Genomic DNA, 56999 nt, shown 5'->3' on the forward strand with positions numbered 1-56999 from the left:
GACCGGCGTCCGGGGCCCCGCGCGGTCCGGGGCCGAGCCGTGGAGCGACCCGCGTCCGGGACCTCGAGTGATCAGCGGTTGAGAAAGGCCCCTCACGGGAGCAGCCTGGACGCAGTGCTGCGGATGGGCCCGTCGACGACTCCGGCGGTGCCCGGACGACAGATCGAGGGCGACACGATGGCGAAGGGCTCCGCGACACCGGACAGGCACCGTCCCCCCTGGCGGGAGCCCGCGTCGGACGCTGGGGTCGTGGTGGACCCCCGGGGCGTGGTGACCGCGCTGAGCCCCGGCATCTGCCGCCTGCTCGGCTACGAGCCGCAGGAACTGGTCGGCCGGGCCGCCGCCGAACTGCTCGCCGGGCCCCTGCCCGCAGCGGTCCGGCGCAGCCATGCCCGGCGGGAGGCCTGGCACGGCCGCGTCACCCTCCGGCACCGGGACGGCCACCCCCTGGCCTGGACGCTGCGGGGCCGGCCGCTGCGCGACGCGACGGGCGAGACGTACTGGTTCCTCACGGCCGAGGGCGTCGAGCCCTCCGGACTCCCGCACGACAACGACGGCGAACCGGACACCCCCCTGCTGAAGCAGTGGGCCCTGGACCAGCTGCCCCTGCCCATGGCCCTCTACGACCGCCGGGGAGTACGGCTGGAGGTCAACACCGCCATGCGGCGCGCGTCCGGCCGACAGGACCACGAACTCCTCGGCTGGCCCATCGGCGAGTCCGGGCGCGGCAGCATCCTGCTGGGCCCCCAGGGCATCGGCGAGGCCATGACGGAGGTCCTGCGCACCGGGAACACGGTGACCTGCGAGGCGTACTCGCCCGGCACCGACACCACCGGCCCCCGGGTCTGGCTGCTGTCCCTGTATCCCGTACGCGGCCCGGGCGGCCAGGTCTGCGGCCTGTCCGCGGCGGCCGTGGACACCACCGAGCAGTACCGCGCCCGCAGACGGCTGGCCGTCCTCAACGAGGCCGCGCTGCGCATCGGCACCACCCTGGACCTCAGCCGCACCGCCGACGAACTGGCCGAGGTCGGCACGGACCACTTCGCCGACTTCGTGCTGGTGGACCTGCTCGACAGCGTCCTGCGCGGCGAGGACACCGCGGCCGCCCAGCACAGCCTGCTGGTCTTCCGCAGAACCGCCCAGCGCTCGGTCCTCCCGGGATGCCCCGAATCGGTGGTGCCGCTCGCCGGCACCTACACCTATCCGGAGGACTCCCCGCCCGGCCACGCCCTGGCCGCCGGGCGGGGCGCCCTGCACCGCGCCGAGGACATCACCCAGTGGTGGGCGGAGAGCTCACCCGAGCGCGCCCGCAAGATCCACGAGTTCGGGATCCACTCCTTCATGGCCGTACCGCTGCGGGCCCGCGGGGTCACCCTCGGCCTCGCCCTGTTCTTCCGCCACCGCACCGCCGCCCCCTTCGAGGAGGACGATCTGCGGCTCGCCGAGGAACTGAGCGCCCGGGCGGCGGTCCATGTCGACAACGCCCGCCGCTACGGCCGGGAGCGGGCCACCGCGCTCGCCCTCCAGCAGACCATCCTTCCGCACCCCGCCCAGCACCATCCCGCGGTCGAGACCGCCTCCCGGTATCTGCCCGCCCACGTCGGAGCGGGCATCGGCGGCGACTGGTTCGACGTCATCCCCCTGTCCGGCGCCCGCGTCGCCCTGGTGGTCGGGGACGTCGTCGGCCACGGCATCACGGCCGCGGCCACCATGGGCCGCCTGTGCACCGCCGTACGCACCCTGGCCGACGTGGACCTCGCTCCCGACGAACTCCTCACCCACCTCGACGACCTCGTCCTGCTCATGGACCGCAACGACCCCGCAGGCTTCGCCGTCCGCCCCGACCACGGCTCGGGCGAGGTCGGCGCCTCCTGCCTGTACGCGGTCTACGACCCCGTCTCCCGCCGCTGCACCATGGCCCGGGCGGGCCACCCGCTGCCGGTCCTGGCCACCCCGGACGGCACCGTACGCTTCCTCGACCTGCCCGCCGGGCCGCTCCTGGGCCTCGGCGGCCTGCCCTTCGAGGCCGCCGAGTTCGCCGTCCCCGAGGGCAGCGTCCTCGCCTTCTACACCGACGGACTGATCGAGTCCCCGGCGCGGGACGTGGACGCCTCCTGCGACCTGCTGCGCGCGGCCCTCGCCGACCCCGGCCGCCCACTGGAGGAGACCTGCGACCGCGCGCTGGGCAGCCTGCTGTCCGAGGCCCGCACCGACGACGTCGTCCTCCTGCTGACCCGGACCAGGGCCCTGAGCGGCGACCGGGTGGCCACCTGGGAACTGCCGTCCGAGCCCTCCGTGGTCGCCCTGGCCCGCGAACTCGCCTGCGAGCGGCTGGCCGCCTGGCACCTGGAGCACACGGCCTTCATCGCCGAACTCGTGGTGAGCGAACTGGTCACCAACGCCATCCGTTACGGTTCCCCGCCGGTCCATCTCCGGCTCATCCGCGACACGGCCCTGATCTGCGAGGTCGGCGACGCCAGCAGCACCGCCCCGCATCTGCGGCGCGCCCGCCTCTCCGACGAGGGCGGCCGCGGGCTGCTCATCGTCGCCCAGCTCTCCCGGCGCTGGGGCAGCCGTCACCACCGTTCCGGCAAGACCATCTGGGCCGAACTCCCGCTCACACCCCCGCTCGGCATCGCCTGAACCTCAACCCCGGCACCCCGGCGGCGGGGAGACCACATGGGCGTACGCGACGGGCCGGTGGCCCCGCCGGTGCCGCCGCGAGAGCTTCGGGCCGCGGGCGGGCGCTCAGCCGGTCCGGACGGCCAGCAGGGCCACGTCGTCGTGGTCGTCGGGATGGCGCAGCCCGTGCAGCAGGACGTCGCAGATCTCCTCCAGTGGCCGGTCCGGCTCGTCCAGGAGGTCGAGGAGCGCCTGGAGACGTTCGTCGATGGCGTGGTGGCGGGTCTCGACGAGACCGTCGGTGTAGAGGATCAGCAGATCGCCCGGGAGCAGCTCCACGGTCGTGGTGCCGAACGGCACCCCGCCCACCCCGAGCGGCGCGCCGGGCGGCAGGTCGAGGAGCGCGGGGGCCCGGCCCGGGCGGACCAGCGCGGGCGGCATATGGCCCGCGTTGGCCAGATGGCACAGCCTGCTCCGGGGGTCGTACACCGCGTAGACACAGGTCACGATGTAGTGCTCCAGATCGCAGGTGATCTTGTCGAGATGCTGGAGCAGGGTGCCGGGGTCCATGTCGAGGTCCGCGTAGGCGCAGGTGGCGGTGCGCAGCCGGCCCATGGTGGCGGCGGCGTCGATGCCGTTGCCCATCACATCGCCCACGACCAGCGCCGTCTTGTCGTCCTCCAGCGGGATCACGTCGTACCAGTCGCCGCCGACCTCGCTGGTGGCCTGGGCGGGCTGGTAGCGGTAGGCGAGTTCCAGCCCCGGGTGGTGCGGCGGATGCTCCGGGAGCAGGCTGCGCTGGAGGGTGAGGGCGGTGTTGCGCACGCTCTGGAACCAGCGGGCGTTGTCCATCGCCACCGCGGCCCGGCCCGCCAGCTCGGTGGCGAGCACGACATCGTCCTGGTCGAAGGGGAGGGGGTTCTGGGTGCGCTTGAGGTCGAGGGCACCGAGCACCTCCCCGCGGGCGATCAGCGGCACCGCCAGATAGGAGTGGACGCCCGCCCGGGCCAGCAGGGACGTGGCCTCGGAGTCACGGGCGATGCGTTCCAGGTCCCGGTCGGCGACATGGCGCACCAGGACGGGCCGTCCGGTGTGCACGCACAGGGTGACCAGCCGGTCCCCGTCATACGCGGCCACCTCACCGGGCGGGTCGGCCGCCCGCAGCGCCACGGTGGGGTGGGACGACTTGAGGGCCAGTGCGCGGAAGAGTTCGGGACCGCTCTCCGGCGAGCCCGTGCGGCGGCAGGCCAGCGCGGAGTCCAGGACGTCCACCGCCACCACGTCGGCGAGATCGGGGGTCGCGACCTCGGCCAGCTCACGGGCGGTCTGCTCCACCTCCAGGGTGGTGCCCACCCGGGCGGAGGCGTCCGCGATGAGGGCGAGGCGCCGCCGGGCCCGGTCGGCCTCGATGGCCGCCCGGTGCCGCTCGGTGACATCGACCACCGAGGCGGCAGCCCCCAGGACCCGGCCGCCGGAGTCCTCCAGCCGGTAGAAGGACAGCGACCAGGCGTGGTCGTGGTCCGGGTCGGCCGGGGTCCGGCCCACGGAGTACTGGTCCAGCAGCGGGGCACCGGTGGCGAGCACCTGGTGCAGCGCGGACTCGATGGTGTCGATGTCGGGGAAGGGCAGCGCGGTCTCCCGCAGATGGCGGCCGATGTGATCCGCGGCGGGTATGCCGTCGATACGCTCCAGGGCCCGGTTGACCAGCAGATAGCGCAGATCGGGGTCCATCAGGGCCAGCCCGATCGGCGACTGGTCGATCAGCCGCTCGCACAGGGCGAGATCCGTCTCGACGCGTTGCAGCGTGCCGTGGTCGGCGGCGATGCCCAGCGCGTAGACGTCACCGGCGTCGTTGAGGAGCCGCATGTTGCGGAACTCCATCAGGCGGGTGCCGCCGTCCTTGTGCCGGACGGGGAAGGCGCCGGACCAGCTGCGCCCCGTCTCCATCACCTCGGTGAACAGACCCAGCACGGCCTGGAGATGCTCCGGGCGGACCAGCAGCCGCCCCGCGAACTGCCCGAGGGCCTCCCGCGCCGAATAGCCGAACAGCTCCTCGGCCTGGGGACTCCAGAAGACGATGCGGCCGCCCGAGTCCAGCACGACGGCCGCCACGCTCAGGACGTCCAGCAGACCGACGGGGTGCGGCAGCCCGCCACCGGACGGCTCCCCGTCGGCCTGGAAGGGTTCGACTCTCATCCCGCAACTCCCTCCGCCCGCCGGTGGCTGCCCGCCGGCCGCTCGCGGGGGTCGCTCCGCGGCAGGGTCCGGCTTCCCGTACCTCCATGCTGCCCCCGGCCGTGTGCCCTGCCCAGCGGAGAACACCGTGGGTGGGCGGACACGCACGGAGCGGGTGGGGCGCAGACGGGGGTAAGGGACTCAGCAGACGACGGCCACGGTGCGGCCGAGACCCATGTCCCGGGCCAGTCCGCAGACCGGGAAGGGAGCCGGGTCGCGGGGCCCCGGGACAGTGAAATCGTCTGCGGCGGCGGGCCGGGCCGACGCCGGGTGAGCCGGTGCGCTGCGGGGTGCGGGGTGCGGCGCCCGCGCTGCGACGGCCCGCCGTACGGCCCGTGTCCCGGACACTCCCCGGTCCGGGGTGCGGACCGGGGACTCGGCGCGGTCCTGCACCGTGATGAGCCGACGCGCCTGGGAGGAGGAGTGCAGCCCGGCGGGCGAGGGGCGGTCCGGCTGCGCGGGGGACAGGGGACCGGTGCGTACGAGCGCCGCCGCTCCCCGGGGAGGCCGCGCCGCCCAGGCACGTGAAGCGGTCCCGGCGGGGGCGGGCGCGGAGGCGGGGGCGTCGGCGACCACGGCCCGGCCCGGCCGCCCGTCGGAATCGGGCCGTACGGTCACGCACCCGGTGGCGAGCAGCGCGACAGTGACGGAGAGGAACGTACGGCGCATCCGCCCACCGTCACCCAGCGACGCCGCGCGGCAGCGGCGGCGCGCGGGCCGTACACCGGGACGGGTGAGAGGGGCTGCGCGGGCGCTGAGCAGGGGCGTCCGGGCCCAGGCCCGGGCCCGGGGCGGGTGCGGGGGCGGTGTGCCGGGCGTGGGGCGGGTGGCGCGGGCTCAGGAGCTCGCGCGGCCGGTGGTGGCGGCGGGTGCGCCCGGGGCCGGGCCCGGACGGGCGGGCAGTCGTACGGTGAAGCAGGCGCCGCCCTCGGGGCCGTGGCCCAGCACCTCGATGGTGCCGTCGAGGCGGGTGGCCAGGCGGTGTGCGAGGGCCAGCCCCAGTCCGCTGCCCACCGCGCGGACGCCCCGGTAGCGCGCCGTCAGGGCGCCGCGTTCGAAGGCGACCGCCACGTCCTCGTCGGTGAGGCCGGGGCCGCCGTCCCGTACCTCCCAGCGCGCCCCGGCGCCGTCCGGGTGCAGGGCCAGCACCAGGGGCCCACCGGCCGGGGTGACGCGCAGCGCGTTCTCCAGCAGCCCGTCGACCAGCTGGCGTACCCGGAAGCCATCGGTGGTGACCGGCAGCGGCTGCCCGGGGCGTTCGGCGCGGAAGGCGACGCCGTGCCGTGCGCAGCGCGCCGACCAGGCGGCCGCCGCCCGGGCCGCGAGGGCGTCGAGGTCGACCTCGTCGGTGTCCAGCCGGAAGTCGTCCGCCTCCAGTCGGGCCAGGGCGAGCAGATCGCCGGTGAACCGCTCCAGCCGCTCGATCTCGTCCCCCAGGATCCGGCCCGCCTCGGGCACCTCCTCCCCGGTGATCACCTCGTCGGCCAATGCCTCGGCATAGCCCCGTACCGTGGTCAGCGGGGTGCGGATCTCGTGCGAGACCGACATCAGGAAGTCCCGCTGCCGCCGCTCGCTGAGGGCCAGCGCCGCGTCCAGGGAGTTGAGCGCGGCGGCCAGTTCCGCCACCTCGGCGGGACCCTCCGCGGGCACCCGCAGACCCCGCTCGCCCTCGGAGAGCCGGTGCGCGGTCCGGGCGGCGGAGGCCAGCGGGCGGGCCAGGCGCCGGGCCAGCAGCGCCCCGGCCAGCGCGGCGCCGGACAGCCCGAGACCCAGCGGCAGCACCAGGGCGCCGCGCATCCGGTCGGCGGCCTCGTCCACGGAACTCGTCGGCCGGGTCAGCACCAGTCCGCCGCCCGTGCGCGCCGGTACCCCCTCCACCAGCACTTCCTGCCCGTCCAGTACCCCGGTGCCGGACACCTTCCGGCCCGCGAGCAGCGCCGCCCGCCGGTCCGTGCCGACCGCGGGCGCCGCCGGGCCCTGCACTCCACCGGTGGCGGCGACCAGGGCGAGCTGGGTGCCGTTCGGTCCCGCGATGCGCTGCTGCCGGTCCAGCATCAGGGAGGCCAGCGCGGGGGTACGGGCCATGACCTCCGCCTGACGGGAGAGCTGGTCGCGTTCCTGGGACTCGGCGGTGGTGCGGACCGTCCGCCAGGCGAAGAGCGCGGTCACCAGCACGGCGAGGGCTGCCACCGCGGTGGTGAGCAGTACGACGCTCCCGGCGAGGGCGGGGCGGCGCCCGGGCGGGGTCACCGGGCGGGCTCCGTGACGCCGTAGCCCACTCCGCGGACGGTGCGGATGGGGCTCGCGCCGCCGAGTTTCGCGCGCAGCTGGGAGACGTAGACGTCCATCACCCGGGTGTCCCGGTAGCCCGCGTACCCCCAGACCTGGGCGAGCAACTGCTCGCGGGAGAAGACCTGCCCGGGGTGGCGCAGCAGAAAGGCGAGGAGATTGAACTCGGTGGTCGTCAGCTCCACCGGGCGGTCGTCCACGCGCAGGGTGCGGCGGCCGGTGTCCAGCGAGAGCCGCCCCAGCGTGTGCACCGCCTCGCGCTGCGGGCCGGCGGCGCGCCGCAGCAGGCTCTTGATGCGGGCCACGAGTTCGTGCGGGGAGAACGGCTTGGTCAGGTAGTCGTCGGCGCCCAGCTCCAGTCCGAGGATACGGTCGGTGACCTCGTCCCGGGCGGTCACAAAGACCACCGGGGTCCAGTCGCCCTCCTCCCGCAGCCGTCGGCAGACCTCCATGCCGTCCATGCCGGGCAGTGCGATGTCCAGCACGATCGCCACCGGGCGGATCCGGCGGACGGCGCTGAGCGCCCCCTCGCCGTCGGTCTCGACATGGACGCCGAAACCCTCCCGGGTCAGGTAACGCCGTTGCAGATCGGCGATGTGCGGCTCGTCCTCGACGACCAGGACGAGGCCCTTGTTCTCCGGCATGTGCTCTCTCTCCTCGCATCCCGGGACACGGGGGCGGACTCCCCGGGCGCGGACGCGGACCCCGGACCACGGGACGTCGATGCTAACCAGCGCCGCCGCCCCGGACCGCGGCCGGAGCCGATCCTTACACCGCTCGAACAATCACCGAACCTTCCGCTCGTACGCCTCTCCCATGCTGGGACCGCCCTCCCCTGCTGGGAGGACGGCAGTCGAACGACCGGAGGACCACGTGAACAGCAGCGGCCCCGCCGCACCCCTGTCCCGCACGCCGCGCACCGTGCGGCTGCCCTTCGCACCCGTGTCCGCGCCCCGCAGCCGACCCGGAAGGGAAGTCTGACCATGGGGACCCCGTACCTTCTGGCCGCCTCGGCCGCCCCTGCCCATTACGCCGCCTCGGCCACCGGCTCCGGGACGCGCGCCCTGGCCGTGCTGGGGATCGTCACGGCCGTGGGACTGCTCGTGGCCGTCACGCTCTTCCTCTTCCGTACGCGCCGCACCGGGCCGCCCGCCGAAACCCCGCCGCCCCGGCCGCCCGTCGGCCGACTGCACCGGCTGGGCCACTGGTGTGCGCGGCGGCCCTGGCGGGTCCTGGGCATCTGGCTGCTCGTCGCCCTGGCCGCGTTCGGCGCGAACCGCGCCTGGGGCGGCACCTACGACGACGACTTCTCCCTGCCCGGCACCTCCGTGCAGAGCGGCGCCGACCTGCTGGACGCCCATGGCTCGGGCGCGATGCGGGGCACCGCCTCGCCGATCGTGCTGCACCCGGGGACGGGATCGCTCGCCGCCCACCGCAGCGCCGTCGAACACACAGTCGACAACCTGCGGAAGCTCCCCGACGTCACCGGCGTGGTCGATCCGCTGGCCACGCCCGGCGCGGTCTCCGCCGACGGCGCCACCGGCATCGTCACCGTCCATTTCGACCAGAACCCGGTCCGCTTCGACCCGTCGTACCTCGACGGGGTCGACGACGCCGTGCACACGCTGCGGGCGGACGGCGTCGACGTCGAGTACGGCGGCCCGCTGGGCCGACTGGCCCGCCCCAAGGCGGCGGACCGGGTGTCGGAGGCGATCGGACTCGCCACCGCCGTGGTCGTCCTGCTGGCCGGATTCGGCAGTCTGGCCGCGGCCGCCTTCCCGCTGCTGGCCGCCGTGACCGGGCTGCTGGCCGGGGTCTCCCTCCTCGGACTGCTCGCCACCGCCTGCACCTTCGGCACCGCCGCGCCGACACTCGCCACGATGATGGGCCTCGGCGTGGGCATCGACTACGCCCTGTTCCTCGTCACCCGCCACCGGCGGCTGCTGCGTGACCTCGGCGACTCCGGTGACCCCGACAAGCCGGTCGACCCCGCGGAGGCCGCCGGGCGGGCCGTGGCCACCAGCGGCCGCGCGGTGATCGTCGCCGCGACGACGGTGGCCCTCGCACTGGTCGGCCTGTACGCGTCGGGAGTGGGCTTCATCGGCACCCTCGGAGTCGCCGCCGGGCTCACCGTCGTGGTGGCCGCCGTCGCCGCACTCACCCTCACCCCGGCCCTGCTGGGCATCGCGGGGCGCCGTATCGACCGCTGGCGGGTCCGCCCGCCGGTCGACGAACCAGACGAGCCCGACGAACTCGATAAGCCCGACGAGCTCGATGAACCGGACGGACCCGCCCGACCCGCGGACATCTGGCACCGCTGGGCCGGAACCGTGGGCCGCCGCCCCTGGCCGTTCCTACTCGCCGGGATCCTGGTCCTGGTGGTGCTCGCCGTCCCCGCCGCGTCCATGCGCCTCGGCCACATCGACGACGGTGCCGATCCGACCGGCTACACCGACCGCCGGGCCTACGACCTGATCTCGGACGGCTTCGGGCCCGGCACCAACGGCCAGTTCACCGTCGTGGCCGACCTCGACAGCCACCGCACCGGAACCCCCTCCGAGATCCGGTCGCTGTCCGGCACCCTCCACGACGCCCTGGCCCGCACCCCCGGCGTCGCCCAGGTGTCCACCCCCGTCGCCACCGACGACCGGGCCCTGCTGGTCGCCACCGTCACCCCCGACACCGGCCCGCAGGACCAGGCCACCTCCGACCTGATGCACCGGCTCGAGGACGACGTCCTGCCCGGCGCGCTCGACGGCTCCGGTGCCCAGGGCCATGTCACCGGCACCACCGCGGCCCAACTCACCTTCCGGGACGTGGTCCTCGACCGACTGCCGCTCATCATCGCCGTCGTGGTCGCGGCCGCCTTCCTGCTGCTGCTCACCGTCTTCCGCAGCCCGGTCGTCGCGCTCAAGGCGGCCGTCCTCAATCTGCTGTCCATCGGCGCCGCCTACGGCGTGGTCGTGGCGGTCTTCCAATGGGGCTGGGGCGGCCCACTCCTCGGCGTCCCGGAAAAGGTGCCGGTCGAGTCGTACGTCCCGATGATGATGTTCGCGATCGTCTTCGGACTGTCCATGGACTACGAGGTCTTCCTGCTGTCCCGTATCCGGGAGGCCTGGCTGCGCACCGGCGACAACCACCGCAGCGTCGCCGCCGGACTGGCCGGAACCGCGCGTGTCATCACCTGCGCCGCCCTCATCATGACCAGCGTCTTCTTCGCCTTCCTGCTCTCCACCAATGTGGTGATCAAGATGCTGTCACTGGGCCTGGGCATCAGCGTGGTCATCGACGCCACCCTCGTCCGGCTCGTCCTGGTGCCGTCCACCATGTATCTGCTCGGCCGGGCCAACTGGTGGCTCCCACGGTGGCTCGACCGCATCCTGCCCCACTTCGACCCCGAGGGCCCACCCCCGGCACCCGCCCCGGACACGGCCCCCGTCACCGTCTCGGGGAAGCGGTGACGATGCGCCGCACCCCGAGCCCTGCGACCCTGCGCCGCACCCCGGCCGCCCCGGCCCCGGCGAGGACGGGGCGCCCGCTCCTGCGACGGCCCCGAGCGGTCGCCGCCCTCGCCCTCACCGCGCTCGTGCTCACGGCCGCCGGTGCCGAACTCACCGCCCGCATCGTGCTCCACGACCGCCTGGCCGCCGCGGCCGGACGAGCCCTCGGCAGCGGCACGGACATCCACACCGGCGGCGGACCGGCCCTGCTCGCCCTGGGGGAGGGGCACCTGGACACCGTGACCCTGCACAACGGCCACGCCCGGCTCGGCAACCTCCCCGATGTGTCGGTACGGGCCCGCCTCGACGACGTCCATCTGACCGGCCGTCACTCCGCGACCGTCGCCCGCACCGAAGCCGAGGTCGTGGTGCCCGGGGCCTCGCTGGAGGAACTGGCCGCCGCCTCCGGCCGCCGGATCCCGGTCACGGGGGTCCGCCTCGACCCCCGGGCGGGCACCGTCGTCCTCGCACTCGGCCAGGGCGGCCTGGCGCGGGCGACCCTGCGGCCCCGGCTGGAGGACGGCCGGGTGACCTTCGCCGTCGAGAGCGCGGAACTCCTGGGCAGCCCGGCCCCCGCCGCCCTCCTTGACCGTATCCGCACGACACTGTCCGACCGGCCGCGCACGGCCTACCCCCTGGGCCTCAAGGCCACGGCGCTCCACATCACCGACAGCGGCCTCCGGGTGACCCTGACCGGAGGGCACGCAGGACTCCCGGCGAAGACCCCCTGACAGCCAGGACTCCTCCGACTCCTACTCCCTCTGTTCCTCCTAGTCCTTCTGTCCCGCTAGTTTTTCTGACCTGACGACTCCGACTGCTCCGTCCCGGCGCTCTTCTGCGCCGGGACGGCGGCCGTCGTCCCCGACTTCTCGGCGGTCCCTGCCTCGGCCGCATCCTGGGCGGTGTAGAAGACGGACGTTCCCTGCTTGGAACGCTGCGCCTGGTTCCTGGCCACCAGCCCCTCAAGGGTGGTGCGGATGACGGTGGTCTTGATGCCGCGTTCGGGATGGACCTGGCCGAGGGCGGTGGCGACCTCCGCGGCGGAGCGGGGTTCCTTCTGCCCGGTGAGGTGACGGCGGACGAGTTCGACGAGCGTGGTCCCGGCAGTCGCTGCCTTCTTCGCCGCCCCCGCCCTCACTGCCGTCTTTGCCGACTGCGTCGTCTCCGCCGTCTCTCCCGCCTCCGCTGCCTTCACCTTCTCCGTCGCCTTCGCGGTCTTCGTTGCCTTCGTGGCCCCGACGGCCCGGTCCGCGGTCTTCTTCGCCGGTTTCCGCGCGGGCTTCTGACCGACGGCCTTCCCCGCCGCCGAACGGGCCCGCCCGGCAGCGCTCTTCGCGGGCCCGGTCTGCTTCTTCGCGGCGGACTCGACGGCGGGCTTCCGGCGGGGCGCGGGTACGGTGGGGTCGCCGGACGGGGCCGCGGCTGTGGTCGTGGGTGAGGGCGCGGGCGCGGCGGGAGACGGCGTCATACCGAGCGCCTGCTGCATGTTCACCAGCACGACATGGTTGTGCTGAAGGGCTGCCAGCTGCTGCTGGAGCGCGGCGATCTCCGCGCTCACCCGGTCCTGCTCCTTCACATTGCGCTCGAGGTCATCGGTCAGCTGGGCGGCGTACTGCGCCGTCAAATCGGTGGCGGCAGTGTTCTCGGACATGGGGTCGACCTTTCTCCGTATGTCGTGGTGCAGGCGCAGAAAGCCACAGGCACATGTACTCGGGCCGACGTCTGTGTGACGGCGACGCCGACTGCGCGCATACCCCGGTGCAGTGATGGTACGGACGAGTGGACCCTGTTGGTCCTCTCGAGTCATGTCTTTCCCTCGACCTGAGAGTGCGAGAAGGGCCCGTGCGCCCTGGTGGGCCCCGGTGACCGGGCCGAACCGCAGGGCCGGGACGGCGCGCCGGACTTCAGTCCTTCGAGGGGATCTTCGAGGGGATCAGCGAGGCCAGCAGCACGGTCCGGTCGTCCGGTCCGTCGGTGACCGACGCATCGTGCAGCAGCCGTTCGCACCAGGTGTGCAGGGCGTCCGGGGCGGTGACATCGGCATGCGCGTCGACGGTGCCCGCGAGCAGACGGGCGAGGCGGGCGATGCCCTCGTCAATGTCGGAGTGGCGCGACTCGACCATGCCGTCGCTGTAGAGCAGGAGCAGCGCCGGTTCGGGCACGGGGAGCACGGTCGGTTCATAGGCACCGGTGCCGAGGCCCAGCGGCAAGCCCGGGCTGGCGAGCGTGACGGGTGCGGCCCGTCCGTCCGGGCTCCGCATCAGCGGGGGAGGGTGCCCGGCCCCGACCAGGGTGCAGATGCGCTCCTGCGCGTCCCACTCGGCGTATACGCAGGTCGCGAAGGAGGCCCCGGGGGTGTCGCAGGCGAGGGCGTCCAGTCGGCGCATCAGATCGGCCGGGGTGATGTCGATACCCGCCAGGGTGCGCGCGGCCGTACGCAGTTGAATCATGGCTACGGCCGACTCCGGTCCGTGGCCCATGGCGTCCCCGACCACCAAGCCGATCCGGCCGCCCGGCCGCGGCAGCACATCGAACCAGTCGCCGCCGATGATGGTGTCATGGCCCGCGGGCACATATCCGTGGGCGATATGGCAGCCGTCGGGCTTGTGAGCGGTGCCGGGCAGCAGGCTCTGCCGGATGGCCAGCGCGGTCCGGCGCTCGCGTTCGTACCGCCGGGCGTTGTCCAGGGCCACACAGGCTCGCGCGGCCAGCGCCTCCACGTCCGTCGCGTCGTCCGGCAGGAAGCGGGCGCGGTCCGGGCCGCGCCCGCAGACAATGAACCCGACCGCGGCGCCTCGCAGATGCAGCGGCACGACCAGGAAGGATGCCGTCCGGAGCAGCCGGACTATGCGCGCGTCGTCGCCCAGGGCGCGCAGCCGTTCCGAGGTGTGCGCGTCGACCTCGTCCAGGAGCTGCGGAGCGCGGGTGGCCAGGGCCCGCGCGTACGGCGTCTCCCGCGGGAAGACGATCACCTCGCCCAGGGGCAGGATCCCCTCCCACGGGGCGGGAGCCTCCGTGCCCACACGCAGCGCCAGTCGGCGCGCCTCGATCTGGGGAGGGTCCCCGGCCGCGTAGGCGTTCTCCTCGACGAGCCAGCGCTCCAGCAGATAGACCGACGCGGCGTCGCAGAAGCCGGGTGTCAGCGCCTGCGCGATATGACGGCTGGTCAGATGAAGGTCGAGTTCCGAACCGATGACCTCGGCGGCGGGGGAGAAGGCCGACCGGCGGCCCGAGGGCGCGGCGGCCGGTGATACGTCGGTGCGGCTGCGCGCTTGCTTACGCAGGGTCGTGCCTTTCCGGGTGGGGCCGGTTGTGGCCGCGGGGCAGCGGACACGCCTCGCCGCGGGCCAGATGCCAACTATATGATGGAACATCAAGATCATTGATTTGGAGGGGAGTTGCTGTGCCGGGTGACGAGTTCCTCCCCAAGAGCGTCGACCCCGACAAGGCCAGCGTCGCCCGGATGTACGACGCGATGCTGGGTGGCGAGCACAACTACGCCATAGACCGGGAGGCACTCGCGGCGTTCACCGCCATCGACCCCCAGGTGCGGACACTGGCCCGGGCCAATCGCGCCTTCCTCCAGAGAGCGGTGCGCTTTCTGGCCGACGCCGGGGTGCGCCAGTTCATAGACCTCGGATCGGGCATCCCCACCCAGGGCAACGTCCACGAGGTGGCCCAGGCCGCCGCGCCCGGATCGCGTGTGGTCTACGTGGACAACGACCCGGTCGCTGTGGCGCACAGCGCCTCCCTGCTCGGCGGCAACCCGGACGCGGACATCGTCGACGCCGACATCCGGCAGCCGGCCGACATCCTGTCGTCGCCCCAGGTCCGCAGACTCATCGACTTCGACCGGCCCGTCGCCGTGCTGATGGTCACCATCCTGCACTTCATCACGTCCGAGGAGAGCCCGGCGGGCATCGTGGCCGCCTTCCGCGACGCCCTGCCCGACAACGGCTGGCTGGCGCTGACCCACGCCACCAACGAGGACCGCCCGGACACCGCCGCGGCCGTGGGGCAGCTGTACCGCTCCCGCGCCACCTCCCCGGTCACCGCCCGCTCCCACGCGGAGATCCTCACCCTGTTCGACGGCTTCGACCTGATGCCCCCCGGCCTGGTCCACGTCCCCCTGTGGCGCCCCACCCCCGACGACCCGGTCCCGGCCAACCCCTCGGAGTACTGGGTCTACGCAGGCGTCGGCCGCAAGCGCTCCTGACCCGGTGGATGTGTATGAAGCCGTGGACAGTCGCCGGGCTGTGCGGGCGTTCAGCGATGAGCCGGTACCCAAAGAGATCCTCGAACGCGTGCTGGCCGCTGCAACGCGGGCTCCGTCGAGTGGAAACCTCCAGCCGTGGCATGTGTACGTCGTGACCGGCGAGCCCCTGGCCGAGCTGAAGAGACGCGCAACAGCCAGGGCACTGGCGGGAGGCCCGGGGGACGAGCGACAGTATCCGATGTACCCGGCTGAACTGACCTCGCCGTACGCGGACCGCTTTTCCGCCGCGGCCGGTCAGAGGTACGAGGCACTGGGGATCGAGCGCGACGACCCCGACAGGCCCATGAAGATCGCCGCCTTGAACTCGCAGGCGTTCGGGGCCCCAGTCGTGCTGTTCTGCTACCTCGATCAGACGATGGGGCCGGGGCAGTGGGGGGACGCGGGGATGTACTTGCAGACGGTCATGCTGTTGCTGAGGGCGGAAGGGCTGCACAGTTGCCCTCAGGTGATGTGGACGATGTATCGCAAGACGGTCAGCCGGATCACCGGAGCCGGTGACGGGCTCGTACTGTTCTGCGGTGTCGCGGTGGGTTTCGAGAAGGAAGGCGTGCCACGGCTGCGCACCGGACGGGCGGACATGACAGAAACCGTGAGCTTCATCGGAGTGTGACCGGCCATATCGGCTTGGCAACGACATCGACCCTCCATCCCGGGGGCGGCTGGCATGCATCCCCCGGCGGGCGGGCGCATCCTTGACTTCGAGTGCACTTCACGTCATAGCGTCCTCGACATGGCCCCCACCGGGACCGTGGCCGTCGGGGTGCCGGGCAGCGGTGTCGGTGCGCGGGATGCGCGGGCTCCGGGGTGACCGGGGTGGGGCCGTGACGACCACGATCGCAAGAAAGTCTGGAGACGATCATGAAGCAGCGCAGGCTCCGGGATCTCGAAGTGTCCGCCCTCGGTCTCGGCTGCATGGGTATGTCCGCCTTCTACGGCTCCGCCGACGAGGACGAGGGCATCAGGACCATCCACCGCGCTCTTGAGCTGGGCATCAACTCTCTCGACACCGCTCAGATGTACGGCCCGCTCACGAACGAGTCGCTGGTCGGGCGGGCGGTCAAGGGGCGCCGTGACGCCTATGTGATCGCCACCAAGTTCAACTACCGCATGGACAACGCCGTCCCCGGCGACATGAGCACGGTCGGTCCGCAGGACGGTTCGGCGGAGCATGTGCGCAGCTCGGTGCACGGTTCGCTGAAGCGGCTCGGTACCGACTACATCGACCTCTACTACCAGCACCGGGTCGACCCCAACGTGCCGATCGAGGAGACCGTGGGCGCCCTGGCCGAGCTGGTCGCGGAGGGCAAGGTGCGCCACATCGGCCTGAGCGAGGCGGCCGCGGACACCATCCGCCGGGCGAACGCCGTCCACCCGATCGCGGCCGTGCAGACCGAGTACTCGCTGTGGACGCGCGACCCCGAGGCCGAGGTGCTGCCCGCCTGCCGTGAGCTGGGCGTCGGCTTCGTGCCCTACTCGCCGCTGGGGCGCGGCTTCCTCGCCGGACGCTTCTCGTCCCCCGAGGAGCTCGACGAGGGCGACTTCCGCCGCAGCGGCCCCCGCTTCACCGGGGACAACCTCACGGCCAACCTGAGGCTCGCCGAGAAGGTGAAGGAGATCGCGGCGGAGAAGGACGTCACCCCGGCGCAGCTGGCCCTCGCCTGGGTGCTGGCCCAGGGCGAGGACCTGGTCCCGATCCCGGGCACCAAGCGCCGCAGCTACCTGGAGCAGAACGCGGCCGCGGTGGACGTGGAGCTGACCAAGGAGGACCTCGCCCGCATCGACGCCGAACTGCCCCGGGCGGCGGGCGAGCGCTACGACGAGCGGGGCATGTCGACGGTCAACCGCTGACACCCCGGGCGGCATCCGCGTTCGCGTCCGCGTCCGCTTCCACGGATGCCGACGAGGCCGACCGGCCGACGGGTACGGGGGCGGGAACCCTCTCGGGTTCCGACGCCGCTCCGGACCCCGGCCGGTCGGCCTCCGGCGTCGCTCAGCCCACCGGACCCGAGCCGCCGGTGCGCTGCCCGCCCGTGCCCGGTCCGGCGCAGGCGCCCGCGGCGCAGGCCGTGAGCCAGGCGTCGAAGTCGGCATCGTAGCGGGTGCCGATGTCATTGCCGTAGACCGCGTAGCCGCCGGGGTAGTCGCCCGCCCGGAAGCGGTCGAGCATGCGCTGAATGTCCGCCGGGTGCTTCTCGACCATGTAGCGGACCGCGAGATAGCCCCAGGGATACGTGCGTGTCTCGTCGCTGTTGGCGTAGGTGCTCTGGAACAGCGTGCTCAGGGTGTAGGTGTGCTTGCCCGCCTCGGTGACCGCCTCGTCGTCGGTGATGCCCCGGTAGCTGTAGGAGACGTACTCGGCGAGGCCCTCGATCCACCAGATGTCCGGCACGGCGGTCTGCTGGGTGAAGTCGCCCTTCATGTCGTAGCGTGCGTCCAGGTAGTGCGTGTACTCGTGGTTGAGGTTCCAGATCCGGGCCGTGAAGCCGTCGTCGTACGCCTTCTGGTACATGATCGAGGTCGGCTGGTTGCCGGGATCGGCCGGGTCACCGACCAGGGTGATGCCGCCGTTGTCGGTGCTCACGCCGTAGATCTGCCCGGCGTACGTCTGGTAGTCCGTCCGGCTGGCGAACACCACGAGCTGGATGGTCGACTCGTACTGCCCGGGTATCTGTCCCGGGTCCTTGACGAGCCGGTGTACATACGGGTCCTGGCCCAGCAGGCTGGCACACGCCGCGTCGAGGTCCTCGGCGGTCAGCGACTGGGCCCGTATCGTGTGCGCGCTGTCGCAGGCATGTGTGACGGGCAGAGCCGCCTCGGTCAGACGGGCCGTCAGATCGCAAGTGCCGTAGTACGCGCAGTCGGTCTTGGCGTAGGAGTCCAGCTGGGTCGCGACCGCCACCCACAGCTGCGCCGTCGGACCGGTGATCGACGAGGTGTCCAGCAGGTCCTTCGCGGCCGGGCGGACCAGGGACGTGAGCGCGGAGTGCTCGACATGACGGGCGAGGCTCATACCGGCGTTGGAGTCGAGATAGGCGCTGTCGGTCCCCAGCAGATCCAGATGGCGCAGGGCGAAGGTGTGCAGGGTGCCGAGGATGCGCGGGTCGGCGGTGACGGCGTCGACATAGGAGGGGTTCCAATTGCCTCGCCACAGCGGGGTGTAGACGTCGTTGACGGCCGCCACCATGCTGGGGAAGGCGTCGTAGGAGCTGTCGTACGCGCCGAGCAGCCGCCGGTAGGCGGCGAGATAGCGGCCCTGGAGATTGGCGCTGTCGGTGAGGATGACGGCCTCGCCCAGGACGTCGCCGTTGGCCGCGGTGACGTCCTTCGTGTGCCGGGCGGCGAGGAAGGTGTCCAGTGCGCGGGCGGTGGCCGAGGTGAGCCGTGCGTCGTAAGGGCCGGTGTCGGAGGGGTCGTTGAACTGTACGTAGTAGCCGGCCCGCAGGAAGAGCACCAACTGCCAGATGCCGTCCGAGTTGTCGCCGTCGTAGCTCTGCGCCGTGGTCCCGAAGGCCTTGGCCACGGTGATCATCCGGGACTCGCCGAAGACCCGGCCCGCGTCGGCGCCGGTGACGGTGAAGAGGCTGTTGACGCAGTCCATGGTCGAGGCTCTGACGAAGGCGACGAGCGCGGAGCCGCTTCTGCTGCCGAAGTCGGCCGGCGAGCAGACGGCCTTCGCCGCGGCGCCCGGGCCGGATGTGGTGTCCGGCTTGCGCGGGGACACGGCGGCCCGCAGCGGTGGCAGCCGGTCGGGGGCCGTCCGCCGGTTCTGTACGGCGTGGCCGGGCGTGACGAGGGTGGAGCCGGTCGGGGCGGGCGGCGCGGAGGCGCCGGTGCCGGTCGTGGCCGACGGTGTCGCGCCGTGGACCGCGGCGGCGGGGGATTCGGTACGGGAGTAGGACCCGGGGGAGGCGAGTGCGGGCGGCGCCAGCAGGCCGAAGAACGTGATTCCGGCGGCGAGAGCGCCAGCCACGCGTCCGGGCAGAGGGGAGTAGCGCATCCAGGACTCCTTCACGGAAAGATGCGCCTCGGAGGCGGTGCTGAGGCGTGTGAGGCACCCTCTCAGCGCCACCGTCGGCCAACAATAGGGTGTGACATAGCACATTGCACTGGGCTCCCATAACACGGGCACTGCGGACCCCCCGCGACACGGGCAGTGCATACGCACCCCGGGCAGCGCACGCGGCAGCGGCCGCCGCGGCGCCCCGGCCCCGCGCCTGGACCTCCCGTTGCTGTCCCCGCCCCCCGACGAGGCCGCCCCTACCTCCCCGCCACGCTCCAGGTCCTCGCGGCCCAAGCCCTCAAGTGCGGTGACTGGCCCGCGAGATCGCGGTAGGCGGCGGTGGCGGAGGAGAACAGAGCCTCCGCCGTTCCGCCGGGCACTGTGTCGCGCCGCCAGGCCAGCACATAGCGGCACCACAACGGGGTGCCGCTCAGCGGCCGCACCAGTACCTCCGGGATCGGCCGGAGCGTCGCCTGCACCAGTGACACCCCGAGTCCGTCACCGACCATGCTCAGCAACTGCTGCCGGTCACCCAAAAATTGATGGACCGTCACCGGAGTGAATCCGGCCGCTTCACAGGCCGCGTAGAACACTCCGGGCCAGCCCGCCCCGTCGTCGGGTGTCACGAACCAGGCGTCCTCGGCCAGGTCCTCCAGCGCGATCTGCGCACGGTGCCGCAGCCGGTGCCGGGACGACAGGGCCACGAACGTCGGCTCGGTGACGATTCCGCGGTGCGCCAGTGCGGGGGAGTGGCGCAGCTCCCGGCCGGGATAGTCCGCGGCGAGCGCGGCGTCCACCTCGCCCCGCTCCAGCAGCTCGACGATCTCCGAGGACGCGTACACGCTGCTCACGGTGAGCGACACCTCCGGGAGCCGTCCGCGGACCCGGGTGACCATCCCGGACAGGACCGGCGAGTTGGTCGCCGCCAGCCGCAGGACCGGGCGCGCCGCCGCGGTCCCCGCCGACCGCCGGTGACCGATCGCCTCCGCGCGGGACAGCACGTCCCGCGCCTCGGCCACGACCTCCATGCCGTACGGGGTCAGGGTCGCGCCCGAGATCCCGCGCTCGAACAGCGGCGTGCCGAAGAAGCGCTCGATGCGGCGGAGCTGGGTGCTGAGGGCCGGTTGGGAGTACCCCAGGTCCGACGCGGCCCGGCCCACACTGCCCGCATCGGCGATCGCGCACAGCACGCGCAGATGCCGCAGTTCCAGCTCCATCCGCCCGCCCCCTCCACCTCGCCCGGTCGGTCCCGGCCCGGTGGGCCCGCAGCGCACCGGCGGAGGGGAAGCGTTCCATCGTGCCGCCGTCCCCACAAGACGCCGGTCCGCCTACCTCCTACGGGGTACCCGGCCGCTGCGCCGGGACGGAGGGCTGCTCCGCCTCCGGTTCCTGCCGGGCCAGCCAGTGCGCGACCGCGCGGGCCAGCGGCTGGCCCGTGTCCAGTTCCACGAACCCGAACTGGCCCGACTGGTTGCACTCGAGGAACCACCAGATACCGTCCGCGTCCTCCGCGAAGTCGAAGGCGCCGTAGGCGAGTTCGGCCTCGCGGAGATAGGCGTGCACGGCCGGGGCGATACGCGGCGGGACGTCGACCGGCTGCCAGGGCCCGGTGGAGGGGGCGAACCGGACGTCCACGTCGTCGGCGTCCGGGACGGCCGGTTTGCGCGCCGCCAGCAACCGGTCGCCGACCGCGGTCAGCCGGATGTCGGCACGCTTGGCGATACGCCGCTGGAGCAGCGTGGGCCCGTACGCCACGGCGGTGAAGTCGGTGTCCGGAGCGACGCGGCTGGTGGGCACCGCCCGGGGCGGGTCCTGCGGGTGGGTCCCGGAGACGGGCTTGACCACCAGGTCGGGGAAGCGCCGGGCGAAGTCGCGGGCGGCCTGCGGAAAGGTCGTGATCAGGGTGGCGGGCACGGGCAGTCCGCTGCGCTGGGCGAGACGGAGCTGCCAGGGCTTGCGGCGGGCCCGGCGGGCGGCGTCGGGGCGGTTCATCCAGCGCGCGCCGGTACCGTCCAGCATCCCGTACAGGGCCTGTGACGCCTCCTCGGTGAGCCAGGGGGAGGGCTCGTCGACCCGGGTGGCCGCGATCCCGGGCCGCCGCACCCAGACGGAGCGCAGCCCGCCGGTGCTCACCAGGCGTCCTCCGGTGGAGAGATGGCCCTGAAAGGCGCCGTGCACATACTCGCCCGAGAGGGCGACGGTGCCCGGGAGGTCCGCGGGGTCGAGCCGGACCACGGGCACGCCGCTCCCGTGCAACTCGGCCACCACCATGTCGGCCGTCACATCCTGTTCACAGGTGAGGATCAGCACGGTCATTGTCGGGGCCCCGTGTTCAGTCGTCGAAGTGAGTCTTCGAGCCCGCCGTGGAGGTCGTGGCTCCCCATTCCCGCAACACCGCGTAGTCGCGGGCGGCGATCCGTCCATCGGGAAGGACGTTCAACTGGAGGTCGGAGTCGTAGCTGTACGGGGTGCTGACCTCGAACTCCTGGGCCGGGCGTGCATAGTCCAGCGCGAACGGGCGCATCGTCTCTCCTCGGTCGGTGCTTCCTCGGCAACAGACGGTGACGCTTCGGCGCGACCGCCGTCTGCCGGGCCGCTATGGCTCCACCCACTTATACGAATCGAACGGGTGAATGGTTGCGTCACGTTGAGTGACGAGAGGAGCGGTCGGGTACGGAGCGTACGTTTCCCTGGTCGGCGGGGGTGCGATGGGTCTGGGGGAGTGGCTGCCCCGAGAGAAGTGTCGGCCGTGCGAAGAGAAGTGTCAGCCGTCCGGAGGCAGAAGTGTCAGCTGTCCGGGGGCAGAAGTGTCAGCGGCTCAGATAGAAGCGGATGGTGGTGCCCGGATCGCCGGTGTGCACACGGACCAACTCGGCCACATGATTGACCAGCAGCAGCCCTCGGCCGCCCGGCCGGTCGGGCGCCTGGGGGCGGCGGCCCGCCAAGGGGTCGATCAGGCGGCCCGCGTCATGCACCTCGCAGACGATCCGTCCGCGCTCGGCCCAGATCCGCAGCGTGCCTCCTCCGGCGCCGTGCAGAACGCTGTTGGTGGTCAACTCCGCCACCGCAAGCGCGAGATCCTCCAACGGGGTACCGGTCAGGCCCAGTTCCCTGCCGTGCCGCACGGCGAATTCGCGCACCCGGGACAGCTGACCGCTGCCCCGGAAGTCACAGGCGGCGGCGTCGGGCGGGACCGGCAGTGCCTCGTTGTAGCGGGCGACGGCCGCCTCGGGGCTGTAGGCGGCGGACTCGGTCCGCCCATGGGCGTCGATCACCTCCGGATGGGTGGCCCGCGCGTCGTCGAGCACGGTATCCGGGAGCGCCGCGGCATCGTAGGGGCAGAGAATGGTCACCTCGCGCCCCGCGAACGCCGCGTTGATGAGCGCCTCGTGTTGCACACACGCCGGATATTCCATGGCGGTACGGCCGGGCCAGACGGGTTCGCCGACGATACGCACCCGTCCGTCGCCGCCGTGGGCGTCGGTGAACCGGCGCAGCACCCCCGGGATGATCCACCCCGGGTTGCGGCCCGCCTGCGTCATGTCCACGAAGCAGACCTCGTCCGCCTGCGCGCCCAGGCCGTCCCGGACGACGGCGAGGCGGTCCGGCGGCGCCGCCACGGCGACCGGCTCGCCCGCGGCGAGACCGTCGAGTACGAAGGGGACCGTGCCGGTCGCGTACTCCTGTGTGCCGCGATAGAAGAGGGCCGGGTGCACAAACGTTTCGCGTGCGGTGAGCGTATCGGTCACGGTGCCACCTCGATCCCGCTCGGCCCGGGCCAGAAGATGCCGAGTACGCGCGCCAGTTGCGCGGGTGGCCGGTGGGCCACGATCCGCCGTCCCCCGGGCAGTGACCGCGCGGCCGTCGCCAGGTCCGTGACCCCTGCCACGTCGATGAACGCCACCTCCGACAGATCGACATGGAGCGGTGTGCCCGCGAGCCGCGTCAGCTCGGCGAGCGTTTCCCGCCAGATGTGCCGGGTGTCCAGGGTGACTTCGCCGACGATCCGCAGACCGGTGCGTCCCGGCAGGGGATGGGCCTCAAGGCGGGCCCCGTCGCTCGGCGGTGCGGCGAGGGGTTCCCCGAGTGAGACGTCCATGTGCCACCTCTTCGCCTCGTGCCGACCCGCGCAATGAGCACCATAGACCCCGACACCGTCGGCCGCGTCATCGGCTGGCATCCGGAGCCCGGCCGTCCGTGACGACCGTCATGGGGCCGACGAAGACGACCCACGACGACGACCGACGAAACGACGAGGGGGCGACGACGAGGAGGAGGCGGCCGAAGGGGGAGAGGCAGGGCCTCCGGCATGCGGAGGGGCCCCCGTCCGAGACACGGGGACCCCTCCGCGGGCGTCTGACGTATCAGCGCTTGAACGCGTCCTTGGTCTTTTCCTTTGCCTGGCGGGCGTCGCCCTTGGACTTCTCCGCCCGTCCTTCGGCCGTCATCCGCTCGTTCCCGACTGCGCGACCGACGGTCTCCTTGGCCTTGCCCTTGGCCTGCTCCATCTTCGCCTTGGCCTTCTGGTCTCCAGCCACCTTCGCTCACTCCACGTCATATCGACTACGGGGTACTGGACGGGTGACCGCCGAGGCGGTATTCAAACCCGGCCATCCGGATCGACCGCGTGACGGCTCCGCCATGACGACCGTCATGGGACCGACGACCGCCATGGGACGGTGCGGTGACGGCTGCCGTTGTCAGTGAGTCACTGACTGTGACGAACCGGGACGCGGTGCCGGGCGTCGGCATGCGAGCCATGGGTTGCGGAGCGTCACCGGTGTCGCGGCCCGTGGCAGCCCAGGGTGCGGTCGACCGCCAGGGCCATCGCCCGCTCGCCCTCGGCGTTGGGGTGCAGGGGTGCGGCGGGGGTGGCCGGGGTCAGGGTCTCGATCCAGCGCTGCCCGGTGGGCCTGCACATGTCGTGTCCGATGGTCGGCCGGTAGGTGTCGACGAAACCGGCGCCATGGCGGCGGGCCTGTCCGGCCAGCATCGCGTTGAGCTGCTTCTCCTTGTCCCGCAGATAGGGGAAGTCCCCCGCGGCGAACGGCACGGAGCCGCTGGTGCAGCCGACCCCCGTCTCCGGGAAGAGGTCCGGGTAGCCCACCACCAGGATCCGGGCGTGCGGGGAGCGGCCCCGGACACCGCGCAGCACCCGGGCGATCTTCGGCGCCGTCTGCTCGACCGTCTCCGTCAGGCGGTCCCTGCCCCCGGCGGTGAAGTAGGCGCGGCACGGGGCACCGGTGGGGTCGGAGGCGGTGAGCCGGGCGCAGGTGCCGAGGACGGTGGTGAAGCCGACGTCGTTGCCGCCGATGGTCACGGTCACCAGGTCCGTCCGGCGGCCGAGTGCGCTGAACTGGGCCGGGGCGGTTCCCTGAGGGGCCGTCATCTCCGCGGTGGTGGCCCCGGAGCAGGTGACGTCCGCCAGCCGTTTCGACGCGTAAGAGGCCACGAGGGAGGGGTAGTTGTGGTCGGACCGCTTGCAGTTCGCGTCCACCTGCCCGGGCACCACCGGTGCCGACGCATACGAGTCGCCGAGGGCGACGTAGTCCCGGTGGTGCCGACCGGCGGGGGAGGCGCTCGCGGGTCCGGCTCCGGGGCCCGCCAGCACGGCCATGCCGCTGATCACCACCGTGCCGAACGCCACCGCGCGTCTCGCACCACGGCTGAGTGCCTTCTTCGCCACGGCCGGTCCTTTCCTGGGCGGGAGGTGCTCCGGCCGGGCGGCCGGAGTCCGCCCGGGGTCCAACTCGCCGTCCCCGAACGGTTCCTGAGGAGCACGAGGATCACAAAGAACACCGGTCGGCGGAAGCCGCTGTGTCGTAAAGAATCGCCTTCGCCGTGCTGGACGGCACGATGGACCATGTGCGGTACCGGACTTTCGCATGCCCCCCTCGACCTGCTGGAGATCGCGTGAGCGACAGGATCACCCTGGCCACCTGGCCCACCCCGCTGGAGCCGATGCCCCGCCTCGCGGCGGCGCTCGGGCTGGGCGAGGACGACCTCTGGGTCAAGCGGGACGACCTGATCGGTCTCGGGGGCGGCGGCAACAAGGTCCGCAAGCTGGAGTGGACCCTCGGCGCCGCCCTGGCGGAGGGCGCGGACACCCTGGTCACCACGGGGGCCGCGCAGAGCAACCACGCCCGCCTCACCGCGGCCGCCGGTGCCCGTGCCGGACTGGATGTCGTGCTCGTCCTCCCCGGTACGGCGGCCGACGCGGCCCAGGGTTCCGGCAATCTTGTGCTCGACAGCCTCTTCGGGGCGCGGATCCACTGGGCCGGGGACGGCGACCCCGGCACCCTGGGCCAGGCCGCCGAGGAGGTGTGCGCGCGGCTCCGCCTCGGTGGCGCGCGCCCGTATGCGATCCCCTTCGGCGGTTCCAGCCCCCTCGGGGCGCGTGGCTACGTGGACGGCGGCGAGGAGCTGCTCGGCCAGCTGCCGGATGTGCGGCATGTCGTGGTGGCGCTCGGTTCCGGCGGCACCATGGCCGGTCTGATCGGCGCGCTCGGACAGGAGCGTGTTCTCGGCGTGCACTGCGGAGCGGTGACCGACCCGGTCGGCACGGTCGCCGCACTGGTGACCGAACTCACCCGGCGCCCGGCCGCACCCGGATCGCTGCGCATCCGCACCGACCAGGTGGGAGCCGGATACGGAACCCTGCACGAACCCGTGCTGGAGGCGATGCGGACGGCCGCGACCACCGAGGGGATCGTTCTGGACCCGGTCTACAGCGGCCGTGCCCTGGCCGGTCTGATCGCCGCCGTCCGGGACGGCGGCATCCGTCGCGGGGAGCGCACCGTCCTGCTCCACACCGGCGGCCTGCCGGGACTTTTCGGCCATACGGAGACCGTGCGGCGCACCGTCGCGGCACTGCGCCCCCACTCTTCGGGCTGATCAACGGCGCCGCCCCTACCCCGTCCGGCGCGGGGTCCGTGCGTGACTGGCCGATGTCCGGGTACGTTGCCCAGGCCATGGAAGAAAACGACACCTTCGGCCTCGACGGCATCGAGTCCGCCCCCGTCGAACAGACGATCGAGCGGCTGGCACTGATGAACCGGGAGGAGGCTGACGATCTGCTACGACTTCTCGCGACGGTCGCCGAGGCGGGCGGCCCGCTGTCCGCGGAGGCGGAACGGCTGGCGCGGGAGATCGCGACCCGGATCCCCTCGGAGAACTGACCACCGCCCGGCCCGGGCGGTGGCGCGCCGCCCCCACCACGCCCCCGAGGCCCTACGCCACCGCGGCCGCCACGCCCCGGCGACCGTCACAGCACACCGCCACGGTGACGCGACGCCCCGGCGACCGGCACACCCCGCAGCCCTCACACCACCCCAGGCGTCCGCAGTGCCAGCACGGCGACGTCGTCTTCGTTGTCTGCCGGACGCGTACGCTCCAGCAGCTGGTCGGCGAACGACTCCAGCGACCGGTGGGCCAGGGCGGCGGCATGGCGGCGCAGCCGGTCGAGCCCCTCGTCCAGGGAGTGGCCCGGTGACTCGACCAGGCCGTCGGTGTACAGCAGCAGCGTCGACTCGGGCGGCAGCACCACCGTCCCGTCGGACCGCTGCCGCCCGGTTCGGATGCCGAGGAGCGGCCCGTGCCCCTCGGTGAGGTACTCGGTCAGGCCCTCACGGGTCACCAGCAGCGGCGGAGGATGCCCCGCGTTGGTCCACGACAGGGTCCAGAGCCCGTCGTCGCCGAGCGCGGTCCGGGCGAAGACCGTGGTGGCCATCGGGACGTCCGTGAGCCGTGTCATCGCCTCGTCGAGCCATTCCAGGATGCGACTCGGCGGCTCCTTCTGGGACCAGGCGTAGGCGCGCAGCATGTTGCGCAGCTGCGCCATGCCGGCCGCCGCGTCCAGATCGTGCCCGACGACGTCCCCGACGGCCAGGGCCGTGTCCCCGTCGGCGAGGGTGAAGACGTCGTACCAGTCACCGCCCACCTGTGAGGCGTCCGGCGCGGGCAGATAGCGGGCCGTCATCCCCAGCCCGGGCAGGCACGGCAGCTGGGGCAGCAGATGGCGCTGCATGGTCTCGGCGACCTTGCGCTGCCGTTGGTAGAGGCGCGCGTTGTCCAGGGCCAGCCCGGCCCGGCGGGTGATGTCCTCCAGCAGCGCGAGGTCGGCGGGGGCGAAGCCCTCGGGCCGCTCCGCGCGCCCCAGGGTCAGGGCCCCGAGCACCTCGCGCAGCCCGCGGATCGGGGCGATCGCGGCGGAGTGCATGCCCGTCTCCTCGAAGAGCCGCCGCTGGGCCACCGCAAGGCCCGAGTCCGGCACACCCCGATAGGTCTCGGGGCCCGTCAGGGTGGAGGCGACCCCGCGCAGGGCCCGCGACAGGGGCATCGGGGAGTCCTCCGGCACCGGCGGCATCGGCCCCTGCAAGTCGTCCCGGTGCACCAGGACTCCGTTCTCCGCATGGACCACGGAGGTGCGCCACACCTCGTCGCGCTCGGTGATCTGGTCGATGACCGCCCAGTCCGCCAGCCGCGGAACCACCAGGCCCAGCAGCCGCCGCAGCGCCTCGTCCACGTCCAGCGTCGAGGTCAGCTGGGTGGTCGTCTCGGCCAGCAGGGCCAGGCGCTCCAGCTCGGGCAGCGGCTCCGCGGCCGAGCCCGTCCGGCCGCGCGGGGCGTCGGCGTCCGCGGAGGTGTGGAAGAGCACCAGCGTGCCGTCCTCCGGGTCACCGACGTCGTAGGAGGTGACCAGCCAGGACACCGGCAGCAGAAAGCCGTCGCCGCGGGCGAACCACTCGGCCGTGCCCTGCGCCGTCTGCCCGCTGAGAAAGGCTGACCTCATCACGCACCCCGTCCGGGGCACCGGCTCCCCGTGGCGGGTGCGGTGCAGCAGGTCATGGGCGTCGTGCCCGAGGAGTTCCCGGGCGGAGCGGAGGAGCAACTGCTCGGCACGCGCGTTGACGGCGATCACGCGGCCCTGCTGGTCCACGACGTAGGCGCCGGTGCCGAGGGCGTCGAGGGGGGCCCGCAGGGACTCCTGAGCGGTCCGCTCGAACGGCTCCTCGGCGGTGTCGGCGGTGTCGATCTCCGTCATCCCGGGTCCCCTCCCCTCCGTGCCGCTGTCGGCTGGGCCGTGCCCCGGTGGGGACCGGGGCGGCCGCGCCCGTCGCGGATATTCTGACCGGCTTCCCGGGTATCAGGCGTCCTCGGATCCGGACTCCGTACCCGGTTCTCACCCTCCCCACCGGGAGCGGTTCTCACCCTCCCCACCGGGACACCTTCCGACACGGCAGGACGGCCGCCGGAACAGGGGGCCCGGCGAAGGGCGTTACGGTGACGGCGGCACAGGAACGATCAGGACGGTGGGCATGCACGGCGAGTACAAGGTTCCCGGGGGGAAACTGGTGGTGGTCGATCTCGACGACCGGGACGGCGTGCTGCGCAACGTCCGGGTCGCGGGGGACTTCTTCCTGGAACCCGACGAGGCGCTGCCCGCCATCGACCGCGCCCTGGAGGGTGTCCCGGCCACCACGGAGGCCGCCGGGCTCGCCGAGCGCATCCGCGCGGGCCTGCCCGACGGCACGGTGATGTACGGCCTGACCCCGGAGGGCATCGCGACGGCCGTCCGCCGCGCCGTCGCCCAGGCCACCGACTGGACCGACTACGACTGGCAGCTGGTGCACGAGGAGCCCCAGTCGCCCGCCCTGCACATGGCCCTGGACGAGGTCCTCACGGCCCAGGTCGCCGCGGGGCACCGGCCGCCGACCCTGCGGGTATGGGAGTGGGGCGCCCCGGCCGTCGTCATCGGCAGCTTCCAGTCCCTGCGCAACGAGGTCGACACCGAGGCCGCGCACCGGCACGGCATGACGGTGGTGCGCCGCATCTCGGGCGGCGGCGCGATGTTCGTGGAGCCCGGCAACACCATCACCTACTCGCTGTCCGTTCCTGCGTCCCTGGTGTCCGGGCTGTCCTTCGCCGACTCCTACGCCTACCTCGACGACTGGGTGCTGGCCGCCCTGGACGACATGGGCATCAAGGCCTGGTACCAGCCGCTCAACGACATCGCCACCGACGCCGGAAAGATCGCCGGGGCCGCGCAGAAGCGGATCGTGGGCCCCGAGGGCGGGCCGGGCGCGGTGCTGCACCATGTGACCATGTCCTACGACATCGACGCCGACAAGATGGTCGAGGTGCTGCGGATCGGCCGGGAGAAGCTGTCCGACAAGGGTGTCCGCAGCGCGGGGAAGCGGGTCGACCCGCTGCGGCGGCAGACCGGGCTGCCCCGGGAGGCCGTCATCGACCGCATGATCCGTTCGTTCCGGACCCGCTACGGGCTCACCACCGGCCGCGTCACCCCGCAGGAGATGGCGCGCGCCGAGGAACTGTCGGCCGCGAAGTTCTCCGCCCCGGAGTGGACCGCGCGGGTGCCGTAGCGGCGCGCGGTGTGTCCGCGCGCCGGTCCGCCGTCAGTCCCAGAGCGGGTAGCTCACCACCCGGTTGGACCCCTCCGGCCGCGCGCCGGTGTAGACGAGGCTCAGCTGTGTGAACTGCTTGAGCTGCGGATGCTTCGTCCAGGGCTGCGCGCGGTCGAGCCGCACGATCACCGGATACGAGTGGAACTTCCCCGCCGCGCAGTACGGCTTGCAGTCGTTGACCACGTTGATCCCGGTGGCCGTTGCCGAGCCCGGGTCCCAGTGGGACCAGCGCAGCGAGGAGAGGCTGTTGTTGCCGTCCCCGCAGGCGAGCAGGAAGTCGGCGGGCCGTACCTGCGTGTGCCAGACGCAGTCGACGAGCACGGCACCAGTGGGTTGTCCGGTGGTCCGGTATCCGGCGGAGGGGGCGGCCGAGGCCGTTCCGCCCATCGCCGCCGCGAGCAGGGCGACGGCACCCAGTGCGGCCGCCGTCTTCACCTTGTGGATCCGCATGTTCGCTCCTGGCCGTCCGTGCAGGCGCTTCGGTACGACGCTACGACTGCCCCGGGGGTATGCACCACTCGTACGCGCCGGTTTTTCCTCACCAGAGCTTGTCCGTCTCTCCCGGATACAGCTCGATCCGGCTGTGGTGGAACGACATCCGGCCCTGCCGGGCCCTGGCCGAGAAGAAGCCGCCCAGGGTGACCTTGTCGAAGCCGGGCCGGTCACTGGGGAACGGGTCCCCGGGCGTCCCGCCGACCAGCACCGCGCCGGGCAGCAACTGCCAGCCCGCGCGCTCGTAGAAGGCCCGGAGCGGGCGGTCGCAGGTGAACAGACCGAGGTCCATGTCTTTCGCGATCATCGCCTCCCGTGCCGCGGCCACCAGGCGTCCCCCGTGACCGAGGCCCTGCCTGTCCCGACGGGTCACCACCGTGCTCAGTCCGCCCGCGGCGTACCGGGCACCCGCATGGGACAGCTCCTTGGTCAGGATGTCCAGGGCGGCCACCACGGTCCCCCCGTCCACGAGCAGCATCGACCAGGGCCGCAACAGGGGATCGTGGGTGGGGGCACCGGCCGGGGCGGCCGGCCCGCCGTCGGAGGGCCAGGCCTGGTCCTGGAGATCGCGCACCTGGGTGCGCAGTTCGGGCGGGGTGGCCTCTTCGGGGAACGACAGGATCTGCACGCGTCGATTCTGTGCGTGTGACGGTGCGGCGCAACCGCTTTTCCATGCGGGGCCCGGCACGGCACCGGGCCGCCGTCACCGGAGCCGCCGCGCGCGGGCCCGGGTCGGCCGCCTTCCGTCCGTTCATTGGACGCTTTTTACCCCGGCTTGGCCAGGAAGTTGCCCTGCACACCACCTCCTGATTTCCCTTCACACCGTGCGATGCGCCGCCCCGGAATGCATTCACCCGTTCGGGTCAGTCACCCTGGTTTGTTCGAACGTTCACTCAACGCAACCACTTTTCCGCCCCGGAGATACCGGCCGGATTCCGCAAGTGGCCCTTGCGGGACGCCGCCGCGCCTGTACTTGTCGCGTTCGGGTCAGGTTTTCGCTGAAGGCGAAGCGCGCGGAATAAGGCGGCCCACCACGGCGAAGCCGGGACACCCGCCATTGGAGTGCTTCCGCTCTCCTCTTCGATGCTGCGAGCCCAGGAATACCGGCCCGTTGAGCGATAGGGTCGAGTTGTCGAGATCGATTCCGAGTGGCCGTGGGTTCACGACGGACCGAAACTGAAGCGCACGGTTCCCGTGATCAGACAAGTTCCGTGACCAGACAAGGGGAGTGCCACGAGTTCGTGGATTCCGGGATGGACCGGCTTCGGCCCGGGCGGCCGCCACGACATGGGTCTGGCCATCGCAGCGCGACGGCCAGCGACATATCCGCAAGGAGTTAGCATGGGAGAGAAGTCTGCCGAGGTGCTGATCCCCGGCCCGGACGAACCTCCGACCGCCAGGCACAGCAGCGCAGGCCCGCTGACCATGGAAACCGAGAGGAAACTCGCCGAGGTACTGGCTGATGTCGTGTGCGTCGACAGCGTTTCGGCGGACAGCCACTTCTTCGAGGACCTCGGTGCCAACTCCTTGGTGATGGCCCAGTTCTGCGCGCGGGTCAGGAAGGACCCGGATCTGCCGTCGGTGTCCATGAAGGACATCTACCGGAATCCGACGATCCGGAACCTGGCGGCGGCACTCGCGGACGCCATGCCCACTCCCGTCGACGGACAGCCGCGGAGGGCGCCGTCGGTGCATTCGGCGGTTCCCGCCCCCGCGGCACCGACGAAAAGAGCGAGCACCTTCTCGTATGTGCTCTGCGGAACGCTTCAGTTGCTGGTCTTCCTCGGATATTCCTTCGTCACCGGAATCGTCGCGGCCCGCGGCTACGACTGGGTTTCCGAAGGCGGGAACCCCCTCACCATCTACTGCCGGGCGCTGCTCTTCGGTGGCCTCGGATTCCTCGCCGTGTGCCTGCTCCCGATCGCGGCCAAGTGGATCCTCGTGGGCCGCTGGAAGGCCCGTGAATTCCCCATCTGGGGCCTGACCTATGTGCGGTTCTGGATCGTCAAGGTGCTGCTGCACGCCAATCCGATGATTTTCCTCGCCGGGAACCCGCTCTACGTTCTCTATCTGCGGGCCCTCGGCGCACGGATCGGCAAGGGAGTCACCATCCTCTCCCGCTCCATCCCGGTCTGCACCGACCTGCTCACCGTCGGCGAGGGCGCGGTCATCCGCAAGGACTCCTTCTTCCTGTGCTACCGGGCGCACGCCGGACTCATCCAGACCGGCCCCGTCACCCTCGGCCGCGAGGTGCTCGTCGGCGAGAAGGCCGTACTCGACATCGACACCTCGATGGGCGACCGGGCCCAGCTCGGCCATGCCTCCTCGCTGTACCGGGGCCAGTCCATCCCCGCGGGCGAGCACCGCCTCGGATCCCCGGCGTACCCCACGGACCTCGACTTCGTACGGGTCGAACCGGCCCGGTGCGGCACCCTGCGCCGGACCTGGTTCGGCTTCGCCACCCTCCTCCAGCTCTTCCTGCTGTACATCCCGCTGTTCGTCGGCGGCGCATACATGCTGTTCAGCTGGGTCCCCGCGCTCGGCAACCGGCTGGACCCGACCGACGTCGACTCCTACTCGGAGATGTTCAGCGACGCGCTGCTCATGTCCGCCGTGCTGTTCTTCGGCCTCATCATCGGCGGCCTCGCCGGGCTGTTCACCATCCCCCGCCTGCTGAACCGGGCCATCAAGCCTGACCAGGTCTATCCGCTCTACGGCTTCCAGTACGCGGTGCAGCGGGTCATCGCCCTCACCACGAACATCAGGTTCTTCACCTGGCTCTTCGGCGACAGCTCCTACATCGTCCACTATCTGCGGGCCCTCGGATACGACCTGACGCAGGTGGAGCAGACCGGCTCCAACTTCGGCACCGAAGTGGTGCACGAGAGCCCGTTCCATGTCTCCGTCGGCAGGGGAACGATGGTGGCCGACGGCCTGTCCATCATCAACGCCGACTTCTCCAGCTCGTCCTTCAAGGTCTCCCGGGCGACGATCGGCCCCCACAACTTCATCGGCAACAACATCGCCTACCACGCCGGGGCCAGAACGGGCGCGAACTGCCTGCTCGCCACCAAGGTGATGGTGCCCCTGGAGGGCGACGTCCGCGAGGGCATCGGACTGCTCGGCTCGCCGAGCTTCGAGATTCCCCGCACGGTCGAACGCGACGCACGCTTCGACCACCTCAGGGCCGCCGAGGAACTGCGCCAGAACCTGCCCCGCAAGAACCGCTACAACCTGCGCTCCATGGCCCTGTTCCTCACCCTGAGGTGGCTGCACGCCTTCGTCCTCACCGTGGTCGGCCTGCTCACCCTCAATCTGTACGGAGCGCTCGGCTACATCGTGATAGCGGTCTACCTGGCCTTCACACTCGCCTTCACCGCCGCCTACTTCGCCCTGGTGGAGCGCTGCATCGCACGGTTCCGCCCGCTGCGCCCGCAGCTGTGCTCCATCTACGACCCCTACTTCTGGTGGCACGAGCGCCTGTGGAAGGTGCCCGACCGGCATCTGATGGTCTTCAACGGCACCCCGTTCAAGAACCTGATCTGGCGGATGCTGGGCGTGCGCATCGGCCGCAGGGTCTTCGACGACGGCTGCTATGTGACGGAGCGGACCCTCACCGCGATCGGCGACGACTGCACCCTCAACATCGGCAGCAAGATCCAGTGCCACTCCCAGGAGGACGGCACCTTCAAGTCCGACCGCACCACCCTCGGCAGCGGCTGCACCCTCGGCGTCGCCGCACATGTCCACTACGGCGTGAACCTGGGCGACCACTCCCAGCTGGCACCGGACTCCTTCCTGATGAAGGGCGAGGAAGTCCCGCCGTACGCGCGGTGGGGAGGCAACCCCGCCGCAGAGCACCAGGACGACCCCGGCCGGCACCTCGCCGTCGGCCCGGCCACGACGACAGCCACCTCCGCGGCATCCGACGCCGCGCCGACGGCGAGTTGAGGAAGGCCCCGATGGAAGCGCAGCTGAACGCGGACCGGGAGTACTGGAGCCGGGTGCTGACCGCCGGTGGCAGCACCGCCATTCCCCGGTGGGCCCCCGAGCCGGTCGTCGGTGTCGCCGTGCACGAGACGGTGGTGCCCGCCGACACGGACCGGGCGGTGCGCGCGCTGGCGGACCGGCTTGGGGTGCCGCTCGCCGCGGTGCTGCTGGCCGCCCACGCCAAGGTGCTGGCCGCGCTGTCGGGCGAGGAGGACGTGGTCACGGGCTGCGCGGCCGGGACGGACGCCGGCCCCCTGCCCTGCCGCCTGACCGTGTCCCCGCGCACCTGGCGCGAGCTGGTGGGCGACGTCCACCGCGAGACGGAGGAACTCCATGCGCACCGCGGCTTCCCCGTCGCGGAACTCCGCCGGGAACTCGACGTGGCGGGGCCCTCGTACGAGGTCGTCCTCGACCCCGAGGGAAAAGGTGACGCACTCGCCGACACCACCGTGCTGGCCGTGGACTGGGACGACCGGGGCGAGCGGACACTGCTCCGGCTGCGCCACCGCACCGAGGCCCTGGACACCGCGGCCGCGGCCCGGATCGGCGACTACCACCTCACCGCACTCAGACTGCTGACCGCCGACCCCGACGCCGAGCACGCACGGCAGAGCCTGCTGTCCGCGGCGGAGGCGCACCAGCAGCTCCAGCAACTGGCCGGACCCGCCCGGCCCCTGCCCGGCCTGCGGGCGCACCAGCTGTTCGAGCAGCGGGCACACGCCCACCCGGACTCGGTGGCCGCCCTGCACGGCGACCGCACCTGGACGTACGGCGAACTCAACGCCCGCGCCAACCGGCTGGCACGGGCCCTGCTGGCCCGGGGCCTGCAACGCGAGCAGATCGTCGGCGTGGTCACCGAACGCAACCTCGACTGGCTGGCCGCGGTGCTGGCGGTGTTCAAGGCCGGGGGCGTCTATCTGCCCATCGAGCCGCGCTTCCCGGCCGGCCGGATCGAGGCCACCCTGGCGCGCGCCGGGTGCCGACTCGTCCTGACCGAGGAGGGCAGCACCCACACCCTCGACAAGGCACTGGCCATGCTGCCCGACATCGAGCGGCTGCCGGTCGACGCGGCGTACGCCGAGGACCACGCCGACACCGACCCCGGCATCGAGGTCACCCCCGGCCAACTCGCCTACATCTACTTCACCTCCGGCTCCACCGGTGAGCCCAAGGGCGCCATGTGCGAGCACGCGGGCCTGTTCAACCACCTCTTCGCCAAGATCGACGACCTCGGCATCGACGAGGGCCGCGTGGTCGCGCAGACCGCCCCGCAGTGTTTCGACATCTCGCTGTGGCAGCTGCTCTCCGCGCTGCTGGTCGGCGGGCGGACCCTGCTGGTGCCGCAGGACGTGATCGTGGACGTCGAGCAGTTCGTCGACACCCTGGTGCGCGGCCGGGCCGCCGTGGTCCAGGTCGTGCCCTCCTATCTGGAGGTGGTGGTCTCCTACCTGGAGCAGCACCCCCGGCAGCTGCCGGACCTGACCTGTGTGTCCGTCACCGGCGAGGCACTCAAGCGGGAGCTGGTCCAGCGCTGGTTCGCCATCCAGCCGGAGATCCGGCTGCTCAACGCCTACGGCCTGACCGAGACCTCCGACGACACCAACCACGAGATCATGGACCGGACACCGGAACGGATCCTGCTCGGCCGCGCCGTCAACAACGTACGGGTCTACGTCGTCGACGAGCAGCTGTCCCTGGTGCCGCTGGGCGCCCCCGGCCTGATCGCCTTCTCCGGAGTGTGCGTGGGCCGGGGCTATGTCAACGACCCCGAACGCACCCGCGAGGCCTACCGGGACGATCCGTACCGGCCGGGGGAGCGGCTCTACCTGGGAGGCGACTGGGGGCGCTGGCACCCCGGCGGAAAGCTGGAGTTCCTCGGGCGCCGCGACAACCAGGTCAAGATCCGCGGCTTCCGCATCGAGATCGGCGAGATCGAGAACAACCTGCTCCAGGTGCCCGGCGTACGGGACGGCGCGGTCGTCGTCGCCGAGCTGGCGGGCCGCAGCGCCCATCTGATCGCCTTCTACACAGGCCGCTGCCAGCCCGCGGACGCCCTGCGCCAGACCCTGAACGCCGTGCTGCCCGCCTATATGGTCCCCTCGGCCTTCCACTGGCAGCAGAGCCTGCCGCTCACCGCCAACGGCAAGATCGACCGCAAGTCCCTCACCCTGCTGGCCCAGCGGACCGCCTCGGCGGTGGAGGACGGCCCCGCCGGGAAGAACTTCCAGGCGCCGCGCACCTCCGCCGAGCGCAGGCTCGCCGCCGCCTGGGCCGAACTGCTGGGCGTCCCCCAGGACCACATCGGGCGGCAGGACCACTTCTTCGACTCCGGCGGCACCTCCCTCACGGCGGTGAAACTCACCATCGCGCTCGGCCGGACGGTGTCCCTCAAGGACATCACCCGCCATCCGGTGCTCGCCGATCTCGCCGCCCTGCTGGACGGCGCGGAGCGGCGGCGCCCCGAACTGCTCCAGCCGCTGTCCGTGCCCGAGGGCACGGCGGACCGGGCCCTGGTCTGCTTCCCCTACGCGGGCGGCAACGCGGTCAACTTCCAGCCGATGGCCGCGGCCCTGGCGGGCAGCGGGACCGCGGTCTACGCCGTCGACCTGCCCGGTCACGACCTGGCCGCCCAGGACGAACCCTTCGCGCCCCTGGCACGGGTGGTGGAGCGGGTGGTCGCCGAGATCACCGCACGCGGCCTCACCCGGGTCATGCTCTGGGGACACTCCTCGGGTGCCGCCCCGGCACTGGAAACGGCGAGGAGGCTGCGGGAGGCCGGAACCGAGGTCCTGCGGGTGTTCCTCGGCGCCCAACTGCCCGGCACGGCCGACGAACGCCGCTCGGCCGCCGCCGAGCTGACCGGACGGACCAACTCCGGCATCGCCGCCATGCTGACCGCCGACAGCGGCTACACCGAACTGGGCGAACTCAGCCCTCAGCACGCCGAGCACATCGGCGCCGCCTACCGCCACGACTGCCTGTCCGCACACCGCTACTTCCTCGACGCCCTGGAGAACCCGCCGACGGCGAAGCTGCCCGTCCCGGTCACCGTGGTCGTCGCGGCCGACGATCCGTACACGCCCGGCGCCGCCGAGCACCACCGCGACTGGCAGCTTCTGGCCGACCACGTCGACCTGCACGAACTCCCCGACGGGGGCCACTACTTCCCGCGCACCCGACCCGCCGAGGCAGCACGGGCCGTCCTGGGCGCAGCCGAGCTGCTGCCCTCTTCCTGAGCCTCCCGAGTCTCCCGAGGCGCAAGCGAAAGGAAACCGAGATGTCGTCCTCTTCCCCGGCATCACTGCTCGAGGCGGAGCTTCTGCCGGACAGACCCCCGGTCCTGCACATCGATGCACCCGGCGATCCGTCCGGCTGGGCGGCCGAGCACCGCGACGCGCTGCGGGCCCAGGTCACCGAGCACGGGGCGCTCCTGGTCCGCGGCCTCGGACTGCGGGAGACGGACCAGGTCGGCGCCGTCTTCGCCGCCCTCGCCGGCGACCTGATGACGGAACGGGAGGCCTTCGCCCCCCGGCAGCGCCTCGGCCAGGGCCTCTACACCTCCACGGCCTGGCCCGACAACCAGCCGATGTGCATGCACCATGAACTGAGCTATGCGCTGGACGTCCCCGGACTGATGCTGTTCGCCTGCCTGAACGCGCCCGCCCAGGGCGGCGCGACCGCCGTGGCCGACGCGGAGGAGATGCTCCGCGCCCTGCCCGCCGCACTCACCGAACGCTTCGCCCGCGAGGGCTGGCTGCTCACCCGCAGCTACAACGACGAGATCGGGGCCTCCCTGGAGGAGTCCTTCGGCACCGGTGACCGGGCCGCCGTCGAGCGCTACTGCCGCGACCACGCCATCGACTTCGCCTGGGGGCCCGACGGTTCGCTGCGGACACGCCAGCGCCGCAGGGCCGTGGTGGACCACCCGGTCACCGGCCGCCCCTGCTGGTTCAACCAGATCGCCTTCCTCAACGAATGGACGCTGACCCCGGACGTGCGGGAGTACCTGGTCGACGAGTACGGCGCGGAGGGACTGCCGTTCAACACCCGCTACGGCGACGGCACTCCCATCGGCGAGGACGTGGTCCAGCTGATCAACAGCACCTATGAGCGGCACACCCGGCGCGAGCCCTGGCAGCCCGGCGATCTGCTGCTCGTCGACAACATCCGCACCGCACACAGCCGCGAGCCCTTCACAGGGGAGCGCCGGGTGCTCGTCGGCATGGCCGAACCGCAGCGCCCCTCGGCCGACGGCACCCACCCGGAGGTGAGCCCGCGATGACGACCATGCGGTCCCCCGCGACCCAGCCCGCCGTGCCGCCCCGGGCCCCCGCCCCGACCTTCGCGGTGATCTCCGGCGGACAGGTGCAGCAGGCCCTCGCCGGGCGCGAGAGAGAGATCGTGGACCTGATCGAGACCACCTACCGGGTGCACGGCGCCGGGGACTCGGTCAACCCGGCCTCGTACTTCCTGCGCTTCCCGGACCGCCCGGCGGACCGGATCATCGCCCTTCCGGCCTCCATCGGTGGATCCGTACGGGTCGACGGCCTGAAATGGATCTCCAGCTTCCCGGGCAATGTGTCCGCCGGTCTGCCGCGGGCCTCCGCGGTCCTGATCCTCAACGACCCCGCGACCGGCTACCCGCTGGCCTGCCTGGAGAGCTCCATCATCAGCGCCACCAGAACCGCGGCGTCCGCCGCGCTGGCGGCGGACTGGCTCAGCCGCACCCGGACCCGCCCCACCCGGGTCGGATTCTTCGGCGCCGGTCTGATCGCCCGCTACATCCACTCCTTCCTCGCCGGAACCGGCTGGGAGTTCGACACGATCGGCGTGCACGACCTGTCCGCCGACAGCGCGGCCGGATTCTCCGGCTATCTGCGGGAGTCCCCGCACCCCGGGCGGGTCACCGTGCACGAGAGCGCCGAGGACCTGATCCGCTCCAGCGACCTGGTGGTCTTCGCCACCGTCGCCGCCGCGCCCCATGTCACCGACCCCGCGTGGTTCGGCCACCATCCGCTGGTCCTGCACGTCTCCCTGCGCGACCTCGCCCCCCAGGTCCTGCTCACCGCGGCGAACTACGTCGACGACGTCGAGCACTGCCTGAAAGCCGACACATCCCCTCACCTCGTGGAGCAGGCCACCGGCAACCGCGACTTCCTGGACGGAACCCTCGACGACGTCATGACCGGACGGGTCGCCCCGCCGGCCGACCGGACGGTGATCTTCTCTCCGTTCGGCCTCGGCGTCCTCGATCTCGCCGTCGGCAAGTACGTCTACGACGAAGCCGCCCGGGCCGGACACCTCCATCTCATAGACGATTTCTTCCACGAACTGCGCCGCTACGGCTGACCACGCCTTCTGTCAGCCCTGGCACCAGGAGGCCATCGTGCCCGTCATTACCGCTCCTCACGCCTTCAACGAAAGCCAGCTGTACGTCGACCTCGAGCCGATCTTCGGGCGTTCTCTCTACCTGAAGTGCGAGGGCTTCAACTTCGCGGGCTCGATCAAGCTGAAGGCCGCCATCGAGATGGTGGAGACCGCCGAACGGGAGGGGGTCCTCAAGCCGGAGTCGATCCTCGTGGAGTCCTCGTCCGGGAACCTGGGCGTGGCGCTGAGCATGATCGCCGCCAGCAAGGGATACCGGTTCCTGTGCGTCACGGACTCCCGCTGCAACCTCTCGACCCGGCTCCTGATGGAGGCGCTGGGCAGCCAGGTGCACATCGTCGCGGACCTCGACGCCAACGGCGGCTTCCTCGGTGCGCGGATCGACTACGTACGCGAGCTGTGCGCCTCCGACGACCGGTATGTGTGGCTCGGCCAGTACACCAACCCGGGCAACTGGCGGGCGCACTTCCGCACCACGGCACCGCAGATCGCCGAGGAGTTCCCGAAGCTGGACGTGCTGTTCATCGGGGCGGGCACCACCGGCACCCTGATGGGCTGCGCGCGCTATTTCCGCGAGTGGCACCGGCCCGTGCGGATCGTCGCCGTGGACAGCGTCGGCTCGGTGGCCTTCGGCGGCAAGCCGGGCCGCCGGATGATCCCCGGCCTGGGCATGAGCATGCGCCCGCCGCTGCTGGACGAGTCCCTGGTGGACGAGGTGATCCGGGTGGAGGAGGCGGACACCATCCGCGCCTGCCACCGGCTGGCCCGCCGTGGATTCCTCTTCGGCGGCTCCACCGGCACGGTGGTCAGCGGGGCCATGGACTGGCTGAGCCACCACGACACCCGGGGCCTGACGGCGGTGGGCATCGCCCCGGACCTCGGCGAGCGCTACCTCGACACCATCTACCAGAGCAATTGGCTGGAGGCGCTCTACGGCGACCGGATCCTCCTCGACCCCGACGAGCCGGTGAAGGATCCCCGGGGCGGCGAGCCCAGAACGCGCGCGTCGCGGCGGCGCCCGGAAGCGTAGACCCCTCGGTGCCGACGGCGGCCGCCTTCCGGGCGGCCGCCGTCGGCACCGAGCGGGAGGTCAGGCGGACGGGGTCTTCCCGAGGCGTACGGCGGACGACGTGTCCTGGGGCGCCGGGTCCGGCGCGGCCGGGGTGTGCCTGCCGCGCAGTGCCGAGGCGACGGCGGAGACCAGGGCCATGCCCGCGGCGACCGAGAACACGATGGCCAGCCCGTGGTGGAACGGCCCGGCCACCAGGCGCGGGAAGAACTCATGGCCGGTCAGGACGGCACGCTGGGCCGCCGGGAGACCGTCCAGCGTCCCGCCGGAGGCGAGCAGATGCTGGATGGGGTTGTTGCCCAGGAACGTGGCGAACAGCGTGCTGACCGGCGGCAGTGACGCCGCCTGCCCGGCCGCGGCCGCCGGGACACCGTGCGCGGTGAGCCCGGACCGGAGGGCGGCGGGCAGCGACGACGCCAGTCCGGAGACCATCAGCGAGAAGAACACCCCGATGGACAGGGCGGTGCCCGAGTTCTGGAAGGTCGAGCGCATGCCCGAGGCCACGCCCCGGTATTCCGGCGGCACACTGCCCATGATCGACGAGGTGTTGGGTGCGGAGAACATGCCCTGGCCCAGCCCGTTGAGCAGCAGCAGCGCCGCGAACAGCCCGTAGTCGAAGTCGATGGGCAGGGCGAGCAGTCCGAGGAAGGAGGCCGCCACGAGCAGCAGTCCCGCGGTGGAGAACATCCGGGCACCGAAGCGGTCCGAGAGATAGCCCGAGACGGGCCCGGCGATCAGGAAGCCCAGCGTCAGCGGCAGCATGAAGACACCGGCCCACAGCGGGGTGTCCTCGAACTTGTAGCCGTGCAGGGGAAGCCAGATGCCCTGGAGCCAGATGATCAGCATGAACTGGAGCCCGCCGCGCGCGATCGAGGTCAGCAGGGCCGCCAGATTGCCCGCGGCGAACGCCCGCACCTTGAACAGGGCGAGATGGAACATCGGCTCGGCGACACGTGTCTCCACCCAGCAGAAGAACAGCAGCAGGGCGCAGCCGCCGGTCAGCCCGCCGAGTACCCAGGGGTTGCCCCAGCCGGTGGCGCTGGAACCGTAGGGCTGGATGCCGTAGGTGATGCCGGCGAGCAGGATGCCCGCGCCCGCCGCGAAGGTGATGTTGCCCAGCCAGTCGATGCGGCCGCGGCGGCCCACCGAGGTCTCCCGCAGGCTCAGATACGACCAGACGGTCCCGGTGACACTCACCGGCACGCTCACCCAGAACACCGCCCGCCAGTCGACGGCGGCGAGCAGCCCGCCCGCCAGGAGGCCGAGGAACTGCCCGGCGAGCGCGGTGATCTGGTTGATGCCGAGGGCCATACCGCGCTGCCGGGCGGGGAAGGCGTCGGTGAGGATGGCCGCCGAGTTGGCGGTCAGCATCGATCCGCCGAACGCCTGCACGATGCGCCACAGGATCAGCCACAGGGCTCCCGCGCCCGCCCGGAACGGGTCCAGGGACAGGGCGATGGACGCCCCGGCGAAGATGAGGAAGCCGAGGTTGTAGATCCTGACCCGGCCGAACATGTCGCCGAGCCTGCCGAGGACGACGACGAGGACGGCCGACACCAGCAGATAGCCGAGGATCATCCACAGCAGATAGCCGATGTTGCCGGGCGCGAGCGGGTCGAGCCCGATCCCGCGGAAGATCGCGGGCAGCGAGATGATCACGATGGAGGCGTCCATCGTGGCGATCAGCACACCGAGCGTGGTGTTGGACAGGGCGACCCATTTGTAGCCGGGGCCCGGGGGCAGACCCTGTCCGCGCGCGGAGCGCAGGGCACCGAGGGCGCTCACAGCCGCGCCGCCAGCCGGTCGAGGAGCGGCAGGGCCGAGGCGAGCGTCTCCCGCTCCCCGGCCGTGAACTCCTCCAGTACGGCCGAGAGCCGGTGGACCGACTCGGAGCGGCGTTCCGCCAGCATGGCCCGTCCCTCCTCGGTGATCGCCACGACGGCCCGCCGCCCGTCGGCGGCATCGGGGGTACGGCGGACCAGCCCGCGCTGCTCCAGTCCGGCGAGGGTGCTGGCCATCGCCTGCGGCCGTACGCGCTCCAGCTCGGCGAGTGACCCGGGGGAGCCGGGGCCGTCGGCGGCGAGCCGGGCGAGCACCGACACTCCGGAGAGCGTCACATCGCCGACGGCGTGCGCCTGGCGCAGCCGCCGGGTGATCCGGCCGACGGCCAGCCGCAGCTCGGAGGCGATGGTGCCGGAGTCCACCGCGACGGCGGCGCGATCGGGACCGGTGTCGTTGTCTACCTTCACAAGTACTAACGATAGGTTTATCAGTGTGGACTGTTCAATCAAGTGTTAGTAATGGCCGGGCCGCCGGTTCACGCGATACACATCGGGGACGCACAGATTCAGCGCGACCGCGGCGGCGATGAGCGCGGCGCAGCCCAGCAGCACCGTCCTGGTGTCCCAGACCCGGGCCGCGAGGGCGGTGAGGAGATAGCCGAGCGGGATGGCGAGCCGTTCCCCGACGCCGTTGAAGGCGCTCATCCGGCCCTGCTCGGCCGCCGGTACATGCTGCTGGAAGGCCGTGGTCCAGGCGACGATCGTGATGTCGAGCCCGACCCCCGCGAGCACGGCGGACAGCAGCACCACGGGCAGCGGCAGGCCCGTTCCCAGGGCCGTCAGAGGCAGGACGAGCGCGGCGCCTCCCGCGACCGCCACGGCCAGCAGCCGCCGCGGCCTCCAGCGCAGGCACACCAGGGTCCCGGCCAGCAGCCCCCCGGCGAAGGACGCCTGAACGAGCCCCCAGCCCCGGGCCCCGCCGTAGAACCGTGCGGCGACCAGCGGACCGAGGAGCTGGAACCCGGCGAGCCAGGCGGCGACCAGCACCGTTCCGGCGGCCGTGTACGTCCACAGCCAGGTGCGCGACCGGAAACCGGCCCAGCCCTCGCGCAACGCGCTCAGCGCGCCGCCGACGGCCGGGGGCGCGTCCAGCCGCAGACCGAGGAGCAGCAGGGCCGCGGCGGCGAAGGTGAGGGCGTCCCAGGCGAGGGCCCAGGCGGGACCGTACGCAGCCACCACAAGGCCGCCGGCCACCGGGCCCGCCACCCGGACCGCGTTGCCCGGCAGCCGGAGCAGCGCGTTCGCCTGCTGGAGGTGGACCGGAGGGACCAGCTGGCCGACCGCGCCCTGCGCCGCGGGCTGGATGAAGGCCACTGCGATTCCCGAGACCAGTCCGCAGAGCGCGATGGACGCCGTGGTCGCCAGGCCGGTGCCCACCGTCGCGGCCAGGACACCCTGGGCGGCGGCCGCGAGGAGATTACCGAGAAAGAGCATCCGGCTGCGCGACAAGCGGTCCGCGAGGACCCCGCCCGCGAGGAGGAAGAGGATCGTCGGCACCGCGTTGAGGGCCAGCACCAGCCCGAGGGACCCTGCTCCGGCCCCCTGCCCGATGACGGAGTAGGCCAGGGCGAGGGGCGCCATCGCCGACCCGGTGGCCGACACGAGGTTCGCGAGCCCGTAGCGCCGGAAGGCCTGGATGCGAAGGGGCGCAAGACGTGGTGGCTGCATGCCCGCGGTGCTCTTCATGATCCCCCTCGGTACCGGCGAAACGAGCACCCTAGTGCGTACGGGACGGGCACGGCGAGAGGCCGGGCGTGACCCGGGTGAGGGGGGCGGAAGGCGTCCGCCTCGCGCCGTTTGCCCGACCCCGTCGGGGTTACCCGCCTCCCGTGAAGCCGACGAACCACCTGCTCAGGAGTGCCACAACGACCATCGGCTTCCGCAGATACCGATAGGCGTCGATGGGTCCACAGGTCCGGTCGCAGGTCCGGTCCATGCGTTCCGTGGGCGTCCCCCGGGCGAGGAAGGTGCTGCCGTGGACAACGCGACGGCGGGAGGCGAGCGGGCGGCCACCCGGCTGCGCTTCGACGGCTGGATCGCCGGGATCGGCACCGCGTCCGGCACCCGGGTGGTGGTGGGCCACTGGCTGCGTTCGCCGTTCGGTGCCTTCAGCGATGTGATGCTGGAGCGGCGCGACGGGCACCGCCTGCTGCTGGCCCCCTCCGCGCGGACGGCCCACTTCATCGCCGGTACCTACTCCTTCGACGAGGTACGTGTGGTGCCGGTCGGCGCGGTGGCCACCGGCCGGGACTGGACGGTCACCGCCGACTCGCTGCGCATGCGTTTCGCCCTGGGCCGCCGTGGCCTTGTCGGGCACCTCCTCCGTGCCGTGCCCGGGCCGCTCGCCGCCCGGCCCTTCTGGGCCGCATGGGTGGCACTCCCGGCCTGGCTGCTGCTGGGCGCCCGCACCTGCGGCAGTGCGGGCGGCGGGCGCTACGAGTGGTACGGGGCGAGGGACCTGCTCCCGATCACGGCCGCCGCGGTCCGCTACGGGGGCGAGGACCTGGGCGCCCTCGCCCCGGTCGAGCCGCCGGTGCGGTTCGGGTTCGGTTCCACCCCTCGGGGGCCCTGCGCCGTGCGGGTCACCGCCACGGTCGCCGTCGGCCGCGACACCGTGCCCCCGTCCGCCGTGCCGGGCCCGGGAGCCCGCTGACGGAGCGCCTGACTCGTGCGCGGAGTCCTCCTGGGGGAAGGTGGAACTGTGACAGCAGGTGCCACCGGCCTCGCGGACGAGTGCGAGCGGCTGCGGACGGAGAACCGGCAACTCAAACGTGCCGTGGACTCGCACGCCCTGGTCGACCAGGCGATCGGCGCGGTGGTCGCCCTCGGCCGGATTCCCCAGGAAGAGGCCTGGGAAGTGCTGAAGGACGTCTCCCAGCACACCAACACCAAGATGCGGCTCGTCGCCGAACACATCCTCAAGTACGCCCAGGGCGGCGACCTCCCCCAGCCCGAACTGGAAGAATTCCGCCGCGCCCTGGACCGCAACAGAATCGACTCCCACAGCGGGCCCTGAGGCCCGGACGGCCGTCGGCAGGGACGCCTCCACGGCCCTGGCAGCGCGGAGCCGTTGCCGCCGCACTGCCAGGGCCGTTGACGCCGTACGGCACGAACGGACATGACACCCCTTCCGCGCCCCGGAGTCGGGGCGCGGTGCCGTCCGACTAACCGAGGCTGCCGCCGAACCGTCCGTTCTCGGCTTCCGCGGCGGTGAGTTGCAGCGTGCCGCGGTGGGATACCTCTACTTTGTAGAACTTCTCACCCTTGGGGACGTCCGGGACGTTGACGTCGAAGGAGCAGTCGCCGCCTTCGTCGTAGCGGGAATTGCTCAGCGCACCGGTGGCGATGACGCTTCCGGCAGCGCTGTACACCGTCACGGAGGTGCCGTCGCTGATGTCGTCGTAGCCGCTTGTCCCCCCGCAGCCTCCGGTGCCGTCGGGGACGACACTGTCGGTGAGGTCGAAGGTGCCCTTCAGTGTGAAAATGCCCGGGTCCACGGGCCCGTTGGCGGCCGTGATGGCCCAAGCCCCGCCGACGATGCCGGCGCCGACGGCGAGCCCCAGGAGTCCGGCGGCGAGCGGGCTGAGCCGTGTGTTCACCGGCCTCGGTGCGAGTGAGTCCGGAGGCGCGGTGAAGGGTGGTGGGGTTGCGGGCTGTGGCGGAAGCTCGGTCATGATCCCCCCTGGGATGTCGGAACGGGCGGGCCCCGACTCACGGCAGACGGGGCCCGCAGGCGATGTCAGTCCCAGCCGCCGAGGAGGCCGGAACTCAGCTGTGCGTCGCAGATGTTGTAGCCGCCGGACGCGTGTCCCTTCTTCGTCCTGCCGTCGATGGTGACGGAGCAGTTGATGTCGCCACCGCCGCTGAGCTGGCCCATGACGTCGAAGTACATGGCGTCCTTCTTGACCGGCAGCGTCGCCTCGAAGGTCCCGTTCGCGAAGTGGCCCTGACGGCTGTCGCTGTCGCTGCCGTAGGTGATGTCGACCCCGCCCGGGGCGGTGCCCCAGATCTTGAAGACGGCGGTCTTCTTCTGCTTGTTCCCGGTCTTGGGCTTGGTGTTGCCCTTGTCCTCCGCAGCGGGCTTCGCGTCTTTCGGCGTGCTGGAGGCAGCGGCCTTGGAACCGCTTGTGTCACTGGATTTGCCGCCTCCGGCGGCTGCCGCGACGACGGCGATGAGGACGAACAGGGCGACGACTCCGAGACAGCCGAAGCCGACGATCTTCCCGGCCTTCGACTTCTTCGGAGGCTGGGGCGGGGGCGGAGGGGTGCCGTACCCCTGCTGCTGGGGGTTGCCCCAGTCGGGTTGCTGGGGCTGCGGGTATTGCTGCTGGCTCATGGTCCCCCCTGGGAATGGGCACTGTGTGGTGCACGTGTTTGAATGGTGAATATCCTGTGAAGGTGCCGAGGTTCACCTGAAGTAATCGGATCGTGACAAAAATCGCTCCCTCCAGTACATGAACGACCCTGCGGCGGAGGGCGCCGTAAACGGTTGTGTGGGGGTGTTCACTCGTGCGGGTGTGTGGTGCCACCCCTTTGGACCGGTCCGGCGGGCCCGGTGGTGGTGGGCGCTTGAGGCTCGCTGCGGAAGACCCCCTCGGAAGGAGGACGTCCATGAGCGCCATCCGACGCTCCCGCCGCCTGCGCAGGCCTCTGTCCGCCCTGACGGCCCTGGCCACCACCGCGGCCCTCGCCGTCGCCGTCCCGGCCCTGGCCACCCCGGCCGGTGCCGCCGCCAAGGAGACCTGCGGGGACCCCCGGCAGAAGCTGGAGCCGACCGCCCAGGCGTTCCTCGACAAGCTCGCCAAGGCAGGCGGGACGCCGATCCAGGATCTGACGCCCGCGGCGGCGCGCAAGTCGCTCCTGGACCTCCAGGCGGCCTACCCCGTCGCCAAGCTCCCGGCCGACATCACCGAGCGCACCATCCCCGGCGGCCCGACCGGTTCGGTGTCGATCCGCATCGTGCGACCGCACGGCATGACCGGCAAGCTGCCTGCGGTGATGTACTTCCACGGCGGCGGCTGGGTCCTCGGCGACGCCTCCACCCATGACCGGCTCGTCCGGCAGATAGCCAACGGCGCCAAGGCCGCGGTCGTCTTCGTCAACTACACGCCCTCGCCCGAGGCCAGGTTCCCGACCGCCAACGAGCAGGCCTACGCGGCCACCCAGTGGGTCGCCCGGCACGGCGACGAGATCAAGGTGGACGGCTCCCGGCTGGCCGTGGCCGGGGACAGCGTGGGCGGCAACATGACCGCCGCCGTCACCCTGATGGCCAAGCAGCGCGGCGGCCCCAAGCTGGCCCAGCAGGTGCTGTTCTACCCCGTCACCAACGACGACTTCAGCACCCCGTCCTACCGGCGCTTCGCCACCGGGTGCTGGCTGACCGCGGCGGGCATGAAGTGGTTCTGGAACCAGTACGCGCCCGACACCTCGGTCCGCGGCAGGCCCACCGCGTCCCCCCTGCGCGCCACCATGGGCCAGCTCAGGGGCCTGCCCAAGGCACTGGTGATCACGGACAGCGATGTGCTGTCCAGCGAGGGCCGCGACTACGCCGTCAAGCTGAGCGCGGCGGGCGTCCCGGTCACCCAGGTCCACTACGCGCACATGATCCATGACTTCGTCATGCTCAACGGGCTCGCCGACAGCCAGGCCGCCAAGTCCGCGGTGGCCCAGGCCAACGCCGCCCTGCACAAGGCCCTGTACGGCGGCTGACCGCGTCGGCCTCCCCGCAACGGCCACCGCCCGACCGCCGCGGGGAGGCCGGGCGGTGCCCTCACTCGGGGACCGTCGGCTGTCGTCCGGAGTGGGCCTCGTGTACATGGCGGCCCAGCAGTGGGCCCCCGAAGACGACGAAGCCGACCCCGATGAGCCAGGACTGCACGATGAGGACGGTGCCCACCGTGCCGTAGGAGACGGCGTTGTTCACGATGAGCGGGGAGAAGACCTGGTAGGAGAACCAGCGCAGGCCCACCAGGCCCAGCATGGTGGCCGTCGCGCCCGGCAGCAGGGCTCGCCAGGACACCCGGCTGCCCAGCAGGAAGTGCTGGCCCCACCAGAAGAACAGCAGACCGAAGACGACGGTGAGGGTGATGCGGACGGAGGACTGCACCATCCCGCCCCGCAGCAGCGCGCCGCTCTGCACCTCGGCGAACAGATAGGCCGTCAGGGCCGCCAGCCAGACGGCCCGGCGCCACACCGTGTGCCAGCGGCCCGCGGGCAGATCCCACACCCTCTCGTAGCCCGTCTGGACGCTGGAGGCGAAGGTGAGCCCGAACAGCGCCAGGGCGAGGACACTGAAGGCGCTGGTGGTGCTGAGCACCTTGCGGGGTGCGGCGAACAGGTGGTCGACGGCACCGGCGGGCCGTCCCGTGAGGCTCATGCCGTCGGTCACCCAGGAGGCGAAACCGCGCTGCTGGAAGGGTGCCGCGGCGGCGACGACGATCAGCAGCGGCGCCAGGGTGACCAGGGCCAGGGCGGCGAAGCCCATCGAGCGGTGCATCAGTTCCATTTCGCGGCCGTGCTGCCAGAGCCCTCCTGCGGGCGAGTGGTGCCAGCGGATGTGCCAGCGGGCATGCCGTGCGCGGTGCTGGGGCCGCTCGTGCGGGGGCGGGCCTGCGGAACCCGTCATGGGTGCCCCGTTCCCCGCGGCGCCCGCCGTCGAAACCCGCTGTTACCGCTGATCACCCCGACAGTGCGGGGAAGCGCCGGGTCTCCGGCCGTTCGGCGGCACGCCCGGACGGCCGGAAGGCGGGAGCGAGGACGGGGTGGTGCGAGGGGGCCGTTCGGGTGCGCTAGAATCGATCTTGCGTACGGCACCGAACTCCGGTCCGCGCCGCACGCGTTGGTGGTCCAAGGAAAGACGCCCCGCTTCCTGCGGGGAGATGCAGGTGCAAGGCCTGCCCGGCGCTCCGCACGACCCCGTCCCCGGTACCTCCGGGGGCGGGGTCTTCTGCATGCCCGGGTCGGGCGCTGCCAGGGGGCGGGTGCCGGTCCTCAGGGGCGGTCCCGCGGAGTGACCCGCAGGGGCAGCGCGTTGGGCCTGATCTGCACATGCTCCACGGCGCGGACCCGGTGCCGGGGGAGCGGATGGAGCCGCCAGCGGGTCATGACCGCTCCCAGGATGATCCGCATCTCGTGCCAGGCGAAGGTGTCCCCGATGCACTTGCGGTTACCGGCGCCGAAGGGGACGTAGGCACCGCGCGGCAGGTCGCGCTCTCTGCGGGACAGCCAGCGGTCGGGGTCGAAGCGCAGGGGGTCCGGGAAGGACACCGGGTCGCGGTGAAGCGCGGCCGCGCTGAGGATCAGCTCGGCGCCCTCGGGGAGGGCGACCGACCGGATCGAGGTCGGCCGTGCGGTGCGCCGCATCATCAGCCAGTTCGGCTGGTACAGCCGCAGCACCTCGGTCAGGAAGCGGTCCGTGTACGGGGTCGGGGCGCCGAGGTGGTCGGCGAGACCCGCGGCCCGGGCCTCCGCGCCGATCCGCTCCTGGGACCCGGGGTCGGTGCTGAGGACGTGCAGTGCCCAGGACAGGGTGGTGGCGGTGGTCTCGGCGCCCGCGATCAGCAGGGTGAGCAGTTCGTCGCGGGCCTGTTCGTCGCTCATGAGCGGGGCGGCGCCGTCCGTGCCGCCCAGCATGAGGGACAGCAGATCGCCGTCGCCCGCGTGGAGCCTGGCGTGGTGGACGGCGCGTTCGGCCAGCGAGCGCAGGGTGGCGGCGGCGGTGAAGAAGCGTTTCCGGCCCCGGGTGGGCAGGGCGGCCACCCGGGCGGGCAGCACCGTGTGCAGAAACATCCCCTTGGTCAGGGCGTGCAGATAGGCGGGGACCTTCTCGCCCATCTCCGCGAGGTCCCGGGGGATCTCGTACGACGACGAGAACAGGGTGTGGATGATGACCCTGGACGCCAGGCGGCGCATCTCCTCGTCGAGTATGACGACGGATCCCGGACACCAGCCCGCGGCGGTCTCCTCGGCCAGCGCGGCCATGGTGGGAGCGTAGGCGGCGATCCGGGCGCGGTGGAAGCCCGGCTGGAGGATGCGGCGCTGGCGCCGGTGGAAGGCGCCCTCGGAGAGGGCGATGCCATTGCCCATGAAGGGGCGCGCCGTCTGGAAGAGGAGCCCCTTGCCCAGGTCCCTGCTTCTCTCGGTGAGGCTCTCGTGGACGGCCCCCGGCGAGTTGAGGACGAAGGCCGGCCGGTTGCCGAGGAGGATCCGGACGACCTCGCCCTGGGGGCGCAGGGAGTCGAAGAACCGGGAGCGGCTCGCCGCGAGCTGCGGCAGATGCCCGAGGACCGGGCAGCCGCGCGGTGCGACGGGGGCGGCGGGGATCAGATCTGCTTTGCGTAACACCTCAGTAGCCTTTGACGAAGTCGACGACATACCACTTGTTCTTTTCCGCGTTGTGGACCGCGGTGAGGAAGTCCCTCCTGTTGGCCCCGGTGGAAAGGGTCACCGAGGAGATGGTGGAGCCCAGGCCGGGGCCGAGGGTGAGGGTGCGGTTCCCCGTGGCGTCCTGGACGAGTTCCCACACGGCGCGCTGTCCGTCGGTGGGGTGGGCGGGGGTGCCGAGGGTCCGGTTGCCGCCGAGGGTGACCCGGAAGTGACTGCCGAGCGCGGCGTCCGTGGCGATGGCCGGGGCGTCGGTGAGCGCCACCGGAGCGGGGTCCAGCTTGGCGTCGACGTAGTCCTTGCGGGTGAGGTGCTGGTCCTGGGTGGGGACGGTCCCGCCGGACACGGTCCCCTCGTAGAGCGCGGACCCGGCGCCGTAGACGAAGCCGGTGGCCACCGAGCCGCCCGCGGTGTCGTTGGTGATGTTGGTGTAGCCGTAGCCGTCGTAGCCGGTCCCGCGGTCGACCGCGGACTCCGCGCCGCAGCCGGAGAAGGCGATGCCCTGGCTGCCGGTGCCGGTGACCTCGTATCCGATGCCGCAGTGGTCGGCCGCGCAGCCCACGAAGGAGCAGTAGGCCATGGTGTCGATGCGGAAACCCGCGTTGGTGACGGTGTCCGCATAGCAGGACAGGAAGGAGCAGCTGGTGCCCGCGGCGTGGCCGGGGACGCCGTGGATGTTCCACCCGTGGTTGCCGTTGTTGGCGGAGGTCACTCCGGTGAAGGTGGAGACGATCGGATTGGACAGGTCGATCCCGGTGTCCCCGAAGAACTTCACGGTCACCCGGGAGAACGCCAGGGAGACGGTGGCGGGGTTGGCGACCCGGGACAGCACGATGCCCTTCCCCGTGCCGCTGCCGGGGCCCTGGAAGGTGAGGTCCTCGATGGTCAGCCGGGTGATGTCGGTGCCGGTGAGGGCGTGATGGGCGGAGCTGGACTGGGAGATGACGGAGGCTCCGTCGCTGACGCCCGCCAGCACCGTGGACGACCGGGCGACCAGGGGGGACGAGATCTTGTAGGTGCCGGCCGGGAAGACCACCGTCCCGCCGGTGGGCGGGACGGCGTTGAGGGCGCTCTGGACGGCGGTGGTGTCGTCGGTGCTCCCGTTTCCGGTCGCACCGTAGTCCAGGACATTGGTCCAGTAGCTACTGGCCACGATGACTCCATTCCATGCTCTCCCGCGGAGGGGTGCGCTCCGGATTCGGGGCGAGAGGAAGGTGAATCGGTAGGTGCGTGCGACCGGATGGAGGGACACGGGTCCGAACAGCGCTTTACAGTGTGAAAACGCCTGGGTTCCCTCGGTTATGTTAACGGCGCCGCCGAGCGGCCGTAAAGGCCCTTGACCGAGAATCCCGTGGGGTTTCCACGGTCGGACAGCCAGGGGAAATCGAGTGGAAATACTGCGTCCAGACGCCCATTCGGAACACGCCGTCCAACCCCCTTTCCACCTGGGCATTGTCGCCGCCCACCGCCCCGGTTCTGGTCGCCGTCATTCCGGCCCATAACGAGGAGGCGTACCTTCCGTTGGCGATTTGCTCCATCAAGGCGCAGCGGAATCCCGTAAGTCGGATTGTCGTAATTGCCGACCGGTGTACCGACCGTACGGCGGACATCGCACGCGAGAACGGCTGCCAGGTCGTCGAGACACCCGCCTCCGACCATCTGAAGGCCGGAGTACTCAACGACGTTCTCCCGGAGCTGCTGAGCGGACTGGACGACACCGACCTGGTACTGATCACGGACGCCGACTCCAGGATCTGCCCGGAGTTCACGGCGGTCGCGCTGCGCCGGCTGGGGACGCGGCCCGAAGTGGGCGCGATCGGGGGCGTGTTCTACGGCCAGGACGGAGCGGGACTGCTCGGCGCGCTCCAGCGCAACGAGTACGCGCGTTACGCCCGCGAGGTCGGGCGCCGAGGCGCCCGCGCCACCGTCCTCACGGGCACCGCGACCGTCTTCCGGGTGCGGGTGCTGCGCGCGGTCGCAGCGGCCCGCGGCACCCGGCTGCCGGGCCGGACGGGCTGTGTCTACGACACCGGCGCGCTGGCCGAGGACAACGAGATCACCCTCGCCGTACGGCACCTCGGCTGGGCCACCCTCTCCCCGCGCCAGTGCCGCGTCGTCACCGAGATCATGCCCACCTGGGGGGACTTCGTGCGGCAGCGCCTGCGCTGGCAGCGCGGCGCCCTGGAACCGGTGAGGAGAGACGACCGATGATGCACGGCAAGCCGACCCAACTCGCCGCGTCCGCGGGCACCGTGACCAGTCCGCTCCTGCTCACCACGGCCTACCGCCTGTGGTGGGTCGTCATGACCCTCACCCTCGCAGCCGCCGTGGCGGCCGTGTGCCGCCTGCTTCTCCGCAGGATGGAGTAGCGCCTGCCGGGCCCGGACGGCCGCGTCGTACGCGCGGTTCGGCGGACCGTCCCGCGCCCCGCCGCCCGGGACGGCTCCGTCCCCTGCCGGTGTGCATGGCGGGGCGGCCGTCTGCCCGTGTCCATGGCGGGGCGGCCGTCGGGCCGACCGGCCCCGCGCCGGCCGCTACTGGCCGCTGCCCGCCGCCGGTGCGGCCGCCCGCAGTCCCGTCCCGTGCACACCGGAGCCGATCCGGCCGTCCGCGGCCGTGCGGTGGCCGGACCAGGGCTGGTGGCTCTGAAGTCCGGTCAGATGCGCGGGAGCCGGGGCGGAGGGGCCGTAGGTGCGGGTCGACCGGCCGCCGCCCGCCGTCGACTCGGCGAGGGTCAGCGCAAGCTGCTCGATACGGTTCTCCAGCGTCCGCAGCAGTTCCTCGTCCCGGTGGCGCAGCTCTCCCAGCAGGTCCATGGCCGTCTCGTCGTCGGCGAGCGCGGCGATGCTCTCACCGGCCCGGCAGGCGGCCAGCGACTGTGCGGCGGCGGCGTACTCGCACTCCGTGACCCGCAGCATCTGGCGGTCGGTGGCCGGTCGGCCGCCGAGCAGCACGCCGTCCGCGATCATCGCTCCGGCCTCCAACGGGATGCGCGCGGCGCGGACCGCGACCGACGCCAGGGTCCTCAGGACGGCGGTCGTGTCGTCCAGCAGCCGACGGGGCCGCAGAAGGCGGACATGGTCGTCGATGCGGTCGAGGTACCCCCGTACGTCGGCAAGAAGGTGTTCCAGTGTGTGGCGCTGCGGATGGGCGGGAGTGACAGCCAAATCCGCCCGCACCATGTGGATCAGGGCGGCATGGGTCTTCCGGGCGTCCTGTAGCACCGGAATGAGCGCGTCCGTCGTCACTGCCATTGCGCTTGCTCCCTTGTGTGGGTCGTGGGACGGCAGGAGGGGCGGACCCGCCTGTGGAGCGGATGTCCGCATGGGCCGGCCCCCGGGATCAGCGTGTGCGAACCCGCGCCGGAGCGCGCGGCGGCCTCGTCCGTCCCGGGTGCGGCCGAGGGGGTTTCCTCGTGGTCACAGCCGCCCGACCGGGAGCTGTGACGCCGGGAGACCCGGCTAGCCCGTCCGGGTAGGCACTACGCCATGCGGCGACGGGCACCGCGATGCCGTGCCCGACGGGCACCCCGGTGCCGTGCCCATGGGGGCCGCGGGGGAGTGCGGGCACGCGGGGCCGCGGGGGGAATAGCGGTTCGGCAGGGAGGCGTTTTGCCCATTGGGAGGTGAGGTGCCGTGGGTACCCCGTACAGCGTCCGTGAGCACCGGGCCGGGGCGGGCCGGTATGCGCGCCGGGCGGGCCGGCCGCTCCACCGCCGCACCTGGCTGCTGTCCCGCCGTCCCGAGGCCGTGGGGCGGGCCCGCCGCCGTGCCCGGGCCTTCCTGGAGCACCGGCGGGTGGACCAGCCCACCGTCGACCGGGTGGTGCTGCTGGTGTCGGAACTGGTCACCAATGCCGTGGAGCACGCCCGGGCGCCGATCGTGCTGCATCTGCGGGTCGGGCCGCGGCGGGTACGGGTCGAGGTCACCGACGGCGGCCCCGCCCGCCAGGAGGCCGCCTGGGCGGCGAGCTGCGGTCCGGGCGAGCACGGCCGGGGCCTGTGCATCATCGACGAGATCGCCACGGCCCACGGCGACCGGCTCGGGCACTGCCGCGCCCTGCACTGGGCGGACCTGACCACCGCCGCCTGACACCTGCCCGCACCGCCCCCCGCCGACGGCGGGGAGCGGTGCGCGGCGCCCGTCAGCGGGCGCCCGGGACCTCGCCGAGCACGTCCCGCGCGGTGTCCAGCGCGGAGGCGCGGTCCTCGGGGACCAGTCCGATCCGGGTGCGGCGGTCCAGCAGGTCCGCCGCGTCCAGGGCACCCTCATTGCGTACGGCCCACAGCAGTTCGGCGCGGGTGACCGGGTGCCCTTCGAGCACCGGTTCGGCCAGCCGGGGGTCGCTCGCAGCCAGCGCGTGCACGGCCGGGGCCTCGGTGCCGTAGCGGTTGACCAGGCGGCGGGGTGCGCGCAGGGCGCCCAGCTCGGCGGACGGTGCCGCGCCGACCAGCGGCAGGGCGGCGGTGGGGGAGGGCCCGGCCGTCAGGCGGTGGGCCGCGACCACGGCGTCCACGGCGTCCTCGGCCATGCGCCGGTAGGTGGTGAGCTTGCCGCCGACCACGGTCACCACACCCTCGCCGGAGGTGAGGACGGCGTGCTTGCGGGAGATGTCGGCCGTCGCCCCGCTGCCCCCCTCCGACGTGGTGTCGAGCAGGGGACGCAGCCCGGCGAACGCGCCCACCACGTCGTCGCGGTGGACCGGGACGTCCAGCGCGGAGCCGAGGACGTCGAGCAGGAAGCCGATGTCGGTCTCGGGCACGGAGGGCACCTCCGGCACCTCGTCCACCGGCTCGTCGGTGAGTCCGACATAGACCCGGCCGTCGCCCTGCGGCAGTACGAGGACGAAGCGGTTGGTCTCGCCGGGGATCGGGATGTGCAGCCCGGCGGGCAGGAAACCGAGGCGGTCCGAGCGCAGCACCAGATGGGTGCCGCGCGAGGGGCGTATCCGCACCCCGTCCACCAGGCCGCCCGCCCAGACACCGGAGGCGTTGATCACCGCGCGGGCGCGGATCTCGCCCTCGCGGCCGGTGAGTTCGTCGCGGACCCGGGCCCCGGACCCGGTGAGCTCCAGCGCCCGTACCCGGGTCAGGATCCGCGCGCCGTGGGCGGCGGCCGTGCGGGCGACCGCGGTGACCAGACGGGCGTCGTCGGTCACCCGCCCGTCCCAGGAGAGCAGCCCCCCGCGCAGTCCCGCACCGCGCAGGACGGGAGCCAGATGGTGCGTCTCCGCCGCGGAGAGCCTGCGCGGCGCGGGCAGCGTCGCCCGGGCCGTGCGGGCGGCCAGGCGCAGTGAGTCACCGGCCCGGAAACCGGCCCAGGCCAGGGCGGCCTGGCCGCGGGAGACCAGCGGGGTGAGCGGCAGCACGAAGGGCTGTGCGTGCACCAGGTGCGGGGCGGTGCGCTCCATCAGGATGCCGCGTTCGCGCGCGCTCTCATGGGCGACGTCGAACTGCGCGGAGGCGAGATAGCGCAGCCCGCCGTGGATCAGCTTGGAACTCCAGCGGGAGGTGCCGAAGGCCAGGTCGTGGGCGTCGATCGCCGCGACCGTCAGCCCGCGGGCCGCCGCGTCCAGGGCGGCACCCGCGCCGGTCGCGCCGAGACCGACGACCAGGACGTCCACGGGCGGCCCGCCGACGGTCTCGTCCAGTTCGCGGAGACGGCGGGCGGCGGTCAGGGAGGTGCCCGGAGCGGTCCGCCCCGAGGGGGCCGGGCTGCTGCTGGAGCTCATGGTGTGAGGGTCCTCTCGAGGATGGTCCGCAGTTCTCCGTAGAAGGCCTCGGTGCCCAGGTCGGCGTCGTCCTCCTCGGTCATGGTGCGCAGCGACAGGGTGAAGGACTGGGCGACCAGGAGCAGGGATCTGGCCTGCCGTTGGGGGTGGCCGGGGCGGACCGACCCGTCCGCGTGGCCCGCTACCAGGACGTCGGCGAGCAGTTCGAGGAGGGCGTCCTGACTCGCGCCGCGCCGGTCGAGTACATAGGGGAGCAGGAGTTCGGGATCGACGTCGATGATCTTGCAGAAGAGCGGATGGGTGCGGAAGGTGTCCACGCCCCGCACCAGCCCCTCCACGATCAGGGTGCGGGCGTCCATGCCCCCGCCCGGCTCGGGCATCGCGGCGGTGGCCGCCTCGATCCACTCCCGGGTCATCAGATCGCCGACCAGTGACCGCACATCGGGCCAGCGGCGGTAGAGCGTCATCCGGGAGACCCCCGCGCGGCGGGCCACGTCGGTCAGGGTGGTGCGCCGGACGCCGACGGCCAGCACGCAGTCGCGGACCGCGTCGAGCACCGGATCGCTGTCCGAAGCGTTGTGACGAATAGGCGTCATGTGTCACAGTGTAACGCGCCCTGCGGCGGAGCAGGAGACGGCACATTCAACGACCGGTAAGGACAGGCACCATGGACATGCTGTGGAGCGGCTGGGGCGACCCGGCCTCGGCGACGCCGCTGCCCGAGACGGTGATCGGGCTGCTGCGCGACCTGCTCGGGGTGAAGC

At 72.2% G+C, this 56999-nt stretch carries 49 protein-coding genes (1 of these 49 cut by a window edge); 21 read left to right on the forward strand and 28 right to left on the reverse strand.

The annotated features are described in order from the left end of the window. Positions 1-177 precede the first annotated feature (177 nt). The gene (locus ACIHAA_RS18390) at positions 178-2643 is read left to right on the forward strand and encodes a SpoIIE family protein phosphatase (protein ID WP_399818563.1); all 2466 of its coding nucleotides are present in this window, start codon (positions 178-180) and stop codon (positions 2641-2643) included. Positions 2644-2748: 105 nt separating this feature from the next. On the opposite strand, the gene ACIHAA_RS18395 is transcribed toward ACIHAA_RS18390, so the two are convergent. The 4 genes from ACIHAA_RS18395 to ACIHAA_RS18410 all read right to left on the reverse strand — a co-directional run bounded on the left by ACIHAA_RS18395 (position 2749) and on the right by ACIHAA_RS18410 (position 7790). Beyond that, the gene (locus ACIHAA_RS18395) at positions 2749-4818 is read right to left on the reverse strand and encodes a SpoIIE family protein phosphatase (protein ID WP_399818283.1); all 2070 of its coding nucleotides are present in this window, start codon (positions 4816-4818) and stop codon (positions 2749-2751) included. Between the two features lie 180 nt (positions 4819-4998). Continuing rightward, on the reverse strand, positions 4999-5526 hold the full coding sequence (locus tag ACIHAA_RS18400; RefSeq protein ID WP_399818285.1) for a hypothetical protein: 528 nt from the start codon (positions 5524-5526) through the stop codon (positions 4999-5001). 168 nt (positions 5527-5694) lie between these two features. Beyond that, a complete protein-coding gene (locus ACIHAA_RS18405; protein WP_399818287.1) occupies positions 5695-7107 on the reverse strand; it encodes a sensor histidine kinase in 1413 nt (470 codons plus the stop codon). Next, entirely contained in the window at positions 7104-7790 is a 687-nt protein-coding gene (locus ACIHAA_RS18410) for a response regulator transcription factor (RefSeq protein ID WP_399818289.1), read from the reverse strand. The genes ACIHAA_RS18405 and ACIHAA_RS18410 overlap by 4 nt, the downstream gene beginning before the upstream one ends. 339 nt (positions 7791-8129) lie before the next feature. Here ACIHAA_RS18410 and ACIHAA_RS18415 point away from each other — a divergent pair, with 339 nt between their 5' ends. Both ACIHAA_RS18415 and ACIHAA_RS18420 read left to right on the forward strand, forming a co-directional pair. Then, positions 8130-10607, forward strand: a complete 2478-nt coding sequence (locus ACIHAA_RS18415; protein WP_399818291.1) for an MMPL family transporter — start codon at positions 8130-8132, stop codon at positions 10605-10607. 2 nt (positions 10608-10609) lie between these two features. After that, positions 10610-11377, forward strand: coding sequence for an LmeA family phospholipid-binding protein (locus ACIHAA_RS18420; RefSeq protein WP_399818292.1), 768 nt, complete (start codon positions 10610-10612; stop codon positions 11375-11377). A gap of 56 nt (positions 11378-11433) precedes the next feature. Here ACIHAA_RS18420 and ACIHAA_RS18425 read toward each other — a convergent pair whose 3' ends face one another. Both ACIHAA_RS18425 and ACIHAA_RS18430 read right to left on the reverse strand, forming a co-directional pair. Then, a complete protein-coding gene (locus ACIHAA_RS18425; protein WP_399818294.1) occupies positions 11434-12297 on the reverse strand; it encodes a hypothetical protein in 864 nt (287 codons plus the stop codon). Between the two features lie 253 nt (positions 12298-12550). Beyond that, on the reverse strand, positions 12551-14029 hold the full coding sequence (locus ACIHAA_RS18430; protein ID WP_399818295.1) for a PP2C family protein-serine/threonine phosphatase: 1479 nt from the start codon (positions 14027-14029) through the stop codon (positions 12551-12553). Between the two features lie 20 nt (positions 14030-14049). Here ACIHAA_RS18430 and ACIHAA_RS18435 point away from each other — a divergent pair, with 20 nt between their 5' ends. From ACIHAA_RS18435 to ACIHAA_RS18445, 3 genes are all read left to right on the forward strand, one after another. After that, positions 14050-14862, forward strand: a complete 813-nt coding sequence (locus ACIHAA_RS18435) for an SAM-dependent methyltransferase (RefSeq protein ID WP_399818297.1) — start codon at positions 14050-14052, stop codon at positions 14860-14862. Between the two features lie 4 nt (positions 14863-14866). Next, positions 14867-15532, forward strand: coding sequence for a nitroreductase (locus ACIHAA_RS18440; RefSeq protein ID WP_399818299.1), 666 nt, complete (start codon positions 14867-14869; stop codon positions 15530-15532). A gap of 248 nt (positions 15533-15780) precedes the next feature. Further along, positions 15781-16770: an aldo/keto reductase gene (locus tag ACIHAA_RS18445; protein WP_399818301.1), complete on the forward strand. Its 990-nt coding sequence runs from the start codon at positions 15781-15783 to the stop codon at positions 16768-16770. Between the two features lie 142 nt (positions 16771-16912). On the opposite strand, the gene ACIHAA_RS18450 is transcribed toward ACIHAA_RS18445, so the two are convergent. The 8 genes from ACIHAA_RS18450 to ACIHAA_RS18485 all read right to left on the reverse strand — a co-directional run bounded on the left by ACIHAA_RS18450 (position 16913) and on the right by ACIHAA_RS18485 (position 24539). Further along, positions 16913-18919, reverse strand: coding sequence for a collagenase (locus tag ACIHAA_RS18450; RefSeq protein ID WP_399818302.1), 2007 nt, complete (start codon positions 18917-18919; stop codon positions 16913-16915). Positions 18920-19179: 260 nt separating this feature from the next. Continuing rightward, positions 19180-20139 carry a LysR family transcriptional regulator gene (locus ACIHAA_RS18455; RefSeq protein WP_399818304.1) on the reverse strand — a complete coding sequence of 320 codons (960 nt, stop codon included), beginning with the start codon at positions 20137-20139 and terminating at the stop codon, positions 19180-19182. 118 nt (positions 20140-20257) lie between these two features. Continuing rightward, entirely contained in the window at positions 20258-21238 is a 981-nt protein-coding gene (gene tgmB, locus ACIHAA_RS18460; protein ID WP_399818306.1) for an ATP-grasp ribosomal peptide maturase, read from the reverse strand. Between the two features lie 16 nt (positions 21239-21254). Next, a complete protein-coding gene (gene tgmA, locus ACIHAA_RS18465) occupies positions 21255-21446 on the reverse strand; it encodes a putative ATP-grasp-modified RiPP (RefSeq protein ID WP_399818308.1) in 192 nt (63 codons plus the stop codon). Between the two features lie 286 nt (positions 21447-21732). Further along, positions 21733-22671, reverse strand: a complete 939-nt coding sequence (locus ACIHAA_RS18470; protein ID WP_399818310.1) for an anti-sigma factor RsbA family regulatory protein — start codon at positions 22669-22671, stop codon at positions 21733-21735. Continuing rightward, complete coding sequence (locus ACIHAA_RS18475) at positions 22668-23021, reverse strand: STAS domain-containing protein (protein WP_399818311.1); 354 nt, start codon at positions 23019-23021, stop codon at positions 22668-22670. Before ACIHAA_RS18475 ends, ACIHAA_RS18470 begins: the two co-directional genes overlap by 4 nt. Before the next feature lie 265 nt (positions 23022-23286). Continuing rightward, positions 23287-23460 carry a CsbD family protein gene (locus ACIHAA_RS18480; RefSeq protein ID WP_399818313.1) on the reverse strand — a complete coding sequence of 58 codons (174 nt, stop codon included), beginning with the start codon at positions 23458-23460 and terminating at the stop codon, positions 23287-23289. Positions 23461-23696: 236 nt separating this feature from the next. Beyond that, positions 23697-24539: an SGNH/GDSL hydrolase family protein gene (locus tag ACIHAA_RS18485; RefSeq protein WP_399818565.1), complete on the reverse strand. Its 843-nt coding sequence runs from the start codon at positions 24537-24539 to the stop codon at positions 23697-23699. 296 nt (positions 24540-24835) lie between these two features. Between ACIHAA_RS18485 and ACIHAA_RS18490 the strand changes: the two genes are divergently transcribed. Then, complete coding sequence (locus tag ACIHAA_RS18490) at positions 24836-25816, forward strand: D-cysteine desulfhydrase family protein (protein ID WP_399818315.1); 981 nt, start codon at positions 24836-24838, stop codon at positions 25814-25816. A 77-nt stretch (positions 25817-25893) separates the two neighbouring features. Beyond that, on the forward strand, positions 25894-26100 hold the full coding sequence (locus ACIHAA_RS18495) for a DUF6417 family protein (RefSeq protein WP_399818316.1): 207 nt from the start codon (positions 25894-25896) through the stop codon (positions 26098-26100). A 143-nt stretch (positions 26101-26243) separates the two neighbouring features. Here the strand turns inward: ACIHAA_RS18495 and ACIHAA_RS18500 are convergent, their stop codons facing one another. Then, on the reverse strand, positions 26244-27965 hold the full coding sequence (locus ACIHAA_RS18500) for a SpoIIE family protein phosphatase (protein WP_399818317.1): 1722 nt from the start codon (positions 27963-27965) through the stop codon (positions 26244-26246). 274 nt (positions 27966-28239) lie between these two features. On the opposite strand from ACIHAA_RS18500, the gene ACIHAA_RS18505 reads away from it, so the two are divergent. Next, the gene (locus ACIHAA_RS18505; RefSeq protein ID WP_399818319.1) at positions 28240-29304 is read left to right on the forward strand and encodes a biotin/lipoate A/B protein ligase family protein; all 1065 of its coding nucleotides are present in this window, start codon (positions 28240-28242) and stop codon (positions 29302-29304) included. A gap of 33 nt (positions 29305-29337) precedes the next feature. Here the strand turns inward: ACIHAA_RS18505 and ACIHAA_RS18510 are convergent, their stop codons facing one another. Next, positions 29338-29796: a hypothetical protein gene (locus ACIHAA_RS18510; protein ID WP_399818322.1), complete on the reverse strand. Its 459-nt coding sequence runs from the start codon at positions 29794-29796 to the stop codon at positions 29338-29340. Positions 29797-29884: 88 nt separating this feature from the next. After that, positions 29885-30466, reverse strand: a complete 582-nt coding sequence (locus tag ACIHAA_RS18515) for a GNAT family N-acetyltransferase (protein WP_399818324.1) — start codon at positions 30464-30466, stop codon at positions 29885-29887. 713 nt (positions 30467-31179) lie between these two features. Here ACIHAA_RS18515 and ACIHAA_RS18520 point away from each other — a divergent pair. From ACIHAA_RS18520 to sbnA, 5 genes are read left to right on the forward strand one after another with little or no spacing between them, the layout of a single operon-like run. Then, positions 31180-33789, forward strand: a complete 2610-nt coding sequence (locus ACIHAA_RS18520) for a Pls/PosA family non-ribosomal peptide synthetase (RefSeq protein ID WP_399818326.1) — start codon at positions 31180-31182, stop codon at positions 33787-33789. Between the two features lie 11 nt (positions 33790-33800). Beyond that, the gene (locus ACIHAA_RS18525) at positions 33801-37064 is read left to right on the forward strand and encodes an amino acid adenylation domain-containing protein (RefSeq protein ID WP_399818328.1); all 3264 of its coding nucleotides are present in this window, start codon (positions 33801-33803) and stop codon (positions 37062-37064) included. A gap of 41 nt (positions 37065-37105) precedes the next feature. Next, positions 37106-38110 (forward strand): TauD/TfdA family dioxygenase, encoded by a 1005-nt coding sequence (locus ACIHAA_RS18530; RefSeq protein ID WP_399818330.1) that lies wholly within the window; start codon positions 37106-37108, stop codon positions 38108-38110. Then, positions 38107-39177, forward strand: a complete 1071-nt coding sequence (gene sbnB / locus ACIHAA_RS18535) for a 2,3-diaminopropionate biosynthesis protein SbnB (RefSeq protein ID WP_399818331.1) — start codon at positions 38107-38109, stop codon at positions 39175-39177. The genes ACIHAA_RS18530 and sbnB overlap by 4 nt, the downstream gene beginning before the upstream one ends. Before the next feature lie 37 nt (positions 39178-39214). After that, positions 39215-40243, forward strand: a complete 1029-nt coding sequence (sbnA, locus tag ACIHAA_RS18540) for a 2,3-diaminopropionate biosynthesis protein SbnA (RefSeq protein ID WP_399818333.1) — start codon at positions 39215-39217, stop codon at positions 40241-40243. Between the two features lie 60 nt (positions 40244-40303). Here the strand turns inward: sbnA and ACIHAA_RS18545 are convergent, their stop codons facing one another. The 3 genes from ACIHAA_RS18545 to ACIHAA_RS18555 all read right to left on the reverse strand — a co-directional run bounded on the left by ACIHAA_RS18545 (position 40304) and on the right by ACIHAA_RS18555 (position 43809). Beyond that, complete coding sequence (locus ACIHAA_RS18545; protein ID WP_399818567.1) at positions 40304-41956, reverse strand: MFS transporter; 1653 nt, start codon at positions 41954-41956, stop codon at positions 40304-40306. 107 nt (positions 41957-42063) lie between these two features. After that, positions 42064-42531: a MarR family winged helix-turn-helix transcriptional regulator gene (locus ACIHAA_RS18550; RefSeq protein ID WP_399818336.1), complete on the reverse strand. Its 468-nt coding sequence runs from the start codon at positions 42529-42531 to the stop codon at positions 42064-42066. 45 nt (positions 42532-42576) lie between these two features. After that, positions 42577-43809 carry an MFS transporter gene (locus tag ACIHAA_RS18555; RefSeq protein ID WP_399818338.1) on the reverse strand — a complete coding sequence of 411 codons (1233 nt, stop codon included), beginning with the start codon at positions 43807-43809 and terminating at the stop codon, positions 42577-42579. A gap of 289 nt (positions 43810-44098) precedes the next feature. Between ACIHAA_RS18555 and ACIHAA_RS18560 the strand changes: the two genes are divergently transcribed. Further along, positions 44099-44776, forward strand: coding sequence for a hypothetical protein (locus ACIHAA_RS18560; protein WP_399818341.1), 678 nt, complete (start codon positions 44099-44101; stop codon positions 44774-44776). 48 nt (positions 44777-44824) lie between these two features. After that, positions 44825-45139 (forward strand): ANTAR domain-containing protein, encoded by a 315-nt coding sequence (locus ACIHAA_RS18565; RefSeq protein ID WP_399818343.1) that lies wholly within the window; start codon positions 44825-44827, stop codon positions 45137-45139. Positions 45140-45287: 148 nt separating this feature from the next. Here the strand turns inward: ACIHAA_RS18565 and ACIHAA_RS18570 are convergent, their stop codons facing one another. Both ACIHAA_RS18570 and ACIHAA_RS18575 read right to left on the reverse strand, forming a co-directional pair. After that, positions 45288-45722 carry a hypothetical protein gene (locus ACIHAA_RS18570; protein ID WP_399818345.1) on the reverse strand — a complete coding sequence of 145 codons (435 nt, stop codon included), beginning with the start codon at positions 45720-45722 and terminating at the stop codon, positions 45288-45290. Between the two features lie 140 nt (positions 45723-45862). Beyond that, positions 45863-46459 carry a hypothetical protein gene (locus tag ACIHAA_RS18575; RefSeq protein ID WP_399818346.1) on the reverse strand — a complete coding sequence of 199 codons (597 nt, stop codon included), beginning with the start codon at positions 46457-46459 and terminating at the stop codon, positions 45863-45865. 275 nt (positions 46460-46734) lie between these two features. On the opposite strand from ACIHAA_RS18575, the gene ACIHAA_RS18580 reads away from it, so the two are divergent. After that, a complete protein-coding gene (locus ACIHAA_RS18580) occupies positions 46735-47832 on the forward strand; it encodes an alpha/beta hydrolase (RefSeq protein ID WP_399818348.1) in 1098 nt (365 codons plus the stop codon). A gap of 61 nt (positions 47833-47893) precedes the next feature. Here ACIHAA_RS18580 and ACIHAA_RS18585 read toward each other — a convergent pair whose 3' ends face one another. The 3 genes from ACIHAA_RS18585 to ACIHAA_RS18595 all read right to left on the reverse strand — a co-directional run bounded on the left by ACIHAA_RS18585 (position 47894) and on the right by ACIHAA_RS18595 (position 51658). Continuing rightward, positions 47894-48748 (reverse strand): ribonuclease BN, encoded by an 855-nt coding sequence (locus ACIHAA_RS18585; protein WP_399818350.1) that lies wholly within the window; start codon positions 48746-48748, stop codon positions 47894-47896. A gap of 365 nt (positions 48749-49113) precedes the next feature. Further along, on the reverse strand, positions 49114-50466 hold the full coding sequence (locus tag ACIHAA_RS18590) for a cytochrome P450 (RefSeq protein ID WP_399818352.1): 1353 nt from the start codon (positions 50464-50466) through the stop codon (positions 49114-49116). Position 50467: 1 nt separating this feature from the next. Beyond that, positions 50468-51658, reverse strand: a complete 1191-nt coding sequence (locus tag ACIHAA_RS18595; protein ID WP_399818354.1) for a glycosyl hydrolase family 28-related protein — start codon at positions 51656-51658, stop codon at positions 50468-50470. 299 nt (positions 51659-51957) lie between these two features. Here ACIHAA_RS18595 and ACIHAA_RS18600 point away from each other — a divergent pair, with 299 nt between their 5' ends. Further along, on the forward strand, positions 51958-52716 hold the full coding sequence (locus tag ACIHAA_RS18600; protein WP_399818356.1) for a glycosyltransferase family 2 protein: 759 nt from the start codon (positions 51958-51960) through the stop codon (positions 52714-52716). Then, complete coding sequence (locus ACIHAA_RS18605) at positions 52713-52874, forward strand: hypothetical protein (RefSeq protein ID WP_399818358.1); 162 nt, start codon at positions 52713-52715, stop codon at positions 52872-52874. Before ACIHAA_RS18600 ends, ACIHAA_RS18605 begins: the two co-directional genes overlap by 4 nt. A 165-nt stretch (positions 52875-53039) precedes the next feature. Here ACIHAA_RS18605 and ACIHAA_RS18610 read toward each other — a convergent pair whose 3' ends face one another. Further along, positions 53040-53759: a hypothetical protein gene (locus ACIHAA_RS18610; RefSeq protein ID WP_399818359.1), complete on the reverse strand. Its 720-nt coding sequence runs from the start codon at positions 53757-53759 to the stop codon at positions 53040-53042. 381 nt (positions 53760-54140) lie between these two features. On the opposite strand from ACIHAA_RS18610, the gene ACIHAA_RS18615 reads away from it, so the two are divergent. After that, positions 54141-54596: an ATP-binding protein gene (locus tag ACIHAA_RS18615; protein ID WP_399818361.1), complete on the forward strand. Its 456-nt coding sequence runs from the start codon at positions 54141-54143 to the stop codon at positions 54594-54596. Positions 54597-54648: 52 nt separating this feature from the next. Here ACIHAA_RS18615 and ACIHAA_RS18620 read toward each other — a convergent pair whose 3' ends face one another. Beyond that, positions 54649-56235, reverse strand: a complete 1587-nt coding sequence (locus tag ACIHAA_RS18620) for a glycerol-3-phosphate dehydrogenase/oxidase (RefSeq protein ID WP_399818363.1) — start codon at positions 56233-56235, stop codon at positions 54649-54651. Beyond that, a complete protein-coding gene (locus ACIHAA_RS18625) occupies positions 56232-56831 on the reverse strand; it encodes a TetR/AcrR family transcriptional regulator (protein WP_399818366.1) in 600 nt (199 codons plus the stop codon). Before ACIHAA_RS18625 ends, ACIHAA_RS18620 begins: the two co-directional genes overlap by 4 nt. 71 nt (positions 56832-56902) lie before the next feature. Here ACIHAA_RS18625 and ACIHAA_RS18630 point away from each other — a divergent pair, with 71 nt between their 5' ends. Next, on the forward strand, positions 56903-56999 hold the beginning of the coding sequence (locus ACIHAA_RS18630; RefSeq protein ID WP_399818368.1) for an FAD-binding oxidoreductase. Its footprint extends 1502 nt past the window's final position; 97 of the gene's 1599 nt are visible here — the first part of the coding sequence; its start codon is at positions 56903-56905; its stop codon lies off the right edge, out of view.

The sequence above is a fragment of the Streptomyces sp. NPDC052040 genome (assembly GCF_044548405.1).
Taxonomy (GTDB): Bacteria; Actinomycetota; Actinomycetes; order Streptomycetales; family Streptomycetaceae; genus Streptomyces.

Excerpts from the sequence above, each read along its gene's own strand:
- ACIHAA_RS18390 (WP_399818563.1), top strand. The coding sequence starts at position 178 with ATGGCGAAGGGCTCCGCGACACCGGACAGGCACCGTCCCCCCTGGCGG.
- ACIHAA_RS18395 (WP_399818283.1), bottom strand. The coding sequence starts at position 4,818 with ATGAGAGTCGAACCCTTCCAGGCCGACGGGGAGCCGTCCGGTGGCGGG.
- ACIHAA_RS18400 (WP_399818285.1), bottom strand. The coding sequence starts at position 5,526 with ATGCGCCGTACGTTCCTCTCCGTCACTGTCGCGCTGCTCGCCACCGGG.
- ACIHAA_RS18410 (WP_399818289.1), bottom strand. The coding sequence starts at position 7,790 with ATGCCGGAGAACAAGGGCCTCGTCCTGGTCGTCGAGGACGAGCCGCAC.
- ACIHAA_RS18415 (WP_399818291.1), top strand. The coding sequence starts at position 8,130 with ATGGGGACCCCGTACCTTCTGGCCGCCTCGGCCGCCCCTGCCCATTAC.
- ACIHAA_RS18420 (WP_399818292.1), top strand. The coding sequence starts at position 10,610 with ATGCGCCGCACCCCGAGCCCTGCGACCCTGCGCCGCACCCCGGCCGCC.
- ACIHAA_RS18425 (WP_399818294.1), bottom strand. The coding sequence starts at position 12,297 with ATGTCCGAGAACACTGCCGCCACCGATTTGACGGCGCAGTACGCCGCC.
- ACIHAA_RS18430 (WP_399818295.1), bottom strand. The coding sequence starts at position 14,029 with ATGATCTTGATGTTCCATCATATAGTTGGCATCTGGCCCGCGGCGAGG.
- ACIHAA_RS18445 (WP_399818301.1), top strand. The coding sequence starts at position 15,781 with ATGAAGCAGCGCAGGCTCCGGGATCTCGAAGTGTCCGCCCTCGGTCTC.
- ACIHAA_RS18450 (WP_399818302.1), bottom strand. The coding sequence starts at position 18,919 with ATGCGCTACTCCCCTCTGCCCGGACGCGTGGCTGGCGCTCTCGCCGCC.
- ACIHAA_RS18455 (WP_399818304.1), bottom strand. The coding sequence starts at position 20,139 with ATGGAGCTGGAACTGCGGCATCTGCGCGTGCTGTGCGCGATCGCCGAT.
- tgmB (WP_399818306.1), bottom strand. The coding sequence starts at position 21,238 with ATGACCGTGCTGATCCTCACCTGTGAACAGGATGTGACGGCCGACATG.
- tgmA (WP_399818308.1), bottom strand. The coding sequence starts at position 21,446 with ATGCGCCCGTTCGCGCTGGACTATGCACGCCCGGCCCAGGAGTTCGAG.
- ACIHAA_RS18475 (WP_399818311.1), bottom strand. The coding sequence starts at position 23,021 with ATGGACGTCTCACTCGGGGAACCCCTCGCCGCACCGCCGAGCGACGGG.
- ACIHAA_RS18485 (WP_399818565.1), bottom strand. The coding sequence starts at position 24,539 with ATGGCCGTGCTGGCGGGCCCCGGAGCCGGACCCGCGAGCGCCTCCCCC.
- ACIHAA_RS18495 (WP_399818316.1), top strand. The coding sequence starts at position 25,894 with ATGGAAGAAAACGACACCTTCGGCCTCGACGGCATCGAGTCCGCCCCC.
- ACIHAA_RS18500 (WP_399818317.1), bottom strand. The coding sequence starts at position 27,965 with ATGACGGAGATCGACACCGCCGACACCGCCGAGGAGCCGTTCGAGCGG.
- ACIHAA_RS18505 (WP_399818319.1), top strand. The coding sequence starts at position 28,240 with ATGCACGGCGAGTACAAGGTTCCCGGGGGGAAACTGGTGGTGGTCGAT.
- ACIHAA_RS18510 (WP_399818322.1), bottom strand. The coding sequence starts at position 29,796 with ATGCGGATCCACAAGGTGAAGACGGCGGCCGCACTGGGTGCCGTCGCC.
- ACIHAA_RS18520 (WP_399818326.1), top strand. The coding sequence starts at position 31,180 with ATGGGAGAGAAGTCTGCCGAGGTGCTGATCCCCGGCCCGGACGAACCT.
- ACIHAA_RS18525 (WP_399818328.1), top strand. The coding sequence starts at position 33,801 with ATGGAAGCGCAGCTGAACGCGGACCGGGAGTACTGGAGCCGGGTGCTG.
- ACIHAA_RS18530 (WP_399818330.1), top strand. The coding sequence starts at position 37,106 with ATGTCGTCCTCTTCCCCGGCATCACTGCTCGAGGCGGAGCTTCTGCCG.
- sbnB (WP_399818331.1), top strand. The coding sequence starts at position 38,107 with ATGACGACCATGCGGTCCCCCGCGACCCAGCCCGCCGTGCCGCCCCGG.
- ACIHAA_RS18545 (WP_399818567.1), bottom strand. The coding sequence starts at position 41,956 with ATGGACGCCTCCATCGTGATCATCTCGCTGCCCGCGATCTTCCGCGGG.
- ACIHAA_RS18555 (WP_399818338.1), bottom strand. The coding sequence starts at position 43,809 with ATGAAGAGCACCGCGGGCATGCAGCCACCACGTCTTGCGCCCCTTCGC.
- ACIHAA_RS18575 (WP_399818346.1), bottom strand. The coding sequence starts at position 46,459 with ATGAGCCAGCAGCAATACCCGCAGCCCCAGCAACCCGACTGGGGCAAC.
- ACIHAA_RS18580 (WP_399818348.1), top strand. The coding sequence starts at position 46,735 with ATGAGCGCCATCCGACGCTCCCGCCGCCTGCGCAGGCCTCTGTCCGCC.
- ACIHAA_RS18585 (WP_399818350.1), bottom strand. The coding sequence starts at position 48,748 with ATGACGGGTTCCGCAGGCCCGCCCCCGCACGAGCGGCCCCAGCACCGC.
- ACIHAA_RS18605 (WP_399818358.1), top strand. The coding sequence starts at position 52,713 with ATGATGCACGGCAAGCCGACCCAACTCGCCGCGTCCGCGGGCACCGTG.
- ACIHAA_RS18610 (WP_399818359.1), bottom strand. The coding sequence starts at position 53,759 with ATGGCAGTGACGACGGACGCGCTCATTCCGGTGCTACAGGACGCCCGG.
- ACIHAA_RS18620 (WP_399818363.1), bottom strand. The coding sequence starts at position 56,235 with ATGAGCTCCAGCAGCAGCCCGGCCCCCTCGGGGCGGACCGCTCCGGGC.
- ACIHAA_RS18625 (WP_399818366.1), bottom strand. The coding sequence starts at position 56,831 with ATGACGCCTATTCGTCACAACGCTTCGGACAGCGATCCGGTGCTCGAC.